The organism is Pseudorhodoplanes sp., assembly GCF_059499825.1.
This window is the reverse complement of record NZ_JCABZI010000021.1, coordinates 55,099-112,769: the sequence shown is the minus strand read 5'-3', so window position 1 is coordinate 112,769 and position 57,671 is coordinate 55,099. Positions and strand designations below refer to the sequence as shown.

Annotated in this window: 48 protein-coding genes (2 of these 48 only partly in view); 37 read left to right on the top strand and 11 right to left on the bottom strand. The window is 63.3% G+C overall.

Annotated features, from left to right (window positions below):
* The 25 genes from AC5I5I_RS25545 to AC5I5I_RS25425 all read left to right on the top strand — a co-directional run.
* Positions 1-708 carry the end of a M3 family metallopeptidase gene (locus AC5I5I_RS25545; protein ID WP_495977921.1) on the top strand. The gene continues 1,392 nt to the left of window position 1, outside the view, so the window shows 708 of its 2,100 coding nt (coding positions 1,393-2,100); its start codon lies off the left edge, out of view; its stop codon occupies positions 706-708.
* A gap of 157 nt (positions 709-865) precedes the next feature.
* Entirely contained in the window at positions 866-1,048 is a 183-nt protein-coding gene (locus AC5I5I_RS25540; protein ID WP_495977919.1) for a CsbD family protein, read from the top strand.
* A gap of 171 nt (positions 1,049-1,219) precedes the next feature.
* Positions 1,220-2,815 carry a gamma-glutamyltransferase family protein gene (locus AC5I5I_RS25535; protein WP_495977917.1) on the top strand — a complete coding sequence of 532 codons (1,596 nt, stop codon included), beginning with the start codon at positions 1,220-1,222 and terminating at the stop codon, positions 2,813-2,815.
* Between the two features lie 280 nt (positions 2,816-3,095).
* Positions 3,096-3,746, top strand: coding sequence for a DUF1007 family protein (locus AC5I5I_RS25530; protein ID WP_495977916.1), 651 nt, complete (start codon positions 3,096-3,098; stop codon positions 3,744-3,746).
* A complete protein-coding gene (locus AC5I5I_RS25525; RefSeq protein ID WP_495977914.1) occupies positions 3,740-4,936 on the top strand; it encodes a nickel/cobalt transporter in 1,197 nt (398 codons plus the stop codon). Before AC5I5I_RS25530 ends, AC5I5I_RS25525 begins: the two co-directional genes overlap by 7 nt.
* 44 nt (positions 4,937-4,980) lie before the next feature.
* Complete coding sequence (locus tag AC5I5I_RS25520) at positions 4,981-5,502, top strand: TRAP transporter small permease subunit (protein ID WP_495977912.1); 522 nt, start codon at positions 4,981-4,983, stop codon at positions 5,500-5,502.
* A gap of 4 nt (positions 5,503-5,506) precedes the next feature.
* Positions 5,507-6,901, top strand: a complete 1,395-nt coding sequence (locus AC5I5I_RS25515; RefSeq protein WP_495977910.1) for a TRAP transporter large permease — start codon at positions 5,507-5,509, stop codon at positions 6,899-6,901.
* Entirely contained in the window at positions 6,901-7,674 is a 774-nt protein-coding gene (locus AC5I5I_RS25510) for an SDR family NAD(P)-dependent oxidoreductase (protein WP_495977908.1), read from the top strand. Before AC5I5I_RS25515 ends, AC5I5I_RS25510 begins: the two co-directional genes overlap by 1 nt.
* 92 nt (positions 7,675-7,766) lie before the next feature.
* Positions 7,767-8,996 carry an MFS transporter gene (locus AC5I5I_RS25505; protein ID WP_495977906.1) on the top strand — a complete coding sequence of 410 codons (1,230 nt, stop codon included), beginning with the start codon at positions 7,767-7,769 and terminating at the stop codon, positions 8,994-8,996.
* 224 nt (positions 8,997-9,220) lie between these two features.
* Complete coding sequence (locus AC5I5I_RS25500; RefSeq protein ID WP_495977904.1) at positions 9,221-10,243, top strand: MBL fold metallo-hydrolase; 1,023 nt, start codon at positions 9,221-9,223, stop codon at positions 10,241-10,243.
* A gap of 408 nt (positions 10,244-10,651) precedes the next feature.
* Positions 10,652-14,125, top strand: a complete 3,474-nt coding sequence (locus tag AC5I5I_RS25495; protein WP_495977902.1) for an indolepyruvate ferredoxin oxidoreductase family protein — start codon at positions 10,652-10,654, stop codon at positions 14,123-14,125.
* A 124-nt stretch (positions 14,126-14,249) separates the two neighbouring features.
* Positions 14,250-16,220 (top strand): AMP-binding protein, encoded by a 1,971-nt coding sequence (locus AC5I5I_RS25490; protein ID WP_495977900.1) that lies wholly within the window; start codon positions 14,250-14,252, stop codon positions 16,218-16,220.
* Between the two features lie 205 nt (positions 16,221-16,425).
* The gene (locus tag AC5I5I_RS25485) at positions 16,426-17,226 is read left to right on the top strand and encodes an ABC transporter ATP-binding protein (protein WP_495977898.1); all 801 of its coding nucleotides are present in this window, start codon (positions 16,426-16,428) and stop codon (positions 17,224-17,226) included.
* 195 nt (positions 17,227-17,421) lie between these two features.
* A complete protein-coding gene (locus AC5I5I_RS25480) occupies positions 17,422-18,378 on the top strand; it encodes a branched-chain amino acid ABC transporter permease (RefSeq protein WP_495977897.1) in 957 nt (318 codons plus the stop codon).
* A 175-nt stretch (positions 18,379-18,553) separates the two neighbouring features.
* Positions 18,554-19,630 (top strand): branched-chain amino acid ABC transporter permease, encoded by a 1,077-nt coding sequence (locus AC5I5I_RS25475; RefSeq protein ID WP_495977895.1) that lies wholly within the window; start codon positions 18,554-18,556, stop codon positions 19,628-19,630.
* Between the two features lie 95 nt (positions 19,631-19,725).
* Entirely contained in the window at positions 19,726-21,060 is a 1,335-nt protein-coding gene (locus tag AC5I5I_RS25470) for an ABC transporter substrate-binding protein (RefSeq protein WP_495977893.1), read from the top strand.
* A gap of 202 nt (positions 21,061-21,262) precedes the next feature.
* Positions 21,263-22,102, top strand: coding sequence for an ABC transporter ATP-binding protein (locus AC5I5I_RS25465; protein WP_495977891.1), 840 nt, complete (start codon positions 21,263-21,265; stop codon positions 22,100-22,102).
* On the top strand, positions 22,090-22,407 hold the full coding sequence (locus AC5I5I_RS25460; protein ID WP_495977889.1) for a hypothetical protein: 318 nt from the start codon (positions 22,090-22,092) through the stop codon (positions 22,405-22,407). The genes AC5I5I_RS25465 and AC5I5I_RS25460 overlap by 13 nt, the downstream gene beginning before the upstream one ends.
* Before the next feature lie 21 nt (positions 22,408-22,428).
* On the top strand, positions 22,429-23,658 hold the full coding sequence (locus AC5I5I_RS25455; RefSeq protein ID WP_495977887.1) for a phenylacetate--CoA ligase family protein: 1,230 nt from the start codon (positions 22,429-22,431) through the stop codon (positions 23,656-23,658).
* A gap of 61 nt (positions 23,659-23,719) precedes the next feature.
* Entirely contained in the window at positions 23,720-24,928 is a 1,209-nt protein-coding gene (glcE, locus tag AC5I5I_RS25450; RefSeq protein ID WP_495977885.1) for a glycolate oxidase subunit GlcE, read from the top strand.
* A 4-nt stretch (positions 24,929-24,932) separates the two neighbouring features.
* Positions 24,933-26,297: a glycolate oxidase subunit GlcF gene (glcF, locus tag AC5I5I_RS25445; protein ID WP_495977883.1), complete on the top strand. Its 1,365-nt coding sequence runs from the start codon at positions 24,933-24,935 to the stop codon at positions 26,295-26,297.
* Between the two features lie 34 nt (positions 26,298-26,331).
* Positions 26,332-26,697: a histone gene (locus tag AC5I5I_RS25440; RefSeq protein ID WP_495977881.1), complete on the top strand. Its 366-nt coding sequence runs from the start codon at positions 26,332-26,334 to the stop codon at positions 26,695-26,697.
* 217 nt (positions 26,698-26,914) lie between these two features.
* The gene (locus tag AC5I5I_RS25435; RefSeq protein WP_495977879.1) at positions 26,915-27,982 is read left to right on the top strand and encodes a hypothetical protein; all 1,068 of its coding nucleotides are present in this window, start codon (positions 26,915-26,917) and stop codon (positions 27,980-27,982) included.
* 200 nt (positions 27,983-28,182) lie between these two features.
* A complete protein-coding gene (locus AC5I5I_RS25430) occupies positions 28,183-29,268 on the top strand; it encodes a TorF family putative porin (RefSeq protein WP_495977877.1) in 1,086 nt (361 codons plus the stop codon).
* A 151-nt stretch (positions 29,269-29,419) separates the two neighbouring features.
* Positions 29,420-29,890 (top strand): HPP family protein, encoded by a 471-nt coding sequence (locus AC5I5I_RS25425; RefSeq protein WP_495977875.1) that lies wholly within the window; start codon positions 29,420-29,422, stop codon positions 29,888-29,890.
* A 13-nt stretch (positions 29,891-29,903) separates the two neighbouring features.
* On the opposite strand, the gene AC5I5I_RS25420 is transcribed toward AC5I5I_RS25425, so the two are convergent.
* Positions 29,904-31,646, bottom strand: a complete 1,743-nt coding sequence (locus tag AC5I5I_RS25420) for an ABC transporter ATP-binding protein/permease (protein ID WP_495977873.1) — start codon at positions 31,644-31,646, stop codon at positions 29,904-29,906.
* Between the two features lie 239 nt (positions 31,647-31,885).
* Between AC5I5I_RS25420 and AC5I5I_RS25415 the strand changes: the two genes are divergently transcribed.
* The 4 genes from AC5I5I_RS25415 (at position 31,886) to AC5I5I_RS25400 (ending at position 36,894) form a co-directional block, all read left to right on the top strand.
* Positions 31,886-33,022: a TRAP transporter substrate-binding protein gene (locus tag AC5I5I_RS25415; RefSeq protein ID WP_495977871.1), complete on the top strand. Its 1,137-nt coding sequence runs from the start codon at positions 31,886-31,888 to the stop codon at positions 33,020-33,022.
* 84 nt (positions 33,023-33,106) lie between these two features.
* Positions 33,107-33,766, top strand: coding sequence for a TRAP transporter small permease subunit (locus AC5I5I_RS25410; RefSeq protein WP_495977869.1), 660 nt, complete (start codon positions 33,107-33,109; stop codon positions 33,764-33,766).
* Position 33,767: 1 nt separating this feature from the next.
* Positions 33,768-35,507: a TRAP transporter large permease gene (locus AC5I5I_RS25405; RefSeq protein WP_495977867.1), complete on the top strand. Its 1,740-nt coding sequence runs from the start codon at positions 33,768-33,770 to the stop codon at positions 35,505-35,507.
* Between the two features lie 31 nt (positions 35,508-35,538).
* Complete coding sequence (locus AC5I5I_RS25400) at positions 35,539-36,894, top strand: amidase (protein ID WP_495977865.1); 1,356 nt, start codon at positions 35,539-35,541, stop codon at positions 36,892-36,894.
* A gap of 9 nt (positions 36,895-36,903) precedes the next feature.
* Here the strand turns inward: AC5I5I_RS25400 and AC5I5I_RS25395 are convergent, their stop codons facing one another.
* Positions 36,904-37,779 carry a dienelactone hydrolase family protein gene (locus AC5I5I_RS25395; protein ID WP_495977863.1) on the bottom strand — a complete coding sequence of 292 codons (876 nt, stop codon included), beginning with the start codon at positions 37,777-37,779 and terminating at the stop codon, positions 36,904-36,906.
* Between the two features lie 208 nt (positions 37,780-37,987).
* Here AC5I5I_RS25395 and AC5I5I_RS25390 point away from each other — a divergent pair, with 208 nt between their 5' ends.
* From AC5I5I_RS25390 to AC5I5I_RS25375, 4 genes are read left to right on the top strand one after another with little or no spacing between them, the layout of a single operon-like run.
* Positions 37,988-39,073 (top strand): TRAP transporter substrate-binding protein, encoded by a 1,086-nt coding sequence (locus tag AC5I5I_RS25390; protein ID WP_495764905.1) that lies wholly within the window; start codon positions 37,988-37,990, stop codon positions 39,071-39,073.
* Entirely contained in the window at positions 39,074-39,577 is a 504-nt protein-coding gene (locus AC5I5I_RS25385; protein ID WP_495764904.1) for a TRAP transporter small permease subunit, read from the top strand.
* The gene (locus AC5I5I_RS25380; RefSeq protein ID WP_495764903.1) at positions 39,577-40,902 is read left to right on the top strand and encodes a TRAP transporter large permease; all 1,326 of its coding nucleotides are present in this window, start codon (positions 39,577-39,579) and stop codon (positions 40,900-40,902) included. The genes AC5I5I_RS25385 and AC5I5I_RS25380 overlap by 1 nt, the downstream gene beginning before the upstream one ends.
* 54 nt (positions 40,903-40,956) lie before the next feature.
* A complete protein-coding gene (locus tag AC5I5I_RS25375) occupies positions 40,957-42,807 on the top strand; it encodes an NAD(P)-binding protein (RefSeq protein WP_495977860.1) in 1,851 nt (616 codons plus the stop codon).
* A gap of 100 nt (positions 42,808-42,907) precedes the next feature.
* On the opposite strand, the gene AC5I5I_RS25370 is transcribed toward AC5I5I_RS25375, so the two are convergent.
* Positions 42,908-43,840 carry a metal ABC transporter substrate-binding protein gene (locus tag AC5I5I_RS25370; RefSeq protein WP_495977858.1) on the bottom strand — a complete coding sequence of 311 codons (933 nt, stop codon included), beginning with the start codon at positions 43,838-43,840 and terminating at the stop codon, positions 42,908-42,910.
* A 114-nt stretch (positions 43,841-43,954) separates the two neighbouring features.
* Between AC5I5I_RS25370 and AC5I5I_RS25365 the strand changes: the two genes are divergently transcribed.
* Positions 43,955-44,374, top strand: coding sequence for an META domain-containing protein (locus AC5I5I_RS25365; protein WP_495977856.1), 420 nt, complete (start codon positions 43,955-43,957; stop codon positions 44,372-44,374).
* 127 nt (positions 44,375-44,501) lie between these two features.
* Here AC5I5I_RS25365 and AC5I5I_RS25360 read toward each other — a convergent pair whose 3' ends face one another.
* From AC5I5I_RS25360 to groES, 3 genes are all read right to left on the bottom strand, one after another.
* The gene (locus AC5I5I_RS25360; RefSeq protein WP_495977854.1) at positions 44,502-45,668 is read right to left on the bottom strand and encodes an AsmA family protein; all 1,167 of its coding nucleotides are present in this window, start codon (positions 45,666-45,668) and stop codon (positions 44,502-44,504) included.
* Positions 45,669-45,786: 118 nt separating this feature from the next.
* Entirely contained in the window at positions 45,787-47,433 is a 1,647-nt protein-coding gene (gene groL, locus AC5I5I_RS25355; protein ID WP_495977852.1) for a chaperonin GroEL, read from the bottom strand.
* Positions 47,434-47,619: 186 nt separating this feature from the next.
* Complete coding sequence (gene groES / locus AC5I5I_RS25350; protein WP_495977850.1) at positions 47,620-47,916, bottom strand: co-chaperone GroES; 297 nt, start codon at positions 47,914-47,916, stop codon at positions 47,620-47,622.
* 341 nt (positions 47,917-48,257) lie between these two features.
* Here groES and AC5I5I_RS25345 point away from each other — a divergent pair, with 341 nt between their 5' ends.
* Both AC5I5I_RS25345 and AC5I5I_RS25340 read left to right on the top strand, forming a co-directional pair.
* Positions 48,258-48,752 (top strand): hypothetical protein, encoded by a 495-nt coding sequence (locus AC5I5I_RS25345; protein WP_495977848.1) that lies wholly within the window; start codon positions 48,258-48,260, stop codon positions 48,750-48,752.
* Positions 48,753-48,897: 145 nt separating this feature from the next.
* A complete protein-coding gene (locus AC5I5I_RS25340; RefSeq protein ID WP_495977847.1) occupies positions 48,898-50,091 on the top strand; it encodes an MFS transporter in 1,194 nt (397 codons plus the stop codon).
* Between the two features lie 21 nt (positions 50,092-50,112).
* Here the strand turns inward: AC5I5I_RS25340 and AC5I5I_RS25335 are convergent, their stop codons facing one another.
* From AC5I5I_RS25335 to AC5I5I_RS25315, 5 genes are all read right to left on the bottom strand, one after another.
* Positions 50,113-52,332 (bottom strand): xanthine dehydrogenase family protein molybdopterin-binding subunit, encoded by a 2,220-nt coding sequence (locus AC5I5I_RS25335; RefSeq protein WP_495977845.1) that lies wholly within the window; start codon positions 52,330-52,332, stop codon positions 50,113-50,115.
* Between the two features lie 9 nt (positions 52,333-52,341).
* A complete protein-coding gene (locus tag AC5I5I_RS25330) occupies positions 52,342-53,358 on the bottom strand; it encodes an FAD binding domain-containing protein (RefSeq protein ID WP_495977843.1) in 1,017 nt (338 codons plus the stop codon).
* The gene (locus tag AC5I5I_RS25325; RefSeq protein WP_495977841.1) at positions 53,355-53,966 is read right to left on the bottom strand and encodes a (2Fe-2S)-binding protein; all 612 of its coding nucleotides are present in this window, start codon (positions 53,964-53,966) and stop codon (positions 53,355-53,357) included. The genes AC5I5I_RS25330 and AC5I5I_RS25325 overlap by 4 nt, the downstream gene beginning before the upstream one ends.
* A gap of 225 nt (positions 53,967-54,191) precedes the next feature.
* Entirely contained in the window at positions 54,192-55,940 is a 1,749-nt protein-coding gene (locus AC5I5I_RS25320; RefSeq protein WP_495977839.1) for an adenylate/guanylate cyclase domain-containing protein, read from the bottom strand.
* Positions 55,941-55,988: 48 nt separating this feature from the next.
* Complete coding sequence (locus AC5I5I_RS25315) at positions 55,989-56,630, bottom strand: protein phosphatase CheZ (protein ID WP_495977837.1); 642 nt, start codon at positions 56,628-56,630, stop codon at positions 55,989-55,991.
* Positions 56,631-56,993: 363 nt separating this feature from the next.
* Here AC5I5I_RS25315 and AC5I5I_RS25310 point away from each other — a divergent pair, with 363 nt between their 5' ends.
* Positions 56,994-57,671 carry the 5' portion of a L,D-transpeptidase gene (locus tag AC5I5I_RS25310; protein ID WP_495978061.1) on the top strand. It continues 39 nt past the right edge of the window, so the window shows 678 of its 717 coding nt (coding positions 1-678); its start codon is at positions 56,994-56,996; its stop codon lies off the right edge, out of view.

Here is a 57,671-nt window from a genome sequence, read left to right as displayed (position 1 = left end):
GACGGCAATCCGGCGCTGCTGAGCTACGACGACGCCCGCACGCTGTTCCACGAATTCGGCCACGCGCTCCACGGCATTCTGTCGGATGTGACCTATCCGTCTATTGCCGGCACCAATGTCGACACCGATTTCGTCGAACTGCCGTCGCAGCTTTACGAACACTGGTTCGAGCGGCCGGAGGTGCTGCGGAAATTCGCGGTGCATTACAAGACCGGCGAACCGATCCCGGAAGACTTGCTGCGCAAGGTGCTGGCCGCGCGCACCTTCAATCAGGCCTGCGCCACGGTGGAATATGTGTCGTCGGCACTGGTCGACCTGGAGTTTCACTCGCTGCAATCGGCCGACGCGCTCGACGTGGCGATCTTCGAGCGCGAGACCCTCGACAAGCTCGGCATGCCCGAGGAGATCGTGATGCGGCACCGCTCGCCGCATTTCCAGCACGTGTTTTCGGGTTCGAGTTATTCGGCCGCCTATTACAGCTACATGTGGTCGGAGGTGCTTGATGCCGATGCGTTCCGCGCCTTCGAGGAAGCCGGCGATATCTTCGATCCGGCGACAGCTGGCAAGCTGCGCGACAACATCTATGCCGCGGGTGGCCGCCGCACGTCCGACGAGTCCTACATCGCCTTTCGCGGCCGGCTGCCGAGCCCGGATGCGTTGCTGGCGCGGCGGGGACTGGTGGATGCGGTGCCGGCCGGGGAGGCGTAGGGCGTCGGGTCGCGAAACGGTGCATCAATACACGCGGTTTTGATCCGTGAAATCTGGTCGGGTCCACGGAACGCAGAGCCCGGGCCGGACTTGTCTGGCCGACGTCAGAAACTGACGGGAGCCGGGCAAGTGGCCGGCGGAAACGGGAGAGCAACACATGGACAAGGATCGCATCGCTGGCGCGGCCAAGCAGGTTAAGGGCTCCATAAAGGAGACCTTCGGCAAGGTGACCGGTGACACCAAGACCGAGGCAGAGGGCGCGGCCGAGAAGACCGCAGGCAAGGTTCAGAACACCATCGGTGGTGCGAAGGACAAGGTCCGGGAAGCACTGAACGATTAATCGATCGCACCTTTGGCTGAAGCCGAAGCGGCGAAACGAACAGGCCGGGCTCCGAAAGGGCCCGGTCTTTTTTATTGGCATGTCCGGTCCGGACCGTGCTGGCGGTGATGATCGCGCGAGGGCGTTGCGCTACAAGGCCCGGATGCGCCTTCTCACGCAACAGGACGTTGAATGACCTCCCACACCTCCGGCCATCGTCGCGGCGTTGCCGCTGCTCCTCATCACGCTGCCGCCGAGGCGGGCCGGCTGATCCTCGCCGATGGTGGTAATGCGCTGGAAGCGATGGTGGCCATGGCCGCCTCGATCGCGGCGGTCTATCCGCACATGAATCATATCGGCGGCGACGGCTTCTGGCTGGTGCGCGAGCCGAATGGCCGGGTGCGCGCTATCATGGCGCCCGGACCGGCCGGCGCGAAGGCGAATATCGCGCTCTATCGCGAGCGAGGCTCCGACACGATCCCCGCGCGCGGGCCGCTTGCGGCGCTGACCGTGCCCGGCGCCATCGGTGGCTGGATGGTTGCGCTGGACGGGGCGAAATCGCTCGGCGGCAAGATTCCGCTGCGGATCTTGCTTGAACCTGCCATCAAGCAGGCGCGCGACGGCTATGTGGTCAGCCGTAGTCAGCACGCGCTGACGCGGGACAAGCTGTCCGAGATGGGGGAGGCGGTTGGCTTCGCGCAGACCTTTCTTGAGGATGGGAAGGTTCCCGCCGAAGGCGCGGTGATGAAGCAGACGGCGTTTGCTGCGACGCTCGATCACCTCGCCAATGCCGGTCTCGACGATTTCTATCGCGGCGATGTCGGGCGCGAGATTGCCGCCGATCTGGAGCGTATCGCATCGCCGGTCACGCGCGCGGACCTGGAAAAATACAACGCCTATATCGCCAAGCCGCTATCGGTCGCACTCAAGGCTGGCACGCTCTACAACGCGCCGCCGCCGACGCAGGGGTTGGCCTCGCTCATCATCCTTGCGCTGTTCGAGCGGCTGCGGGTGCAGGAGGCCGAAGGCTTCGACTTCGTGCACGGCCTGGTCGAGTCGACCAAGCGGGCGTTTCGCGTGCGCGACCGTGTGGTCACCGATCCGAACCGCATCGACGAGCCGCTCGACCGCTATCTGTCGGCGGCTTTTCTCGATCCCGAAGTCGAGCGGATCGACCGCAAGAAGGCGGCGCGCTGGCCAGCGCCCTATGGCGAAGGCGACACCATCTGGATGGGTGCGGCCGACGCATCGGGGCTGGTCGTGTCCTACATCCAGTCGATCTACTGGGAATTTGGCTCGGGCTGCGTGCTGCCGCGAACCGGCGTGCTGATGCAGAACCGCGGCGCGAGTTTCTCGCTCGATAAGAAAGCAGCAAATCCGCTGGAGCCCGGCCGGCTGCCGTTCCACACCCTCAATCCCGCGCTCGCCGTGCTGAAGGACGGGCGGGTCATGGCTTACGGCACCATGGGCGGCGACGGCCAACCGCAGACGCAAGGCATGATCTTCGCCCGGCATGTGCTGTTCGGTCAGCCGCTGCCCGAGGCGATCGAGGCGCCGCGCTGGCTGCTGGGCCGGACCTGGGGCTCCACCCACACCAACCTGCGGATGGAATCCCGCTTCGATAGCGGCCTGATCGACCGGCTGATGTCGGCCGGCCACGATGTTGCCGTTCTGGACGAGGGCTTCTCCGACACCATGGGCCATGCCGGCGGGGTGGTGCTGCACCCGGACGGCAGCATGGAGGGCGCGCACGACCCCAGAGCGGACCCGGGGGCTGAGGGGGTGTAGGAGGGCGAGCCGTTTCCTCTTTTTTCCCTCCCCCGCGTAGCGGTGGGGAGGGTCGGTTCGCGTCGCGTAGCGAGGCGAACTGGGGTGGGAGCTTTCGAGATTGAGTTCACAGCCCCCCACTCCCGACCCCTCCCACCACTCGCTTCGCTCGCGGGGGGAGGGGAGAAAGACTGCGCCGGGGGGAGGGTGCAGACGGAGCCTGCGTTAGCGCGACGCCCCCGCCTCCTTTCCGCCGCGTTCCGTGATATTGTCCCGCAGCATCGCTACATCCGGAAACCCAATGATTTCCTGCTTTCTTCGCCCGCTCGCGCTCGGCCTCGCAACCGGCCTTCTGGCGCTGGCCTTTGCCACGCCGGCCGCGCACGCGCATCCTCATGTCTATGTCACGATGAAGAGCGAGATTGTGTATGACGCCGAGGGCCGGATGACTGGCATCCGGCATCGCTGGACCTTCGACGACATGTTCTCCTCCTACGCCACGCAGGGGCTCGAATCGAAGGTGAAGGGCAAGTTCACGCGCGAGGAACTGCAGCCGCTGGCTGAGGTGAACGTGACCTCGCTGAAGGAGTTCGATTTCTTCACGCAGGGCAAGCTGAATGGCCAGAAGGCCGAATTCGAGCAGCCGGTCGATTATTTCCTGGAGCAGAAGGACGACCTGCTGACGCTGAACTTCACGTTGCCGTTGAAAAAGCCGGCGGCGACCAAGAATGTCGACCTTGAAATCTTCGACCCGCTTTATTTCGTCGCTTTCGAATTCGCCGAGAAAGAGCCGATCACCCTGAAGGGCGCGCCGGCATCGTGCAAGATTTCGACCGTGAAACTCGGCGACGATAGCCAGGTGAAGTCCCTGAGCGAATCGATCTTCGCCCGCCCCGATCCGAACAATCCGTTCGGCGCGCAATTCGCCAACAAGATCGGCGTGAAATGCTGACTGGCCGCTGGCCTCCAAAGCCTATCTGGGTCGTTGTCGGCGCCGCTGCTGCGATTGCGCTGACGGCCGCGTTGATGAGCGACCCGGCTTTCGCCCAGGCCAACCCGTTCGGTGCGCCGCGTACCGCCCCGCCGCCGCCCGACGGAATCGTCGGCTGGCTGCTGGCCAAGCAATCGGAATTCTATCGCGGCCTGTCGGGTGCGATCCGTGCCGCCAAGGCGGACGGCTCCGCGGTCTGGACCTTGTTCGGGCTGTCTTTCGCTTACGGTGTGTTTCACGCCGCTGGGCCCGGCCACGGCAAGGCGGTGATTTCGTCCTATGTGGTCGCCAATGGCGAGACCTGGTGGCGCGGCGTGGTGCTCTCCTTTGCCTCGGCGATTTTGCAGGCCATTGTCGCGGTGGCGATTGTGGGTGTTGCCGCCGTGCTTCTGGGCGCAACCCGCCGCACCATGGACGGCACGATCTGGTGGATCGAGGTGATCAGCTATGGGCTGATTGCCGCGCTCGGTGCGCGGCTGTTGTGGGTCAAGGGACGTGCCCTGATCAGCGCATGGCGGAAGTATCGCGCGGAGCAGGAGCCGGTACACAGCCATGCTCTGGCTCACGCTCATGTCCATTCGCATGCCGTTGCCGGGGCCGGTCACGCTCACGCGGGTGCGCATGCGCATGGTCACGGCGGTCACGATCATGATCACGCCGGCCATGCTCACGCGCATGCGCACCACAGCCACGCGCACAAACACGAGCACACGCACGGCGCCGCCTGCTGCGGACACCACGGCCACGATCATGACGATCATGCGTCGGCGTGGGGTCATGCCCATGCGCCGGAGCCGCAGGAACTCGCCGGTCCCGGCGGCTGGAAGCGCGGCCTGTCGGCCATTATCGCCGTGGGGCTGCGGCCCTGTTCCGGTGCGATCCTGGTTCTGGTCTTTGCGCTGGCGCAGGGACTGTTCTGGGCCGGCGTAGCGTCGACCTTCATCATGGGACTGGGAACCGCGATCACCGTGGCCGCGATCGCCACGCTCGCGGTCGGCGCGCGCGGGATTGCGCAGCGATTTGCGTCGGCGCGGCCGGGCCCCGGCATGCTGGCACTGCGCGGCCTCGAAGTGGCCGCCGCGCTGCTCGTCCTGGTGTTCGGCATCGCGCTGCTGTTCGGCTATATCGCCAGCGAGCGCATGTTCGCTTAATACGTGCTGCGCCGTTATAGTCCGCGCGGATGAATGCGGACATCATGATCGCCCTTGCCGACACTATCGACTGGCTGAATACTAGGATCGGACGCGCTGCGGCGTGGCTGTGTCTCGCCGTGGTCACGCTGCAGTTCGCGGTGGTGGTGTTGCGCTATCTGTTCGGGATCGGCTCGATCCAGCTGCAGGAATCGATCCTCTATAGCCATGCCGCGATGTTCCTTCTGGTCGCCGCATGGACGCTGAAGGTTGACGGTCATGTCCGTGTCGATCTGTTCTACGCATCGGCGGGCCCGCGCCGGAAGGCCATCGTCGATCTGATCGGCGCACTGGTCCTGCTGATCCCGTTCGCGGTGGCGATCCTGTATTTCTCGTGGGGGTATGTCGCGCGCTCATGGGCGAATTTCGAAGGCTCGCGCGAGGCCAGCGGGCTGCCGTTGGTGTTCGTGCTGAAGACGCTGATCCCGGTCTTCGCCGTGATGCTGATCCTGCAGGGCATCGCACAGGCGATCCGGGCAGGGTCCGTGCTCTCCGGCAAGACCGTGTCAGACCAGACCGCGGCCTGACGCGATGGCGGAAGTCCTCGCAATTCTGCTGGTCGTTGCGATCTGCGTTGCTCTGTTCGCGGGGTACCCGGTTGCCTTCACGCTCGGCGGGTTATCACTGGTGTTCGCCGCGGGAGGAAGTGCGCTCGGGGTGTTCTCGTTCGCATTTCTAGGAGCATTGCCGCAGCGCATTTTCGGGGTGATGACCAGCGAGGTGCTGCTGGCGATTCCGCTCTTCATCTTCATGGGCGTGATGCTGGAGCGCTCGCGTATCGCCGAGGATCTGCTTGAAAACATGGCGAAATTGTTCGGCTCGCTACGTGGCGGCCTGGGCATTTCCGTCATTCTCGTCGGCGCGCTGCTCGCGGCCTCGACCGGCATCGTCGGCGCCACGGCTGCCACCATGGGCCTGATCGTGCTGCCGATCATGCTGCGCCACGGCTACGATCCGCGTCTCGCCGCCGGCATTGTCGCGGCGGCGGCGACGCTGGCGCAGATCATTCCGCCGTCGACGGTTCTGGTCATCCTCGGCGACACGCTCAATAACGGCTACCAGGCCGCGCAATTGTCCAAGGGCGTGTTCGCGCCGCAAACAGTGACCGTGAGCGACCTGTTTGCCGGCGCGCTGCTGCCCGGGCTCATGCTGGTTGCGCTCTATATCGTCTATGTGGCCGCGGTGGCGATGCTGAAGCCCCAGGCGGCGCCCGCGATCAGGCCCGATCCGCAACTGCTTCACGGTGCGCATTTTGCCGGCCGATTGCTCGGCGCACTTCTGGCACCGCTCGCGCTTGTTCTCGCCGTGCTCGGCTCGATCCTCGCGGGGATCGCCACCCCGACCGAATCCGCTTCCGTCGGCGCTGTCGGCGCGATCCTGCTGGCAGCGTGGCGCGGAAAGGGCGCGCTGTGGCCCGCGCTGGTCGCGACCGTGATGAAGACCGCGCAGATGACCAGCATGATCTTCGTTATTCTGATCGGCGCGACGATGTTCGGACTCGTGTTCCGCGGCTTTGGTGGTGATGATCTGGTCCATCGTTCGCTCTCCGATCTGCCGGGCGGCACGACAGGTGCGATCCTTGCGGTCATGGTCGCGATGTTCCTTCTCGGCTTCGTGATGGACGCGTTCGAGATCATTTTCGTGATCGTGCCGATCGTGTCGCCGGTGCTGCTGGCGATGCCGGGCGTCGATCCGGTCTGGCTCGGCATCATGATGGCGATGAATCTGCAGACCTCGTATATCCATCCGCCGCTCGGCCCAACGCTGTTCTTCCTGCGCGGCGTCGCGCCGCCCGAAATCACCACCCGGCATATCTATGTCGGCATCATCCCGTTCGTCGCGATCCAGCTTGCCGCATTGGCCGTGCTGTGGTTCCTGCCGGACTTGGCGACGGCATTGCCGCGCGCGCTCTATGGTGGCGGGTGATGAAAGCCGGAACGATTTTCGATCTTTCAGGTGAGGTTGCACTGGTGACCGGTGCGTCGTCCGGGCTCGGTGCGCGTTTCGCGCAGGTGCTGGCGGCGAACGGCGCGAAAGTGGCGCTGGTCGCGCGCCGCAAGGACCGGCTCGATGAACTGTGCGAGCGGATCGTTGCCGCAGGCGGCAATGCCGTCGCAATCGAAGCCGATGTGCTCGACCGCACGGCGATGCTGCGCGCCTTCGATCAAACGGAGGCCGCGTTCGGTTCTGTCACCATTCTCGTCAACAATGCCGGCGCCGCGCAGGGCGTCCGCGCGCTCGACATGAGCGCGGAGGAATGGCGTCGCGTTCTCTCGCTGGATCTCGATTCGGTGTTCTTCTGGTCGCAGGAGGGCGCGCGCCGCATGCTCGCGGCCGGGCTGACCGGTTCCATCGTCAACACCGCCTCGGTGCTGGCCTTCGGTGTGTCGAAAGGCGTCGCGGCCTATGCGGTGGCCAAGGCCGGCGTGATGCAACTCACCAAGGCGCTGGCGCTGGAACTCGCCTTCAAGGGGGTGCGGGTCAATGCGATCGCACCGGGCTGGTTCGTGACCGAAATCAATCGCGACTTTCTCGAAAGCGAGCAAGGCGAAAAGATGAAGCGCGCGATCCCGATGGGTCGGTTCGGTGCGGAGGGCGACCTCGATGGCGCACTGCTGCTGCTGGCGTCGAAAGCCGGCGCCTACATGACCGGTGCAACGATCATCGCCGACGGCGGCCAGGTGGTCGAAATCGGGTGACCTATCAGCGATGCGAATGCGTGCCTTGCATTCAATTCGCTTGATGTGAGACGGCGCCCGCATCACTGTGCCGCGCCACAACGGAACGCCCGATGGACGGTCTTGCCGGAAGACAATCCAGTCTCGTCGATTCCCGCTACGCCTGGCTGCGGCTGGGCGTCGCGTTGCTGCTTGGCACCGTCGGCAGCGTCGGCATGTGGTCGTATGTCGTGGCGCTCCCCTCCGTCCAGGCAGACTTTGCCGCAACGCGCGCCGATGCCAGCATTCCCTACACCATGGCCATGGTGGGATTCGCCATTGGCAACATGATCCTTGGCCGGCTGGCGGATCGGTTCGGCATTCTCGTCCCGATCTGGCTCAGCATTGCCTCGCTCGGCATCGGCTATGTCAGCACGGGCCTTGCGCCGACGCTGTGGTTGCTGTGCGCCGCGCATGTTCTGATCGGGTTCGGAAGCGCTGCGTCGTTCGGGCCGCTGATCGCCGATCTGTCGCACTGGTTCGAGAAGCGGCGCGGCATCGCCATCGCGATCGCCGCATCCGGAAATTATATCGCGGGTGCGGTGTGGCCGCCGATTATCCAGCATGTCATCGCAAGCGATGGCTGGCGTGCGGCCCATATCGGGACCGGCATCTTCTGCGTGCTTGCGATGTTGCCGCTGTCGCTGATGTTCCGCCGCCGGACCGACATTCATGCCAATGGCGGACTGGAGGCTCGCGCCTTCGTGGCGCCGGATATCGGCGTGTCGCGCAACACGCTCTTTATCCTGCTCTGCATTGCAGGCGTCGCCTGCTGCGTCGCGATGGCGATGCCGCAGGTCCACATCGTCGCCTATTGCGGCGATCTCGGTTATGGCGTTGCGCGCGGCGCGGAGATGCTGTCGCTCATGCTGGCATTCGGGATCGTCAGCCGGGTCGGCTCCGGCTTCATTGCCGATCGGTTCGGCGGGGTGGTGACCCTGCTGATCGGTTCGGTAATGCAGGCGGTCGCGCTGTTCCTTTATTTCCTGTTCGACGGACTGACATCGCTGTTCGTGATCTCGATCCTGTTCGGACTGTTCCAGGGTGGTATCGTGCCGAGCTATGCGGTGATTGTCCGCGAATATTTCCCGCCGCAGGAGGCGGGCGCCCGGGTCGGCACACTGATCATGGCAACGGTGTTCGGGATGGCGCTCGGCGGCTGGATGTCGGGTTACATTTTCGATCTGACCGGCTCGTACCGCGCGGCCTTCCTCAATGGTCTCGCCTGGAATCTGCTCAACCTGTCGATCGCACTCTGGCTGATGCGCGCGGGGCGTCGTGGTACGAAGGCCGCGATGGCGTAATCATGCTGCATCGCCCGAGAAGGGGCCGGCTTTCCTGAAACGGGCTGTCGAGGGAAAAAATTGCCACGGCATTGCGATAATTGAAACAGCGCCGGTTTCGGTCCTTGTGATATTACTGAAGCCGACGCAATTTCGAGGGCACGGCCATGATGCGCAACCCACGTTCCGACGCATTTGCAACACTGCGCAGCTTCCTGATTTGTGCCTCAGCGACAGGTGGTCTTGTGGCAAGTGGTCTTGCGGCAAGCACGCCTCCGGTCCATGCGCAGTCGAACCCGGCACAGATCACCATCATCTATGACGCGTTCGGCAAGGCGTCGAACCTGAAGCAGGACTGGGGATTTGCCGCACTCATCGAATACGATGGCAAGCGGATCCTGTTCGATACCGGCAACAACGCGGAGATCTTTGCGCATAATGTCGAAGCCAAGGGCATCGACCTGACGAAGCTCGATTTCGCCGTCATCTCACACCGGCACGGCGATCACACCAGCGGCATCAGCCATCTGCTGAAGGTCAACCCGAATGTCAAAATCTATGCACCGCAGGAAAATTTCGGCGTGTTCGGCGCTGCTCTGCCTGGAAGCTTCTTCCGGCGCGACGAGTCGCTGCCTGCAGATCAGCGGTATTTCGGCGGCAACGCACCCCAGACACTGCGCTTCGGCAGCGCGTGGCCGCAGGGCGATTTCAACTGGGTGACCAAGACAACCGAAATTGCGCCCGGTATTCATCTGATCCTTTTGAACGGCCCGTTCGGTGTCGATCTGGAAGTAAAAGAAATATCGCTGGCGATCGAGACGCCGGACGGGGTCGTGGTGCTTGTCGGGTGCAGTCATCCCACCATCGAGAAAATCGTGGAGGCGGCGAAGAGCGCCACCAACAAGCCGATCCAGCTCGTCCTCGGCGGCACGCATCTGCTGCCGCTGAAGGACGACCAGATCAAAGCCGTCGCCGCAACGCTGCGCGACAAGCTGGACGTGCGCCATATCGCACCGGCGCACTGCACCGGCGAGCCGGCCTTTGCGATCCTGAAGGAGACCTTTGGCGACCGTTACGTTTATGCGGGCCTCGGTTCCACGCTCGTGCTGGGCCCGAAGGTCACGAACCGGGCTGACGCGGGGCAGCCTGTCAAATACGCGATGGATGAGGGCGACCGGCACCGCTATCGCGAAGCGATGGTGCAGGGGCCGTATCGCTCGCTGCTCGGCGGTGGCATCCGCAGGCCGGCGGCAGAGGCATCGCCCTGAGCGCAGAATTGCGGTCCAAAGCACGCATCGAAATCGCCGGGCCAGTCGAAAGGTCCGGAGCAACGACCGCAGGCGTCTGACGCGCTCCTTTGCACAGCGTGGCGCCGCGTTTTTCCGATCGATCATGTGATCTGACGAAACAATTATTTATCGCGAACAACGGGTTGCACGCATGCCGTGACGTCGCGTCATGCGGCTGCGGGGTTGCACATCATGCTCGCGTCGCACAAAATGCGACTGCCCGAATCCGCCTCGGCAGCGGCACCTCTGAACCCTCGACAAATGACGGGGGTGCCCCTAAAAGGTCAGCATTGCTGACCTATCTGCCAATTGCTCACGTTTCAATGAGCCGCCCGGGCTAGCGATCGACAGCTCCGGTGCGCACATGAGGCATAAAGGATCGCGCGTATGACCCTGCGGCAGGTCAGTCTCGACGACAAATACGACCTCACCAAACAGCAGGTCTTCGTGACCGGCTATCAGGCATTGGTGCGGCTCTGCCTGATGCAGAAGGAACGCGACCGGCTCGCCGGGCTGAACACCGCGGGTTACGTCTCCGGCTATCGCGGTTCGCCACTTGGCGGGCTGGACAATCAGTTCATCCGCGCGCGCAAATTCCTGACCCCGAACGACATCATCATCGAGCCCGGCCTCAACGAGGATCTGGCGGCGACGGCGTTATGGGGAACCCAGCAGGCCGAGTTGCGCGGCGAAGGCAAGTTCGATGGCGTGTTCGGCATCTGGTACGGCAAGGGCCCGGGTGTCGACCGGACCGGCGACGTGTTCCGGCATGCCAACTTCGCCGGCTCATCCAAGCATGGCGGCGTACTCGCGCTGATGGGCGACGATCACACCGCGGAATCGTCCACCACTGCACATCAGTCCGAATATCATTTCGTCGACGTGATGATTCCGATCCTGAACCCGGCCGGCGTTCAGGAAATCATCGATTACGGGTTGTACGGCTTCGCCATGTCGCGCTTCTGCGGGACCTGGGCGGCGCTCAAATGCATGCACGAGACTGTCGAGGCCACGGCCGTGGTCGACGGCTCGCTCGACCGCGTCAAGATCGTGATCCCGGAGGATTTCGTCATGCCCGAGGGCGGGCTGAATATCCGCCTGCGCGACACGGTCCTCGGCCAAGAAGCCCGGCTCTACGATTACAAGCGCGACGCGATGCTCGCCTTCGTGCGCGCCAACCGGCTCAACCGTACGATCACATCGGGCGGGTCGAACGCGAAGATCGGCATCATCACCACTGGCAAGGCCTATCTCGACGTGCGCCAGGCGCTGGACGAACTCGGCATCGACGAGGTTCGCTGCAATCAACTGGGTCTGCGCATCTTCAAGATCGGTTGCCCGTGGCCGATCCCGCGCGATGAACTGATCGACTTTGCCAGGGGTCTCGATCTCATCATCGTCGTCGAGGAGAAGCGCGCGCTGATCGAAGTGCAGGTGCGCGAGGAGCTTTACGGCACCGCCAACCAGCCGGTCTGCATCGGCAAGAAGGATGAGCGCGGCAACTGGCTGTTTCCGATCAAGGGCGCGCTCGACCCGAACGAGGTCGCGATCACCATCGGCGACCGGCTCCTGGCGCAGGGCCATGACGATGCGATTGCGACCCGGGTGTCGCAGCTCAAACAGGCCCAGCATGCACTCACGGAGTTGCAGGAGGTCGCTGCCCGCACGCCGTATTTCTGCTCGGGCTGCCCGCACAACACCTCGACCGTCGTGCCCGAGGGAATGCGCGCTTACGCGGGGATCGGCTGCCATTACATGGCGCAGTTCATGGATCGCAACACCCTCGGTTACACCCATATGGGCGGCGAGGGCGCGAACTGGATCGGCGAGGCGCCCTTCTCGAATCGCGGACACGTGTTCCAGAATCTCGGCGACGGCACCTATAACCATTCCGGCTATCTGGCGCTGCGCGCGGCGATCGCCTCCGGCGTCAACATCACCTACAAGATCCTTTATAATGATGCGGTGGCGATGACCGGCGGGCAGCCGCATGAAGGCTCGCTGACAGTGCCGCAGATCGCCCAGCAGGTCGCGGCCGAAGGCGTCAAGCGCATCGCCGTGGTCAGCGACGAGCCGGACAAATATCCGAGCGGCATCGACTGGCCGAAAGGCATCACCTTCCACCATCGCGACGATCTCGACGAGGTGCAGCGCGATTTTGCGACCGTGCCGGGCACCTCGGTGCTGATCTACGACCAGACCTGCGCCGCCGAGAAGCGCCGGCGCAGGAAGCGCGGCACCTTCCCCGATCCCGACAAGCGCGTGATCATCAACGAGCTTGTCTGCGAGGGGTGCGGCGATTGTGGTGTGAAGAGCAATTGCGTCTCGGTGCAGCCGCTGATGACCGAATGGGGCCGCAAGCGCACCATCGACCAGTCGAGCTGCAACAAGGATTATTCCTGCGTGAAGGGCTTCTGCCCGTCCTTCGTCACCGTGCATGGCGGCAAGCCGAAGAAGGGCCGCGCGATTGCCGAGGGTGATGCGCCGTCATTGCCTGCGCCGGTCCTGCCGACGATCGGCGATCCCTACGGCATTATTGTCACCGGTATCGGCGGCACCGGCGTGGTCACGATCGGCGGCGTGCTCGGCATGGCGGCGCATCTCGAAGGCAAGGGTGTCGGCATCATCGATATGGCCGGGCTCGCGCAGAAGGGCGGCGCGGTCTACAGCCACATCCGCATTGCCAACAAGCCGGAAGACATTCACGCCATCCGCATCGCGGCGGGGGGCGCCGATCTGGTGCTGGGCGGCGACATCGTCGTGGCCGGCAACAAGAAGGTGCTGGCGGCGGTGAAGCATGGCGCGACCCGCATGGTGATCAATCTTGCGGAATTTCTCCCCGGAGACTTCACCCGCAATGCCGATTTCTCGCTGCCGACCGAGCGGTTGAAGCGCGCCATCGTGTCGGCTGCGGGCCGCGACCGTGTGTCCTTCATCGATGCGACGCGTCTTGCGACCGCGCTGATGGGCAATTCCATTGCCGCAAACATGTTCATGGTCGGCTATGCGTTCCAGCAGGGCGCGCTGCCGCTGGCCGCGGAATCGATCGAGAAAGCGATCGAGATGAATGGCGAAGCCGTGGCGATGAACCAGGCGGCATTCCGCTGGGGCCGTCGCGCCGCGCTCGATATGTCAGGAATTGAGGCGCTGATTCCGAACGCCGCCGCGCTCGACGACAATCGCAAGCTGTCGCGGTCGCTGGACGAGATTGTGGCGCGCCGCGTCGCGTTCCTGACCGATTATCAGAATGCGGCCTATGCGGCGCGCTACAGCGACCTTGTCGAGAAGGTGCGTGTGGCGGAGGAGGGCAGGACTCCGGGACGCACCGGTCTCGCCGAGGCGGTCGCCCGCAATCTGTTCAAGCTGATGGCCTACAAGGACGAATACGAGGTGGCGCGGCTTTATACCGACGGCACCTTCACCCGGCAGATCGAGCAGACCTTCGAGCCCGGTAGCATGCGGTTCGAATTCCATCTGGCGCCGCCCTTGCTGGCGCGCGTCGACAAGACCACCGGCGAGCCGCGCAAGATGAGCTTCGGCCCGTGGATGATGAAGGCGTTCGGCCTGCTCCACCGCTTCAAGGCGCTGCGCGGCACCGCGTTCGATCCGTTCGGATATACCGCCGAGCGGCGCACCGAACGGAAGCTGATTGCCGATTATGAAGCGCTGCTGTCGGAGGTGGTGGAAAAGCTAAACGCCGACAATCATCCGCTGGCGGTCGGGCTCGCCGTCATTCCGGAGAAAATCCGCGGCTTCGGACACGTGAAGGCACGCAGCCTCACGGCCGCAAAGGCCGACGAAGCGGCCTTGCTGGAGCAATTCCGCAGCGGCGGCGCGCAAATGCTCAAAGCTGCGGAATAGTCAACGTTTCCTCCCAACTTTTGCAGGGCTTGACCGGCCCACCGGCCTGATTTCTTATCGAGAAAGACGGAACAGCCGGGAAACGGCGGCCGGCGCGCGACAGGCGCGAGTGGGAGGACTGGCTTTGGTGGCGGAAGACGCTGCTGCGGATACATTTCCGAAGCTTCTGATCCATCATGCGCGCGTGCGGGGAGATCATCCCGCATTGCGGCATAAGGACATGGGCATCTGGCAGACCTGGACCTGGGCGGATCTGCTGCGCGAGGTTCGCGCGATTGCGCTCGGCCTGTCGAAACTCGGCATTAAGCGCGGCGATACGGTCGCCATTGCCGGCAACAACCGGCCGCGCCTGTACGAATCCATTCTTGCGGCGCAGGCGCTCGGCGCCATTCCGGTTCCGGTCTACGCTGACGCGGTCGCCACCGAGATGGCCTATGTGCTGGACCACGCCGATGTCGCGGTCGCGGTCGTGCAGGACCAGGAGCAGGTCGACAAGATTTTGTCGGTGCAGGAGCAACTGCCGAAGCTGCGGCACATCGTCTACGACGAGACCCGCGGCCTGCGCGATTACGACCACAGCCGCCTCCACAGTCTCGGCCAGCTGATCGCCGAGCAGGAAGCGATCATGGCCGGCGATCCGGAAGCGGTGGCGCGCATCGATCGCGAGATCGACGCGGGCAGTGCTGCCGATCCGTCGATCATCCTCTATACATCTGGAACCACCGGGCGCTCGAAAGGCGTGGTGTTGTCGGCGGGTCGTTGCATCGCTGCGGCGCAGGATACGGTGACCTTCGACAAGCTGACCGATCGGGATGTGGTGCTGGCCTATCTGCCGCTGGCATGGGTCGGCGATCATTACCTGAATTATGCGCAGTCGCTGGTGGCAGGCTTCTGCATGGCCTGCCCGGAATCGCCCGACACCGCGCAGCAGGATTTGCGTGAGATCGGCCCGACCTTTTACTTCGCACCGCCGCGGGTGTTCGAGAATTTGCTCACGCGCGTGATGATCCGGATGGAGGATGCGGGTTATCTGAAACGTCGGCTGTTCCATTACTTCATCGGCGTGGCGCGGCGCTACGGTGAGAAGATCCTGAATGGGCAGCCGGTGCCGCTCGGCGGACGCCTTCTCTACGGGCTTGGCGAAATCCTGATCTACGGCCCGCTGAAGAATGTGCTCGGCTTTTCGCGTGTGCGCACGGCCTATACCGCGGGCGAGGCGATCGGCCCGGAGCTGTTTTCGTTCTATCGCTCGCTCGGCCTCAATCTGAAACAGCTCTACGGCCAGACCGAAGCGTTCCTGTATGTCACCTGCCAGGCCGACGGCGACATCCGCTCCGACACTGTCGGTCCGGCCGCTCCGAACGTGGACATCCGCCTCTCGGACTCAGGCGAAGTGATGTTCAAGTCGCCCGGCATGTTCCTCGGCTATTTCAAGGAGAGCGAGAAGACCGCGGATACGATGACGCCGGACGGTTACGTGAAGACCGGCGATGCCGGGTTCTTCGATGCCACCGGCCATCTCAAGATCATCGACCGCGCCAAGGATGTCGGCAGGCTCGCAAATGGTGCGCTGTTCGCGCCGAAATACATCGAGAACAAATTGAAATTCTATCCGAACATCCGCGAGGTGGTGGCATACGGAGACGGGCGCGATTTCGTCACCTGCTTCATCAATATCGATATCACCGCGGTCAGCAACTGGGCCGAGCGCAACAATGTCGTCTACGGCTCGTATCAGGAACTGGCCGCCAATCCACGCGTCTACGAGCTGATCGAGCAGCATGTCGCCGAGGTTAACCGCTCGCTGGCCGCCGAGGACGTCATGGCCGGCGCGCAGATCAAGCGCTTCCTGATCCTGCACAAGGAGCTCGACGCCGACGACGGCGAGATGACGCGCACCCAGAAGGTACGGCGCGGCTTTGTCGCCGAGCGCTACGAGCCGCTGATCACGGCGCTCTACGACGGTTCGTCGGAGGCCGACATCGCGACCGAGGTGACATTCGAGGATGGTCGCAAGGGCATGATGCGCGCGCGCCTGAAGATCGTCGACATGAAGACCGAACCGGTGCCGGCGAGAACGGAGAAGGCGGCGTGAATTGCATCCCCGCACTCGCGCTTTCTTTTCCCTCCCCCCGCGAAGCGGTGGGGAGGGTCGGTTCGCATCGCGTATGCGAGGCGAACCGGGGTGGGGGGGCTTTATCGTCTCACGCTTGGGTCAACTACCCCCCACCCCCGACCCCTCCCCACCACTCGCTCCGCTCGCGGGGGGAGGGGAGAATGCACCGGTTCGTGGGTGTGCGATGAGAGCGCCCTCGCAATCCGACATCGCTGCCGGCGAGATACTGCTCGCGGTCGAGAATGTTTCGCTCTCCTTTGGCGGCGTGAAGGCGATCCGTGACGTGTCCTTCGACATCAGGAAGGGTGAGATCCGCGCCATCATCGGGCCGAACGGCGCCGGCAAGACCTCGATGCTGAATGTGATCAACGGCTTCTACACGCCGCAGCAGGGCCGGATCACCTTCAAGGGCCAGACCCGCGCCAAGATGCGCCCCTATGACGCCGCGAGCGGCGGGATCGCGCGCACCTTCCAGAATGTCGCGCTGTTTCGCGGTATGACCGCGCTCGACAACATCATGGCCGGCCGCACGCTGAAAATGCATCGCGGCCTGTTCTGGCAGTTGATCCGTTTCGGCCCCGCGCTTGCGGAAGAGGTCGAGCATCGAAAGCGGGTCGAGGAGATCATCGACTTCCTGCATATCGAGCATATCCGCAAGGTGCCGGTCGGCCGGCTGCCCTATGGGCTGCAAAAGCGCGTCGAACTCGGCCGCGCGCTGGCGATGGAACCGGATCTGCTGCTGCTCGACGAGCCGATGGCCGGCATGAATCTGGAGGAGAAGGAAGACATGTCGCGCTTCGTGCTCGACGTGAACCAGTATTTCGGCACCACCATCGCTTTGATCGAGCACGACATGGGCGTGGTGATGGATCTCTCGGACCGCGTCATCGTGCTCGATTACGGCCAGAAGATCGCCGACGGCACGCCGGACGAGGTGAAGGCCAACAAGGCGGTGATCGATGCCTATCTCGGCGTGGCGCATTGAGGGGGCGAGGTTGATCGGGAGATTCGACATCGCTGCTCGCACTGCTCGACCTCCCTCCTCCCTTGCGGGGGAGGGCTGGGGAGGGGGGCGTTCGCGAAAGACCGACGCGTTTTCACCCCCCTCCCGGCGCGCTTCGCTCGCCGACCTCCCCCGCAAGGGGGGAGGTGAACGGAATTCGGGGAGGGCGCGCCGCTAATGGACCTCCTCTACAGAATCTTCATCGATCCCTTCGTGCAGATGGGCGGTGCGCCGGACCTGCTGCTGCAGACGCTGTGGGAGGGGCTGGTCTCGGGCGTGCTCTATGCCCTCATCGCACTCGGCTTCGTGCTCATCTTCAAGGCCTCCGGTGTGTTCAACTTCGCGCAGGGCATCATGGTGGTGTTCGCGGCCCTGACGCTGGTCGGCTTGCACGCCAAGGGCGTGCCGGCCTTTCTCGCGCTTGCGCTTACCATTGTCGTGATGCTGGTGCTGGCGATCGGCGTCGAGCGACTGATGCTGCGTCCGCTGGTGAACCAGCCCGACATCATCCTGTTCATGGCGACGTTCGGGCTGACCTATTTCCTGATCGGGCTCGGCGAAATCATCTTCGGCGGCGAACCCAAGGTGATGATCACCAACGAATTGTTCCTGCCGAAAGGCGCGATCGAGTGGAAGGTGTTCGGCGGCTTCGTGTCGTTCCAGAAGCTCGATATTGCCGCCGCCATCATCGCCTCGATCATGGTGGCGACGCTGGCCGTGTTCTTTCAGAAAACGCGGATTGGCCGAGCGTTGCGGGCGGTCGCCGACAGCCACAAGGCGGCGCTCTCGGTAGGCATCTCGCTCGAGCAGATCTGGGTGATCGTCTGGTTCGCCGCCGGCATCGTGGCGCTGGCCACGGGGATCATGTGGGGCGCGCGCTCAGACGTCTCGTTCGCGCTGCAGATCCTGGCGCTGAAGGCGCTGCCGGTCCTGATCCTCGGCGGCTTCACCTCGATCCCGGGCGCGATCGTCGGCGGGATTATCATCGGTGTCGGAGAGAAGCTTGGCGAGTTCTATTGGGGGCCGCTGCTCGGCTCCGGTATCGAGAGCTGGCTGGCTTACATGATCGCGCTGGTCTTCCTGCTGTTCCGGCCGCAGGGGCTGTTCGGCGAACGCATCATCGAGCGGATATGATGATGAAACGGAATTCGCGCCGAACACCGCTGCGCTCCCTCTCCCCGTTCTTACGGAGAGAGGGTTGGGGTGAGGGGCAATTCTTGTCTTTGCCGCTTGCCCCTCACCCGGCTCGCATCTTCGATGCTCGCCACCCTCTCCCCGTTTCACGGGGAGAGGGAAAAGGAGTTCGCTGATGTTCTACCGCGAGACCGGCCAATACAAGACCAGCTACGCCGCCGACATGGCGCTGTTCCCGATCCGGCAGGACCGGATCGGCATCGTGCTGATCCTGGTCGTGGCCTTCGTGGTGATCCCGCTCACCATGTCGAGCTTCACGCTGTCGGCGGTGATGATCCCGATCCTGATCTTCTCGCTGGCCTCGATCGGGCTCAACCTGCTCACCGGCTATACCGGCTTGATCTCGCTCGGCACCGCGGGCTTCATGGGTGTCGGCGCATACGCGACCTACAAGCTCACCACTTTCTTCCCGGACGCCAATATCATCCTGCTGATCCTGCTGTCCGGCTTCTTTTCGGCCGCGGTCGGCGTGATCTTCGGATTGCCGTCGCTGCGTATCAAGGGCTTCTATCTGACAGTTGCCACCCTTGCGGCCCAATTCTTTCTGTCATGGTGCTTCGTGCGGGTGCCCTGGCTGGTGAATTACAACGTGTCCAACGCCATCGAGGTGCCGACCCGCACCATGTTCGACATTCCGCTCACCGGCCCCAATGCATCGCCGGTGACGCGTTATCTTGTCGTGCTCACCGTTGTCGTGGCAATGACATGGATCGCCTCCAACCTCGTGCGCGGCCGCATCGGCCGGAGCTGGATGGCGGTGCGCGACATGGATATCGCCGCCGAACTGATCGGCATACGGCTCTATCGGACCAAGCTGCTCGCCTTCGCGATCTCTTCCTTCTATTGCGGCGTTGCCGGCGCGCTGATGGTGTTTCTGTGGCTCGGTGCTGCCGAGGCGGACTCGTTCAACATCAACCAGTCCTTCATCATCCTGTTCATGGTGATCATCGGTGGCCTTGGCAGCCTGGTTGGCTCGTTCTTCGGTGCGGCCTTCATCTGGGGCCTGCCGATCCTGCTCAAATTCATTCCGGCATTGCTTGGGATATCGCTGCACGCGGCAACCGTGGAACACATCCAGTTCATGGTGGTCGGCGCGCTGATCATTTTCTTCCTGATCGTGGAGCCGCATGGGCTCGCAAGGCTCTGGCAGATCGGAAAGCAGAAACTTCGGGTGTGGCCTTTCCCGTATTGACGAGGCACACTCGAATCCAAACCCGCGGGCGGGTCACCGGCCGCGGGAAACAAGACGACCGGCCTCAGCGCCGGCGACACCAAGGGAGATACGCAATGCGTCTCAAGCATCTTGCCATTGGAGCGGCCGTCGCAGGCCTTCTCGGCGGTGCCGCGATTCCCGCGCCTGCAGTCGCGCAGGACTCGATCTATGTGCCGCTTCTGACCTACCGCACCGGGCCGTTCGCGGGCTCCGGTATCCCGATTGCGAACGGCATGAAGGATTATCTCGAAATGCTGAACGAGCGCGACGGCGGCATCGGCGGCGTCAAGCTCACCGTCGAGGAATGCGAGACCGGCTATGACACCAAGAAGGGTGTCGAATGCTACGAGCAGGTGAAGGCAAAAAAACCCGTCGTGGTGAATCCATACTCGACCGGCATCACGCTGCAATTGATCCCGAAGGCCGCGGTCGACAAGATCCCGGTCCTGTCGATGGCGTATGGCCTGTCGGCTTCGGCGGTCGGTAACGAGTTTCCGTGGATCTTCAATCCGCCCGCGACCTATTGGGACGGACTGTCGATGATCTTCCGCTATATCGGCGGCAAGGAAGGCGGGCTCGACAAGCTCAAGGGCAAGACCATCGGCTACATCTTCTTCGACGGCGGCTATGGCCGCGAGCCGATCCCGCTGCTTGAGCAGTTCGCCAAGGATTATGGCTTCAACGTCAAGCTCTATCCGGTGCCGGCGACCGAAATGCAGAACCAGTCCGCACAATGGCTGAACGTGCGCCGCGACAAGCCGGACTGGATGATCATGTGGGGCTGGGGCGCGATGAACCCGACCGCGGTGCGTGAAGCCACCCGCATCAATTACCCGATGGACAAGATGGTTGGCGTCTGGTGGTCGGGCGGCGAGGACGATGCGCGCGGCGGCGGCGAGGCCGCCAAGGGTTATCTGACCCTGAACTTCAACGGTCTCGGCACGCAATATCCGGCGCTCCAGGACATCAAGAAGCACGTGGTCGATAAGGGCAAGAGCCAGGTGACGGCCGACAAGTTCGGCGAGAACCTCTACAATCGCGGCGTCTACAATTCGGTGCTGATTGCGGAAGCCATCCGCAATGCGCAGAAGCTGACCGGCAAGAAGGCCGTGACCGGCGAGGATGTGCGGCGTGGTTTCGAGACCATGACGATCTCGGCGGCGCGCTGGAAGGAACTCGGTCTGCCGGACTTCGGCGCGCCGGTCGAGAACCTGTCCTGCACCGATCATAACGGCCACCACGCCGCCTATATGCAGCAATGGGACGGCTCCAAATGGGTGAAGATCACCGACTGGATCGCGCCGATGAAGGAGCGGGTGCGTCCGTTGCTGGAGGCTGCGGCCGCGGATTATGTCAGCAAGAACCAGCCTTGGCCGAAGCGCACGGAGCAATGCGACAAGGCGTCGTAACGTCTCTCTCCCCGCTTGCTTTTCCCTCTCTCCGCGAGGCGGGGAGAGGGTGGCGAGCATCGACGATGCGAGCCGGGTGAGGGGCTTGTTCGTGGCAGGCGTTGCGCCAGCCCCTCACCCGATCCGGCTTCGCTTCGCTCACCGGATCGACCTCTCCCAGCAACGCGGGGAAAGGTAAGCCTGCCGAAACGTCGGAGCCTTCATGTCCACCGCAGCCGCGCAACAAGCCGCACCCGCGCCGGAGAAAATCCTCTCCGTCAACAATATCGAGGTGCTCTACGATCACGTCATCCTCGTCCTGAAAGGCGTCTCGCTCGAGGTCGACAAGGGCGGTATCGTGGCTTTGCTCGGCGCCAATGGTGCGGGCAAGACCACGACGCTGAAGGCAATCTCCAACCTGCTGCATTCCGAGCGCGGCGAGGTCACCAAGGGCTCGATCGTGTTCGAGGGCGCCGAGGTGCAGTCGCTGTCGCCGAACGAACTGGTGCGCCGCGGCTGCATCCAGGTGATGGAGGGCCGGCATTGCTTCGGCCATCTGACGATCGAGGAAAATCTTCTGACCGGCGCCTTCACCCGGAAAGATGGTCGCGCTGCGATCGCGCGCGATCTTGAACTGGTCTACGGCTATTTCAAGCGGCTGCGCGAACGGAAGAATTCGATGGCCGGCTATACCTCTGGCGGCGAGCAGCAGATGTGCGCGATCGGCCGCGCGTTGATGTCGCGCCCGAAGATGATCCTGCTCGACGAGCCTTCAATGGGGCTCGCGCCGCAGATCGTCGAGGAAATCTTCGAGATCGTGAACGACCTGAATGTGAAGGAGAATGTGTCGTTTCTCCTCGCCGAGCAGAACACCAACATGGCGCTGAAATATGCGCGCTATGGCTACATTCTGGAAAACGGCCGGGTGGTGATGGACGGCGACGCCAAGTCGCTGGCCGAGAACGAGGACGTTAAGGAATTCTACCTCGGCATTGCCGAGGGCAAGCGCAAGTCGTTCCGCGAGGGCAAGCATTACAAGCGGCGCAAGCGATGGCTGGCGTGATTGTTTCTGCGGAAGCAGCGCAGATGAAGAGCTTTGGTTGGCTGGCAATCATGGCTGCTGTGCTAGCGACTGCGATAATTCTTGTTTTTGTCCCCGTTGGACTCTTTGGTGTAGCGACCGATTGTGCCGTGGCGAGCGATTTAGGTTTATGCCGCTTCTGGAAGATCACAATATTGGGCGCCCCGCTTCTGTTGATCGTAGTGTGGCTCTTGGCCTTGGGCTTTTTCCGCAAGCGCGGTCGAATTTATTGGGCGACAACCTCTCTCGTAATTGGCGGCTACGTCATATTTCTCCTGCTCGCGTAGGTGGTTTGACGGATGTCTAATATGAGCGATTTTTACGACACACTCGAAACCCGCGACCCGGCCGGGCGCGAACGCGAGACCTTCGCGCAGCTTCCGGAACAGATAGCGCGTGCGATGACCGCGCCCGGCTGGGCGAAGCACCTTGACGGCATCGATCCGAAATCCATCACCTCACGCGCCGCGCTCGCCGAACTGCCACTGCTGCGCAAATCCGACCTGCCACGCCTGCAGGCCGAGACGCCTCCGTTCGGCGGCTTCAATGTCACGCCACCCGGCAAGGCGAAGCGGCTGTTGATGTCGCCCGGCCCGATCTTCGAGCCGGAAGGACACGAGGCCGACTTCGCCGGTGTCGCGCGCGCCATGTTCGCCGCCGGCTTCCGCGGGGGCCATATCGTCCTCAACTGCTTCTCGTATCACCTGACGCCCGGCGCCTGGATGTTTGAATCCGCAGCCGAGGCGCTCGGTTGTCCCGTCATCCCGGGGGGCGTCGGCAACACCGAGCAGCAGGTCGAGGCGATCGCCCGCCTCAAGCCGGACGGTTACACCGGCACGCCGGACTTCCTGAAAATCCTGCTCGATACCGCGCAGACCTCCGGCAAGGATGCCTCATCGATCAAGCGTGGGCTCGTGTCGGGCGCCGCGCTTCCCGCTTCGCTGCGGCAGGAGCTGTCATCGCGCGGGGTCGAGGTGCTGCAATGCTACGCCATCGCCGAGACCGGGGTGATCGCCTACGAGACAGCGGCCCGCGAGGGCCTCATCGTGAACGAGAACATCATCGTCGAGATCGTACGACCGGGCACCGGCGATCCCGTCGCTGAGGGCGACGTCGGCGAAGTGGTCGTGACCTCGTTTAATCCGGCTTACCCGATGATCCGGCTCGCCACCGGCGATCTCTCGGCCGTGCTGCCGGGTCGCTCGCCGTGCGGGCGCACCAATATGCGGATCAAAGGTTGGATGGGGCGCGCCGACCAGACCACCAAGATCAAGGGCATGTTCGTGCGGCCGGAGCAGATCGCCGAGATCGCGCGGCGACACCCGGAACTTGGCCGCCTGCGACTCGTGGTCACGCGCGAGGCCGAGCAGGATGCGATGACCCTGCATGGCGAAAGCGCGGGCGGCGAAGGGCTTGCGGACGCAGTCGCGGCCACCCTGCAAGCGGTCACCAAGCTGAAGGGCGCAGTAAAACTGGTCGCGCCCGGCGATCTACCCAACGACGGCAAGGTCATTGCGGACGACCGCCCGGTCTCTTGACCCTTTCCCAATTGACGCGGACAAGGGCGAGTGGCGAAAGCTGCGAGCCGGGTGAGATGTTGTGTCGGACACACTGAAACCGCGAGATGCAAAGGACGTCGAGGACGCCGTCGTCTGGGCGCTTGCCGAAGCCAAGGCGCTCGAGATTGCGGGGCAGGGCTCGAAGCGGGGCATCGGCCGTCCAAGCCAGTCGGATATCACGCTCGACCTGTCCGGTCTGACCGGCGTCACGCTTTATGAGCCTGAGGAACTGGTGCTGTCGGCGCGCGCCGGGACGCCGATCGCCGAGATCGAGCGGCTGGTCGCAGACAGAAACCAGGAGCTCGCATTCGAGCCGATGGATTATGGGCCGCTGCTCGGCAGCGCACCGGGTGGCGGGACCATCGGCGGCGTGCTTGCCGCCAATCTGTCAGGCCCGCGCCGCATCAAGGCGGGCGCCGTCCGCGATCATTTCCTGGGGGTGAGCGCGGTGTCCGGCCGCGGCGAGAGCTTCAAGTCGGGCGGCCGGGTGGTGAAGAACGTCACCGGCTACGATCTCTGCAAGCTGATGGCGGGCTCCTGGGGCACGCTCGGGGCGATGACCGATGTCACGATCAAGACGCTGCCCCGCGCCGAAACCGAAACAACCGTATTTCTGACCGGCCTCGATGACCGTCGCGCCGTGCAGGCGATGGCTGACGCGATGGGGTCGTCCTGCGAGGTGTCGGGTGCGGCGCATCTGCCGGTCGACGCGCTGGGCGAGCTGCAGGGATTATTCGGCGGCCGGTCCGCAACCCTGCTGCGTCTCGAAGGTGTGGCGCCTTCGGTGTCGCATCGCGTCGCCGTGCTGGCCGCGCTACTCAAGCCCTATGGGGTCGTGGAATCCCTGGCGGAGGAGCGTTCGCGGATGGCATGGCAGGCGATCCGCGATGTGCTGCCCTTCACCGGTGATGACCGTGCGGTGTGGCGAGTATCCGTTCCACCGATGCAAGGCGCGGACATCGCGGCCGAAGCCGCGAAGCAGAACGGCGCGTATTACTTCGATTGGGCCGGCGGACTGGTCTGGGTTGCGCTGCCGCATTCGGACGATGCGGGAAGCGCCGCGATCCGGGCGGCGGTCGCCCGCGGCGGCGGCCACGCCACCCTGATCAGGGCGCCTGCGGCGATTCGCGCCGCGGTCGCGGTGTTCGAACCACAGGACGAGGGCGTTGCCGCCTTGACGCGCCGGGTGAAGGACAGCTTCGATCCCAAAGGCATCCTCAATCCCGGCCGGATGTGGGCGGGCGTGTAACCCTATGCAAACGCACTTCTCGCTGGCGCAACTCGCCGATCCCGCCACCGCCGAATCCAACAAAATTCTGCGGGCGTGCGTGCATTGCGGCTTCTGTACCGCAACCTGTCCGACCTATGTGCTGCTGGGCGACGAGCTCGATTCCCCGCGCGGGCGGATCTATCTGATCAAGGACATGCTGGAGCAGGGCCGGCCCGCCACCGCCGACGTGGTCAAGCATGTCGACCGCTGCCTGTCCTGCCTGTCCTGCATGACCACCTGTCCGTCGGGCGTGCATTACATGCACCTCGTCGATCACGCGCGCGCCCATATCGAGACCACCTACCGGCGGCCATGGCGCGACCGGATGGTGCGTTCGTTGCTCGCGGCCGTGCTGCCCTATCCGGCGAGGCTGCGCGCCGCCCTGACATTTGCGCCGCTGGCGCGACCCTTTGCCGGCCTCATGTCGGCGATCGGGCTGAAGCCGCTTGCGGCGATGCTGCGACTCGCGCCCGCAGCTGGATCGCTGCCGCCGCAGCTCTCGCAGCGCCGCATCCACCCGGCCGAAGGCCAGCGCAAGGGCCGAGTGGCGCTGCTGCAGGGCTGTGCCAACCGGGTGCTTGGCGTCAGTGTCAACGCAGCCACCATCCGGCTTCTGAACCGCCTCGGCATCGAGGTGGTGACCCCGGACGGCGAAGGATGCTGCGGCGCGCTGGTTCATCACATGGGCCGCGAGCATCAGGCACACAGCCAGGCCAAGGCCAATATCGACCTCTGGATGCAGGAGATCGAGGGCGAGGGGCTCGATGCCATCGTGATCAACGTGTCGGGCTGCGGGACGACGGTGAAGGATTATGGCTTCATGCTGCGGACCGATCCGGCCTATGCCGGCCGCGCGGCCCGGGTGTCATCTCTCGCCAGGGACATCAGCGAATATCTCGCCGCCCTGCCAGCGGCCGCATCGGTCCGGCCGACCGGCCTGACGGTCGCCTACCACGCGGCCTGCTCGCTCCAGCATGGCCAGCGCATCGTGCGTCAGCCGAAGGAGCTGCTGACCCGTCACGGCTTCATCGTGAAGGACATACCCGAGGGTCATCTCTGCTGCGGGTCGGCAGGAACGTACAATATCTTGCAAAGCGAGATTGCGCAGACGCTGAGGGATCGTAAGATTGCAACCATCGCTCAACTGAGTCCCGACGTGATCGCGGCAGGCAATATCGGATGCATCACTCAGATCGCATCGGGCACGGCGATACCGGTGGTTCACCCGGTCGAGTTGATCGATTGGGCCACGGGAGGCCCGAAGCCGGCGGGATTGTCCGGCGGCGCGCAAGCGAGGCCGGACAAGCAGACTCTGGTGACGGCGGCAAAGACCTCGGCACCTGCCTGACGGCAGCCTAGCGCAACCTTTTCGGAGAGAAGTTATGGCGAAGAAGGCGAAGAAGGGGAAAAAGGCCAAAAAGGCCAAGTCGGCGAAGAAGGGCAAAAAAGCCAAGAAAATGAGTCTCGCCAAGAAGCGGGGCGCAAAGAAGAGTTCGAAGAAGAGCGCACCGAAGAAAGCCAAGAAGGCCAAAAAAGCCAAGAAAGCGAAAACGGCCAGAAAGGCGAAAACGGTCAGCAAGGCGGCGCCGAAAAAGGCCGCTGCGCCGAAGAAGAAGCGGGCGAAGCGCGCTGCGCCGAAGGCCGTGGCTCCGGCGCCGATGCCTGAGCCCGACACCGCGCCTGCGCCCTCGAGCGATATGGGCGGATACAAGCCCTTCAGCGATTCCAACGACAACAGCGGAACCTGAGGCTCCGTGGCGACGTGAGATTGGAGCGGCCCGGTCTGCGATGCAGGCCGGGCCGTTCGCTTTTGACGTCCTCATTGCGCGGCGCGGTGTTCCCGATGCCGGCTGCAGGTCCGGCCGCATTGCATCGGGGCCCCCGGCTGAATAGCATCGCGCACCGGCACGCCGGCTTGGCGGCGGTTCCGCCCAACAGCATTCACGACAATCGGGAGGTTCATCGATGGCGTACAACATCCTCATTCTGGGCGCGGCCTATGGCTCGCTGCTCGCCTCCAAGATGCTGTTCGGCGGCAACAAGATTCATCACGTCTGCCTTCCCGCGGAAGCCGATCTGATCAATGCGGAAGGCTTCGTGGTGCGGCTGCCGGTGCGAGGCCGCAAGGATCCGGTGGTGCTGGATTCGCGAAAGCTGCCTGGCAAGGTCACCGCCGGCGGCGCGGCAGGCGTCAATCCCGCCGATTACGATCTGGTCGGCCTGGCGATGCAGGAGCCGCAATATCGCTCGCCGGGCGTGCGCGAATTGCTCGACGCGGTGGCAAAGTCGCGCGTGCCCTGCATGTCGATCATGAACATGCCGCCCTTGCCCTACATGAAGCGCATCCCCGGCCTGAACGCGGACAGCCTCAAGCCCGCCTATACCGATCCCAGCGTGTGGGACAATTTCGATCCCGGCAAGCTGACCCTGTGCAGCCCCGACCCGCAGGCGATCCGTCCGCCGGACGAAAAAGCGAACGTGCTGCAGGTCACGCTGCCGACCAATTTCAAGGTCGCCAAGTTCGACGACGACAAGGACACGGCGATCCTGCGTCAGCTCGAAAAGGAGGTGGACGCGATCCGCTTCGATCCCGGCGACGGCACCCCGATCGAGCTGCCGGTCAAGCTGCGGGTCCACGATTCTCTGTTCGTGCCGCTGGCCAAGTGGGCGATGCTGTTGGCCGGCAATTACCGGTGCATCACGCCCGACGGCATGCGCACCGCGCAGGAAGCCGTGCACAGCGACATCGATACCTCGCGGTCGGTCTATAATTTCGTGAACGACCTCGTGGTCAAGCTTGGCGCCAACCCGAACGATCTCGTCCCCTTCGAAAAATACGCTGCCGCGGCGCAAAGCCTGTCGCGCCCTGCCTCCGCGGCCCGCGCCCTCAACAACGGGGCGCAGTTCATCGAACGGGCGGACAAGCTGGTGCAACTCATCGCCAAGCAGAAGGGCCTGAGCCTGCCGGCCATCGACGCCCAGGTGGCGCTGGTTGACCAGCGGCTGGAAGCGAATCGGAAAAAGGCCGCCTGATCGCGCCCGGATTTGTTGAAAACCGTCCAAGAACGCCGGAAAGCCCCTGGTTTTCCGGCGTTTTTTCGTTGCCCTTCTGCAACAGCGTTAATGAATTGTGACAGCGATATGTGAATCTAGGACCTTTTTGGCCCGAATCGCCCAAAAAGGCAGCAGATGCGCAAAAGTTCGCATTGGCGATAACCTTTCTTCCGTGCCGAATGAGCGCAACTGCAGGTGCAAGCGCAGGGGGTGGTGTTTCGAGGGTTGGTTTCGATCGGAAGCGATCAGCGAGCCTCAAAGCACTGGAAAGCGTCAATTCGAAGGGGCTAACCATGAAGAAATTCGTTCTGCCGGCGTTTGTTGCGGCTGCAGTCGTGACTGCTGCGCCGGCGCTCGCTGCCGATCTGAAGCCGGTCTACAAGGCGGCGCCTGCGCCGGTGGCCGTCAATCCGTTTGATGTGGCGGTCGGTGCGGCGGTGATGACCGACTATAATTTCCGAGGTATCTCTCAATCAGACCGCGGCGCGTCCGTATTTTCTTACTTCGAGGCGCGCTACAAGCCGACTTCGAATATCGAGTGGTACGCTGGCGTGGGCGGTTACAGCGTGAAGCTGGCGACGGATCCCACCGCTGAAATCGACATCTACGGCGGCGGCCGCTTCACCTGGGACAAGTTCACCCTCGACCTCGGCTATTGGTATTACGCTTACCCGAGAGAGCGTGAGATCGACGGCGTGATCGTGACCGTTCCGAACGGTGTCACAAGCCTGAAAGACACGGATTTCGGCGAGTTCTACGCCAAATTGAACTGGAATCCCAACGACAACTGGGCGTTCAGCATTCAGGGCTATTACACCGATAGCTGGCTGAACACCGGCGCAGACGGCACCTACGGCGCCTTGACCGCAAAATTCACCGGCAACGCGCTGCCGTCGGGCTGGAACTGGTACGTGTCGGGTGAACTGGGCCACTACTGGCTTGGCACCACCGACCAGGTTTTCTCGTCGACGGGTGTCGCGGTGTTCAGCAATCTCGCCGGTACTGGCGGTGTCGAACTGCCCAGCTATACGTACTGGAACGCGGGTATCGGCTTCACCTACAAGGCGCTCACCATCGATCTGCGCTATCACGACACCGACCTGAACGAGGCAGAGTGTCTCGTGCTGACGGGTGATCCCGGCGCTGGCCCGATCAGCCCGGTCAACGTGACCAACGTCGGCCCGGTGGGCATCGGCTCGAAGTGGTGCGGTCAGGCCTTCATCGGCAAGCTGTCCTTCGACACCACGCTGAATGCGCTGAAATAAAGCGGCGTCTAACTCTCCGAGTTGCGCGAACGGCGGCCGAAAGGCCGCCGTTCTTGTTTTCGGGTCTCCGTAAGATGCGCCTTGCCGGCGGACCGGTCACACGGATGCTGGCGAGCCACTTATTGGCATTGTCGTTGCACCTTTGAATGCCATGCGGATTGACCGGAAATTCGGAATGATGGTGGCGGGCGCCGCGGGCGGCAGCGTCGCCATCGGGCTGATGTATCTGCTCTCCCTGCAGACCGAATTCCCGCTGGCGGCGATCCCGTTTGCCACCTCGATCGTACTCGTCACCGGAACCCCGGAAGCGTTGCCCGCGCGGCCGCGAGCGCTGGTTGGCGGCCACATTCTGTCGGCGATCGTGGGGGTGCTGGCTGTCAAGATCGCCGGACCGCAGGCTTGGGTCGCCGCGATGGCGGTCGGCATCGCGATGCTGGCCATGCTGGCAACCGACAGCTTTCACCCGCCGGCCGGGATCAATCCGCTGATCATCGTGATGAACAGCATGTCCTGGAGCTTCGTGCTGGTTCCGGTTGCAGCCGGTGCGCTGCTGCTGCTGGCCTACACCTTCGCCTGGACCAATGTCGTGCGGCGAAGCAACTGGCCCGAACGCTGGTGGTAGGTCCAGCCAGCGGTCACTCCGCAGCCGCGGCCGGTTTTTTCTCCGACAGCTTATGGGCATCGCCGTCGGGTTCGAAGGCAACGTGCCGGCCGTGCAGGCCGATCAGGGTGGAGCGGTGTCCGATCGACACGATCGTGGTGCCCTTCAGCCGCTCGTGCAGCAGGCCGTAAAGCCTGGCCTCCGACGGCTCGTCGAGCGAGGCGGTCGCCTCGTCCAGGAACAGATAATCCGGCGCCTGCAGCAACGCGCGCGCGACACCGAGACGCTGCTGCTCGCCGAGCGACAGCGTGCGGTTCCAGTGCGCCTCCTCGTGCAGTCGCGCGCCGAGGGCCGGCAGACCGACCGCGTCCAGGACTTCCACGAGCGTGGCATCGTCGAACGCCCCGGAGGCCGGATAGGACAGGGCATTCGCGAGCGTGGTCTCGGGGAAATAGGGCCGTTGCGGCAGCACCATGATGCGCGCATCGGCGGGGATAACGACGCGGCCGGAGCCGAACGGCCATAGCCCGGCCATGGCGCGAAACAGCGTCGACTTGCCGGCACCCGACGGACCGCTGACCAGCACGCGCTCGGTTGGATGGAACGTCGCCCCCGCCGAAGCGAGCAGAGGCGCGCCGTCCGGGCGATTCACCGACAGGTCTTCGATGCGGATGGAGCGGGCGTCCTTATCGGAGGTGACGGCGATATCCGATGCGGAGGCCATGCGTTGCGCTTCGTTGAGCGCGCGGTTGAAGCCGGTCAGGCGATCCACCACCGCCGCCCATTCCGCGATGCTGCGATAGAAGGTGACGAAGAAGGACAGTGATTCCTGGACGCTGCCGAAAGCGCTCGCGGTCTGTGTCAGGGCGCCGAGTTGCACCGCACCCGAAAAATACGCCGGGCTTACGACCAGATAAGGCAGGACCAGTGCGACCTGTGCATGTCCCTGCTGAACGAAGATCACCTTCTTCTGCCGCGACATCAACGCCATGAAATTCTCGACAACACGCGAGAAGCGTTCGCCCAGCCGCCCCTTCTCGGCATCCTCGCCACGCAGCAAGGCAATCTGCTCGGCATTCTCGCGCACGCGAATCAGGTTGAAGCGGAAATCGGCCTCGAATCGCTGCTGACGGAAATTCAGCGCGGCCAGCGGCCAGCCGATCCAGTGCGCGAGCAGGGTGCCGATGACCGAATAGATCAGCGCGGTCCAGACCAGATAGCCCGGGATGTTGACCGGCGCACCGAACAGCGTCAGCGGTGCCGCGGCGGACAGGCCCCACAGGATCGCGAAGAACGACACCAGCGTCACGATCGCGCCGAGCAGGCGGACCACGATGAACAGCGATTTCTCTATGAATTGATTGATGTCGTCGGCGATGCGCTGGTCCGGATTGTCCGCGGCGTCGCCAAGCAGTTGCATCCGGTAATGGGTCGATGCCGCAAGCCAGCGGTCGACATAGACTTTCGTCATCCAGGCGCGCCAGCGTATCTGGAGCCACTGGTTGAGATACAGCTGATAGACCGCGAGCACGATGAAGATGGCTGCCAGCCCGCAAAAAATGCTGATTTCGGTGACGAAGTTATCCCAGTTCCGATCCTGCAAGGCATTGAAAAACCTCGCATTCCATTGATTGATCAGGACGTTGACCGCGACGATGGACAATTCGATCGCGATCACCGCCGAGAGCAGGATCAGCCCCGCCCGCCGGTCCTCTGATCGAAAATAAGGCAGCGACAGCCGGAAGACCTCGCGAAACAGCCGGGGCAGTTCTTTCACGCTTCTAACCCTTGAAAACCCGGGCCTTTCCGCCGCGATCGCGTTGCGAAGAAAACGGCCGCCGAAGATGTCATGTTGCTCGGCCCGGTGGTCGACCAAAGCGCGACATCGGCAGACTTGTGCAAACCGGGCAAGCCGTCCAAACTATCATGAGACCCGCTGGAATATCATATACGTCTCGGCGGTTAGTCACGAAAACGGCATCAAGCCGTACAGAAACGGTCGCTAGGGAGGACTCCATGACCAAGAAGGTTGAGAAGACGTCGCGCCGCAAATTTTTGCTGACGGCCGGCGCCGTTGGCGCTGCTGCGGCTGTGGCCGCGCCGAGTGTTGTGAAGGCGCAGGGAGCCGTCAGCATGCGCTGGCAGAGCACCTGGCCGTCAAAAGACATCTTCCACGAATATGCTTTGGACTTCGCCAAGAAGGTCAACGACATGACCGGCGGCGACCTCAAGATCGAAGTGCTGCCGGCTGGCGCGGTCGTTCCGGCCTTCCAGCTGCTTGACGCAGTGTCGTCCGGCACGCTCGACGGCGGCCACGGCGTCGCCGTTTATCACTACGGCAAGGCTCCGGCGCTGGCGCTCTGGGGTTCGGGTCCGGGCTTCGCCATGGACGCCAACATGCTGCTCGCCTGGCACAAATATGGCGGCGGCAAGGAACTGCTCGACAAGCTCTATGGGTCGATCGGAGCCAATGTGCGTTCGTTCCTTTACGGGCCGATGCCGACACAGCCACTCGGCTGGTTCAAGAAGCCGGTCACCAGGCCGGACGATCTCAAGGGCGTTAAATTCCGCACCGTCGGTATCTCGATCGACGTGTTCACGGCGCTCGGTGCCGCAGTCAACGCGCTGCCCGGCGGCGAAATCGTTGCGGCGATGGATCGCGGCCTGCTCGACGCGGCGGAGTTCAACAACGCTTCGTCGGACCGCCTTCTCGGCTTTGCCGACGTGTCCAAGATCTGCATGTTGCAGAGCTATCACCAGAACGCCGAGCAGTTCGAAATCCTGTTCAACAAGGGCAAATTCGACGCTCTTCCGGAAAAGATGCGCGCCATCATCTCGAATGCGGTGGAAGCGGCCAGCCAGGACATGTCCTGGAAGGCGATCGACCGGTATTCGAAGGACTATGTCGAGATGCAGGAAAAGGACAAGGTCCGGTTCTACAAGACACCGGATGCGGTTCTGCAGCGGCAGCTCGAAGTCTACGACGAGGTCGTCAAGAAGCGCGCCGGCGAAAGCCCGGTGTTCAAGGAGATCATCCTGTCGCAGATCGCGTTCGCTGAACGCGCCACGCGTTGGGAGCAGGACACCGTCGTCAACCGCCGCATGGCGTTCGACCATTACTTCGGCAAGAACGCGGCTGCGAAGAAAATCTGACGTCGCATAATCTACAAGCACCATTCGGGCGCAACGCCCGGATGGTGCTTTGTTTATCAAGACATCTTTTTTGCCTGGGTTCCGATGAACGTTCAGCGCACGCTCCATACCATCGATGCGATCAGTACATGGGCCGGGAAAGCCTTTGCGTGGCTGGTGCTCGTTCTGGCCGGCGTTGTTTGTCTGGAGGTGTTCAAGCGGTACGTGCTCAACGCGCCGACCGCATGGATCTTCGACTTCAACAACATGCTGTACGGAACGCTGTTCATGATGGCCGGCGCGTATGCGCTGGCGCAGAACGCGCACGTGCGCGGCGACTTCCTCTACGGATCGATGAAGCCGCGAACGCAGGCTGCGCTCGATCTCGTGCTCTACATCATCTTCTTTCTGCCGGGCATTGCCGCATTGCTCTATGCCGGCTACCGCTTCGCCGCGATCTCGTGGCGCATCGGCGAACATTCCAGCATCATGGCGGAAGGTCCACCGATCTACCCATTCAAGACCATCATCCCGATCGCCGGTGCTCTGATCATGATGCAGGGCCTCGCCGAGATAGCGCGTTGCGTGATTTGCCTGCGAACGGGTGAATGGCCAAGCCGGCTACACGACGTGATGGAGATGGACGTCATCGAAACGCAGCTCGCGGGCAGCGATTACGTCGACAAAGAAGCCCGCGAGCGCGCAATTGTCGGTGCACACAAGATTGACGAAACCGCGCGCCAGCGCGGCATGACGGAGACCTGATATGAGCGATCCAGCGCTCGGCCTTGTTATGCTGGGTCTCATCGTCATCACGATCATGATGGGATTCCCGACTGCCTTTACCCTGATGGGTCTTGGCGTGTTCTTCGGCTTCTACGCCTTCTACAATCCGGCGGAGCTCTGGTTCGACAACCGGGTCTTCGATCTCATGGTCCAGCGCACCTATGGCGCGATGACCAATGACGTCCTGATTGCGATTCCGCTGTTCGTGCTGATGGGCTACGTGATGGAACGCGGCGCACTCGTGGACAAGATGTTCCACTCCGTGCAACTCGCGTTCCGCAAGATCCCGGCGTCGCTTGCCGTCGCAACGCTTGTTGTCTGCGCATTCTGGGGCATGGCAACCGGCCTTGTGGGCGCGGTGGTGGTGCTGATGGGCGTCGTCGCCTTTCAGCCGATGTTGCGGGCGGGCTACGACGTGAAGCTTGCGGCCGGCGTCATTACCGCTGGCGGGACGCTGGGCATTCTGATCCCGCCTTCGATCATGATTATCGTCTATGCCGCCGTTGCCGGACAGTCGGTCGTGAAGCTCTATGCAGCGGCCATGTTCCCGGGCCTGTTCCTCGCTTTCCTTTACATCGTCTATGTCATCGGTCGCGCAATGCTCAATCCGAAGCTGGCGCCCGGGCTGCCGGAAGAGATGACCAGAATTTCCGTTCCAGGCTGGATGGAGACCTACCGGAAAACGTCGAGCAATGTCTTTGCCGGATTGAGCCGGTCTCTCGTCTCGCCCGCGACGGCAGCGGCGGATGGTGATGGCGAAGCGGCACTCACCTACAAGCAGGTGGTCAAGAATTTCCTGATCGCGCTCGTCCCATTCTTCCTGACCTCGGGCGTTCTCGGGCTGCTGTGGTGGTACGTGGTCATCCACTCGCGGCGCGGCGCGCTGGAGGAATTCGAGGGACTTGAGCAACTGGGCTCGGCGTCCTCGGCTCCGGCGGAGGCTGCCGACACCGGCCCCTCAACCACCTTCTACATCACCTTTGCCGTCCTCGCCGTGCTGGCCGTCCTGATGCTGGCGCGCACCTACGGCCGCATGACAGCGGAGCGTCTCGTTCTTATCAAGATGCTGTCGTCGTCGGTCGTGCCGATGGCGTTGCTGATCATTCTCGTTCTTGGAGCCATCCTGTTCGGCCTGACAACGGCGACGGAGTCGGCGGCGGTCGGCTCGGCGGGTGCTTTCCTGCTCGCGCTGCAAGCTCGAACGCTGACCTGGAAGAAGACGAAGGAGGCGGTGTTTCTGACCGCCAAGACCACCGCAATGGTGTGCTGGCTGTTTGTTGGATCCGCGCTGTTCTCTGCCGTGTTCGCACTTCTCGGCGGCCAGGCGCTGATCGAGCAGTGGGTGCTGTCACTCGACATGAGCCCGACGCAGTTCATGCTGCTGTCGCAGGCGGTGATCTTCCTGCTCGGCTGGCCGCTGGAATGGACCGAGATCATCATCATCTTCGTTCCGATATTCCTGCCGCTGCTGAAGCATTTCAGCATCGATCCGGTCTTGTGGGGCGTGCTGGTGTTCGTGAATCTGCAGGCGGCGTTTCTGTCGCCGCCGGTGGCGATGGCCGCCTTCTATCTCAAGGGCGTCGCGCCAAAGCACATCACCATCAACCAGATCTTCGCCGGCATGATGCCCTACATGGCCATTGTGGTGCTATGCATGGTCATTCTGTATGTGTGGCCGGGCATGGCCCTGTGGCTCCCCGAATATCTGTACGGGCGCTGAGCCGGTCCGCGTTGCAAGCAGGGTGGAAGTCGTGTCTGACGCCAATTTGCTCATGTTGTCCGCCACTGAGGCGGCAGCTCAGATCGCCAGCGGGGCCGTATCGGCGGAAGACTATGTCCGTGCATGCCTCGAACGCATCGAAGAGGTCGAGCCGGAAATTCAGGCCTTTGCGACTATCGTTCCGGACTATGCGATCGAGCAAGCCCGCAGCCTCGACATGCTTCGGCTTCAGGGCAAGCCGCTCGGGCCGCTGCACGGCATCCCGGTTGCGATAAAGGACATCATCGATACGGAAGATTATCCGACCGAATTTGGCTCGCCATTGTTTGCCGGCCGAAGACCCAGGACGGACGCCGCGATCGTGTCGAAACTGCGCGCCGCAGGCGCCGTGATCGTCGGAAAAACCGTCACCACTGAGTTCGCATACTTCCATCCCGGCAAGACCCGTAATCCGCACGATACGTCACGCACGCCGGGCGGTTCGTCGTCGGGGTCAGCCGCTGCGGTCGCGGCCGGAATGGTGCCGCTCGCCATCGGCACGCAAACCAACGGCTCCATCATACGTCCGGCGTCTTTCTGCGGCGTCTATGGTGCAAAACCCTCCAAGGGGCTGGTTCCTCGGACGGGCATCCTGCCGATGTCGAAAACCGTTGACGTGGCCGGTCCGTTCGCGCGCTCGTTGTCTGACCTTGCTTTGTTGCTTGGGGTGATCGCCGGCTACGACGCGGGCGACTCGGACATGCGGCCTTTTGCGGTGCCGGATTTCCGCGCTTTCGCGGAGGAGGATTTCCCGATTGAGCCGCGCTTCGGATTCGTCCGGACGCCCGTTTGGGACAAGGCCGAGCCCGATGCACAACGGGCATTCGAACAACTTGCCGATATGCTTGGAGACAATTGCATCCGCATCGATCTGCCGCCGGAATATGCGGACGCGTGGGATATTCACCGCACCATCATGATTGCCGAGATGGCGCATAATCTCGGTGAAATCGTCGATCGCGGCGGTGTGGGGGTGAGCGAGGTCCTGCGCAAGCTGGTCGGCGAGGGGCGGCAAGTCAGCGCGGTTGCGTATCAGCGCGCCCTGGATGAGGCTCGGCAACTCACGGACTCGCTGGCCGGCTATTTCCAGCACTGCAATGCGTTCATCACGCCCGCGACGACGGGTGTGGCGCCGCAGGGGCTCGACGCGACCGGAAATCCGGTCTTCTGCTCGATGTGGACGCTGTCGGGCCTTCCGTCCCTCTCGCTGCCGCTGCTCACCGGAGAAAGCGGCCTGCCGATCGGCGTGCAAGTCGTCGGTGCGCCGCTCGACGATGCGCGGCTGATCCGGTCGGCGAACTGGCTGGTCGGCAAGCTGGAGCCGAAGGGGAAGCGCAGGAAGGCCTAGGCGAGGGTCCTACGCTCCCTTCGGCGGCGCGCCTAGCTTCTCGGTAAAGAACGCAATGGTGCGCTGCCAGGCGAGATCGGCAGCGGCCTTGTTGTAGCGCGCGGCACCGGTGTCGTTGTTGAAGGCGTGCTGCGTGCCCGGATAGGTGTGGATCACGTAGCTCTTGTTGTTGGCTTTCAGCGCGGCCTCGTAATCGGCAATGCCGGCATTCACGCCTGCGTCGTTCTCCGCATAATGCAGCAACAATGACGCCCTGATGTTCGGCACCTGCGCCGCCGGCACCTGCCGGCCGTAATAGGCGACACCGGCATCGAGTTCGGGACTCGCCGCCGCGAGGCGATTCACCATCAACCCGCCGAAACAGAAGCCTACGGCGCCGACCTTGCCGGTGGATTCCGGATACTTCTTCAGGAAGTCGACCGCCGCCACCAGCGCCACCAGCGCGTCATCCTGGTTGAGCTTCGGATGCAGGTCCCGCGCCTCGTCCTCGTTGGCGGGCGTGCCGCCGACCAGCGACAGCAGGTCGATCGCATAGGCGAGGAAACCATCGAGTGCCAGACGCCGGGCGACGTCTTCCAGATGCGGATTCAGCCCGCGGTTCTCATGGATCACCAGCACCGCCGGGCGCTTCGCATTGCCCTTCAGCCGCGTCAGATAGCCGTTGATCTTTCCCTTCGGCGATTCAAAGGACACCCGCCCGGAGACGAGCCGGGCATCGTCGGCCGGGATGATTGCGGCCTTGGCGTAATCGTTCTGCAGCATCGGCAGGAGCGCCACGGCTGCGGCGCTCGAACCCGCGAGATGGGCCAGCTTGTCCAGGAAGCTGCGGCGATTCATTTCACCATGTGTAAAGCGGTCGTACAGATCGATGATGCGCTGGTCCATGAAGTCCTCCCGGCGTTCAAAGATGCGAACACCGGCGGAGCGCAATGCATCCGCTGCGCGAATCTGATTGCGCAGCGATCAAGATTGCGCCTAGGATTTAGGCAGTTTCCGCCTGTGACATGCAGCCAAGGCTGTGTGCCGAGAAAGCGGGCTGGCCTGCTATTTGCTTAAAAATAAAGCTCAAAAATCGTACAGCGGGAGAGTGTCTATGCGACGTCGGGATTTCACGAAAATTGCCTTGGCCGGTGCGGCCGCGACGGTGGCGGCGCCTGCGGTCGTGCGCGCGCAGACCACCTTCAACTGGAAAATGACCAGCTTCTACGGCCCGAACGCGGCCTTCTACTCGACCGGCCCGGGCGGCGCCAAGGATCTGGCCAAGCGCATCGAGGAGATGTCGAACGGCCGCATGAAGATCCAGTTCTTCGGCGCCGGCGAACTGATCCCGGCGGCGGAAGGCTTCGACGCGGTCTCGTCCGGCACCGTCGAGATGAACTACGCCAATTCGTACTTCTGGACCGGCAAGAGCTTCGCCGCGCAATACTTCACCGCGGTCCCCTTCGGCCTCAACTTCCAGGGCTATAACGGCTGGATGTTCGACGGCGGCGGCCTCCAGCTCTGGCGCGAGGTCTACGACCGCTTCAATCTGGTGCCGTTCGTCTGCGGCAATACCGGCGTGCAGATGACCGGCTGGTTCAAGAAGCCGATCGAGAAGCCGGAAGACCTGCAGGGTCTGAAGATGCGCATCCCGGGACTCGCCGGCCGCGTCTACAAGGAATTGGGAGTCGACTCGCGCCTGATCGCGCCGGGCGAAATCTTCCCGTCTCTCGAGCGCGGCGTGATCGATGCCGCCGAATTCGTCGGTCCGTATCTCGATCGCCAGCTCGGCCTGCAGAAGGTCGCGAAATATTACTACACCACCGGCTGGCACGAGATGGCGACGGCGAGCGAGCTCACCATCAACAAGGCGAAGTGGAATTCGCTGCCACCGGACCTGAAGGCGATCGTCGAGAATGCCTGCCTGGCCTGCAACACCATCAGCGAGGCCTGGTGCCAGAAGAACAACGCCGAGGCGATGGAAGACCTGGTCAAGAACCAGGGCGTGATCGCGGGGCCGCTGCCGGATTCAGTGGTGGCGGCGTTGCGTGCCGCCAACGACAAGATCCTCGCCGAAGCCGTGGCGAAGGACCCGGTCACCAAGAAGGTCCACGACTCCTATATGGCCTACAAGGCCAAGTACGACGCCTGGGCCGATCTGAGCGAAACCGTCTACCACACCAAGATCCGGAAGGCCTGATTGCACGCTGCGGAAAAGCTGGCCGGCGGGATCGATGCTTTCACCGATCTCGTCGGCCGCGCCACGTCATGGCTGGCGCTGGGCATCGCGCTCGTCATGGGCGCGAATGTGTTGATGCGCTATATGTTCTCGATCGGGTTCATCTGGGCACAGGAACTCGAATGGCACATCTTCGTGCCGATCTGCCTGTTCGGCATGTCCTATGCGCTGCTGCACAAGGAGCATGTGCGCGTCGACGTGCTGTTCCAGTATTTCTCCGAGCGCAACAAGCATCGCGTCGATATCGTCGCGGCAATCATTTCGATGGCGTTCTGCATCATCGTGATCCGGCTCTCGATCCCCTATGTGTACCAGTCATGGTCGATCGGGGAGGGCACCGCCAATCCCGGCGGCATTGAATATCGCTACATCGTCAAATCCCTAATCCCGATCGGCTTCGCCATCATGTTCCTGCAATCGCTGTCCGAGGCGATCAAGAGCTATCTTGCGATGCGGAGAGCGTGATGCCGTATCTCGAGATTCTCGCCATCTGTATGCTGGCGTCGTTCTTCGTCTTGCTGATGGCTGGCATTCCGGTCGCGCTGACGCTCGCCACCACCGGACTTTTCTTCGGCTATCTCGGCTTCGGCAGCCTGCTGTTCAATTTGCTGCCGGGCCGGATTTTCGGCGTGGTGACCAATCAGACGCTGCTTGCGATCCCGCTGTTTGTCTTCATGGGCATGATGCTGGAGAAGTCGAGGCTCGCCGAAGACCTGATGGACGTGATCGGTCATCTCTCGGGTTCGCTGCGTGGCGGGCTTGGCATCGGCATCGTGGTCGTCGGGGTGTTGCTCGGCGCGACCACGGGCATTGTCGGCGCAACCGTCGTGACCCTCGGCCTGCTCACGCTTCCGGGCATGATCCGGCGCGGCTACGACAAGGGGTTGGCCTGCGGCGTGATCTGCGCGTCCGGCACGCTCGGCCAGATCATTCCGCCCAGCCTGATCCTGATCCTGCTGGCCGATATTCTGAACCTGTCGGTCGGAACCCTTTTCGCCGCCGCGATGATCCCGGGCCTGATGCTGGCGGGCATCTATGTCGTCTACATTCTCGTGCTCGGCATGGTGCGGCCGGAGAGCGTCCCGGCCTTTTCCGCCGAGGAGCGCGCATCGGTTTCACGCTCCGACCTGACGAGGAAGCTGTTCAAAGTGGTGGCGCCGCCCGTCGGGCTCGTCGCCGCGGTTCTTGGTTCTATCATCGCCGGGATTGCGGCGCCGTCGGAAGCGGCTTCGATGGGCGCGCTCGGCTCGATCGCGGTGGCCGCCATCGGCCGCCGGTTGTCCTGGCAAGTCCTGCGCGACACTGCGCAGGCTACCACCAAAATCACCGCGATGATGATGTTCATCCTTATCTGCGCGCAGGCCTTCGCGCTCGCCTTCCGCGGGCTGCAGGGTGAGAAGATCGTCGAAGACCTTTTTGCGTTCCTGCCGGGCGGCATCAACTCGGACATCTGGTTCCTGATGTTGATCATCTTCATCCTCGGCTTCTTCATCGAATGGATCGAGATTTCCTACATTGCGGTGCCGCTTTTCCTGCCGGTGTTCCTGCAGGCCAATGTCGACATGGTGTGGCTGGCGATCCTGATCTGCGTGAACCTGCAGACCTCGTTCCTGACGCCGCCCTTCGGATGGGCGCTGTTCTTCCTGCGCGGGGTCGCGCCGCCTGAGGTGACGACCGGCGATATCTATCGCGGGGTCATCCCCTTCATCGGAATGCAGCTTGTGGCGCTGGCGCTGGTGTTTCTGTATCCGGCCCTTGCAACCTGGTTGCCCAAGGCGATCGGCTGGTGAATCGTCATGAAGGTGCTGTAGTCTCCGCCCGGTCATGAACGGAGACTGCGGGTAATGCGCGACATTACACGCCGCGATTTTCTCGACGGATGCGCGCTGACGATCGCGGCGGGCCTGACGCCGGGAGCGCAATTCGCCGCCGCCGCGCAGCCTGCGCCGGGACCGGCCGCATCGACCGGTTTGCGCGGCCATCATCAGGGCTCGTTCGAGATCGCGCATGCAATGCGCGACGGCGAGGTACCCGATTTCGCCGGACGCCCGACCGAGGAGGATTACGACCTCATTGTTGTCGGTGCCGGGATCAGCGGGCTCGCGGCGGCGTATTTCTACCGCAAGCAGCGCCCGCGCGCCCGCATCCTGATCCTCGACAATCACGACGATTTCGGCGGTCACGCCAAACGCAACGAATTCTCCGTCGATGGCCGGATGATCCTCGGCTACGGCGGCAGTGAATCGTTGCAATCGCCCAAGGCCCTGTGGAGCCCTGTGGCGATGGGTCTGCTGAAGGATCTCGGCGTCGATATTGCGCGCTTCGACACTGCGTTCGAGCGCGAGTTCTATCCGTCGCTTGGGCTGTCACGCGGCGTGTTCTTTCCGCGCGAAGCGTTCGGCCGCGATGTGCTGGTGACCGGCGATCCGACCCACACCGCCGCGGACGAACTCGGACCGGGCTTGCTCAACGCCAAGCCGGTTGCCGAGTTCGTCGCGGCTTTCCCGCTCGATGCCGCCGACCGTGCAAAGGTGCTGTCCCTGTATGACCGTCGGCGCGATCCGCTGCGCGGCAAGAGCCGCGGCGAGAAGGAGCACATTCTCGAAAAGACCAGCTACCGCGACTATCTCGTTAAGATCTGCGGCCTGAGCGAACAGGCCGCCAATTGCTTCCATGGCCGCTCGCTCGATTTCATGGCGCTTGCCAGCGACATGATCTCTGCGGGGGAAGCGCGCGACATGGGGCTCCCGGGTTTCGATGGCCTCGGCCTGTCACAACAGGCCAGCGCCGAACGCGATGAGCCTTACATCCATCATTTCCCGGATGGCAATGCATCGATTGCGCGCCTGCTTGTGCGCGCGCTTATTCCCGGTATCGCGCCGGGCAAGACCATGGACGATATCGTGCTGGCGCCGTTCCGCTATGACCGGCTCGACCTGCGCGACAACGCGGTGCGCATCCGCCTTCAGTCGACCTGCGTCCACGTGAAGGATCGCAAGGGCGGCGTCGAGATTGCTTATGTCCGCAACGGCGAGGTGCATCGCGTCGGCGCCAGCCGCGCGATCCTCGCCGGCTTCAACTCGGCCATCCCCTATATGATGCCGGACCTGCCGGAGGAACAGCGCAATGCGCTGCTGCGCAACGTCAAGGCGCCACTGGTTTACAGCAAGGTGATCGTGCGCAACTGGGAACCCTGGGTGAAGCTCGGCGTGCACGAAATCTCCGGGCCGATGTCGTTTCACTGCCGGGTCAAGCTCGATTATCCGGTCAGCATGGGTGGCTATCGCCACCCGCGCGCGCCGTCTGAACCGATCGGGCTGCATCTCGTGCATGTACCGAACGAGAGCAATCCCGGGATGGAAGCGCGCGACATGTTCCGCATCGGCCGCATGAAGCTGCTGGAGATGACCTTCGCCGATTTCGAGGCGCGGATCCGCGATGAGCTCGATCGCATGCTGGGCCCCGGCGGTTTCTCGTCCGGCCGCGACATCGCCGCGATCACTGTCAATCGCTGGGCGCATGGCTATTCCTACGTGGAAAATTCGCTGTTCGATGCTGGTGACATCGACGACACCAAGGAGCGGGCCCGCCAGCCACATGGCCGCGTCGCCATCGCCAATTCGGATGCCGACTGGAGTGCCTATGCGCATAGCGCAATCGACCAGGCGAAGCGCGCCGTGGACGAGGTGCTGTGAGCGACGGATGAGTATTTCGTTCGTCGCCGCGAAGCGGGGACCCAGAGTTAGTTCGCTTGCGCGGGAATGAACGGAGGTCGGAGCGGCAGAGGGCGCGCCGCTACTTCTCCTTATAAGCGCTCACCAGCGCATTCACATTGGCATCGAACAGCGCGATGTAATCGTCGGTGTTGGGCAGCATCCCGACGCTGCCGGCCAGTTGCACAACTTTGGCGCCGGTGCGTTCCGCGAGCATGTTCGAATGCCGCTCCGGCTGGTTGGCCTCGGCAAGGATGAAACGGATATTCTTGTCCTTCATCAGCTTCGCGAGTTGTCCGATGCGGCCGAGCTTCGGCGGCGCGCCATCGCGCTCGGTGATGAAATCGACGATATCCAGGTTGAACCGGCGGGCGAAGTAATCCCAGTCGTCATGGAAGGCGATCAAGGGCTCGCCTTTCAGCGGCTCGAGCCGCGATTTCCATTCTCCGATCTTCTGGTTCAGCCGGGAGAGGAAGGCGGCGCGGTTCTGTTCGTAATATTTCTTGTTGTCGGGATCGACTTCGGAGAATGTCTTGACGATCGCCGCGGTGATTGAGTCCGCGGTCTGCGGGTCGAGCCAGAAATGCAGCGTCGCCAGGCCGCGTTGCGAGCGGCGGTTCCGCGCAGCGAAACCCGCTCTCACCAGCGTCGGGTCGGTTGCGGCAACGGCGGCGGACGCATCGACATGCCCTTTCTCGCCGCGCTCGATTCCGGTGCGGCCGTTCTTCTCGGCCGAGCGCGCGAGCAGCTTGTCGAACCAGCCGTCGATGCCCGGTCCCGCGCGCACCACGACGCGTGCGCCCTTCAGGATCGAGGTCTCCTGTAGCCGCGGCGCGTAGCGCTCAGGACGCTCGCCCGGCGGCACAAGGCTGGTGACGATGACGCGTTCGGCACCGACCGCCTTGGCCAGCACCCGCAGGTCACCGGTCGTGGTCACCACCCGCAACCGGTCCTGCGCCGAGGCTGTGGATACGAGTGCGGCGAAGCAGGCGAGAGCCAGAATCAGTCGTTTCATGTCGTTGTCCGTTTCCGTGCGGCACTATAAATTGACGGCGGCCTCTAATCCACGCCTGTCCAAAATTTCATCCTGCGGGCCGAACGGCCGCCCAATCAGACATCGGGGTTCTGCATGTATCCAGCGCCTTTTCGCGCGATGACCATCGCTTTGGCCGCCTGCGCTGCATCGGCGATCCTCGCCCTGAGCGCTCCTGCGGCAGCGCAAAAGGCGTTTCCCTACGGCGCTGAATTGCGGCTTGAAGCAAATCCGATGAAGGGTTCGAAGCGGCTGCCCTGGCTGCAATTCTCCGAAAACGGCGCTGTCGACATCGACCTGTGGTGCGCGACCGGCCGCGGCCGCGCCACCGTGGTGGATCGGACCATCACAATCGTACCCACGGCCCTGCGTGACAACCAGTGTTCCCCGGAACAACTCGAGCAGGACAAGGACTTCCTCAGCAAGCTGATGCAGGTCACCAGTTGGCGGTGGGAGGGCGTTCTGCTGGTGCTCGAGGGGCCCGAAGCCTTGCGCTGGCGGCCGGCGTCGAACTGATTTTGATGCCCGTCCCGGACGCGGCGATGGCCTGAGACGGAAACCGGTTTCTCAGGACCAGGAACGCGACCTTGCCGGGCCGCGGACAGTCGCGCTGTTGTGCGGCTTCCGAACGAACGGCCCAGACCTACTTCGCCCAGTCTTCTTTGTCAGTATCCCAGGTCTGACCTTTCAGCGCCTTGGCAAGCGCACCTTGCAGGTCATCGGTGCCGCTGGGTTCCGAGGTCTCCTCGTCGCTTCGGCTCGCCGCAATGGTCAGGCGGGGCGGCGCGCCGTCATCCTGGATTTCGCTTTCGGTCTGACCGATGCGAATGACCAGCGTGTCTTTCGCACCGGGTTTTTCGCCGCTGACGATGAAGGGAATGCCGATCACCTGGGTCAGCCCAAGCCCCGGAACGGTGGTGTCCGGCCGCTTCACGGTGACGGCGAGTTCGCCGGTGACATCGTCCCACTCCACCGTGCCGGGTTGCGCCGAGAACACCTTGGCGGCGACGGCGGCGAGGGCGTCGCCGAGCTTCTGCCGGTCGAGCTTGCCGGTGCCGTTGCGGAAGCTGCCTGCCGGAATGCGGACGGCGCGGCTGAGATCGATGCCGCCTCCGGTCCATCCGGCGCGGCTGACTCCGGGCATCGCCTTGGCCTTGGCGATCAGGTCCGCCGCGCGTTCCGGGTCGACATCGATCTGCACGTCCAGCGTACCGCGCCGCAGCGCCTCACAACTGGGCGCGATGCTGTAGCCCTGAACCTTCACGTTGTCCGCACGCAAGGCTTTCAGGAAATCGATCGCTGCCGTGCGTGCGACGCGGATTGCGAGCGTGCCGGGCGTGGTTTCGCGGAAATCGGCGGGGTTCTCGACGATCGTCTCTTCGACCGCGGTCTGCTCCTCGAACTCCTTGGGGCTTATGTCGGCAAGGTCCTCGGACGAGGCCTCGAGGGTCTGGTCGCCGAGTTTCACCGTGCCGTCTAAAGAAAAGCTGTTGCCGGTTCCGGACCGCCTGAGATCGACCGTGACCGGACGCTTGCCTTCCTGGGTCTGACCGGAGCCGACCAGCCGGTTGCCCTGGGGCTTCAGGGTCACAACGAAGCGGTCTCGCAAGGGCGAGCCGGGCGAGGGGGCGTGGCAGACGTCGAGTTCGGCGGAAACCACCTTGCCGCCCTGACGCGTTTCTTTCAGGAACGCGTCGGTTTCGATGTCGCCCATCAGGCCGTAAACGTTGTTGAAATAGCGAACCGTCTGCGCCGAGGCGGAAAATCCGCTGCACGCCAAAGCCAGAACAGCGACCGTCAGCACGCGCATCTGATGCCCTCCGCAGAAACCGTGACCGAATCTATCATGGCCACAAACAGGGCGCAGAAAAAAGGCGCGGCTTGCGCCACGCCTTTTCGTAACCTTTGCGAGAGTGACGGGTGTCGGGTCAGAAACCCATGCCGCCCATGCCGCCCATTCCACCGCCGCCGCCCGGCATCGGGGCCGGAGCGTCCTTCGGCAGTTCGGCGACCATCGCTTCGGTGGTGATCAGCAGGCCCGCGACCGACGCCGCATCCTGCAGCGCGGTGCGCACCACCTTCACCGGATCGATGATGCCCTTCTCGACAAGATCGACATACTCTTCGTTCTGCGCGTCGAAGCCGAAGGTCTCGGACTTGTTGTCCAGGATCTTGCCGACCACGATCGAGCCTTCCACGCCGGCATTCTCGGCGATCTGACGAATCGGGGCTTCCAGCGCCTTCAGCACGATATTGATGCCGGCCTGGATGTCCGAATTCTCGTTGTGGAGCTTGCCGATCGCCTTCTTTGCACGAAGCAGGGCGGTGCCGCCGCCGGTGACGATGCCTTCCTCGACCGCAGCGCGGGTGGCGTTGAGGGCGTCCTCGACGCGGTCCTTCTTTTCCTTCACCTCGATCTCGGTGGAGCCACCGACGCGGATGATGGCAACGCCGCCGGCGAGCTTCGCCAGCCGCTCCTGCAGCTTTTCCTTGTCGTAGTCGGAGGTGGTTTCCTCGATCTGCGCCTTGATCTGGTTAACCCGGGCTTCGATGTCCGGCTTCTTGCCGGCGCCTTTGACGATCGTGGTCTTTTCCTTCTCCATGATCACCTTCTTGGCGCGGCCCAGCATGTTGAGCGTGACGGTCTCAAGCTTCATGCCGAGATCGTCGGAGATCAGCTGGCCGCCGGTGAGGATGGCAATATCCTCGAGCATCGCCTTGCGGCGATCGCCGAAGCCGGGCGCCTTCACGGCCGCGACCTTCAGGCCGCCGCGCAGGCGGTTGACCACGAGCGTCGCGAGCGCTTCGCCCTCGACGTCCTCGGCAATGATGACCAGCGGACGGCCGGACTGCACCACCGATTCCAGCAGCGGCAGCATCGCCTGCAGGCCGGAGAGCTTCTTCTCGTGCAGGAGGATATAGGCGTCCTCCAGCTCGGCGATCATCTTGTCGGCGTTGGTGACGAAATAGGGCGACAGATAGCCGCGGTCGAACTGCATGCCTTCGACGATCTCGACCTCGGTGTCGAGCGACTTGGCTTCCTCGACCGTGATCACGCCTTCATTGCCGACCTTCTGCATCGCCTGTGCGATCATCTTGCCGATGGCCTGGTCGCCGTTCGACGAAATGGTGCCGACCTGCGCCACCTCGGACGAGGCCGCCACCGGCTTTGCGCGCTTCTCGAGATCCTTCACCACGGCGGCAACGGCGATATCGACGCCGCGCTTGAGGTCCATCGGGTTCATGCCGGCGGCAACCGATTTTGCGCCTTCGCGAATGATCGCCTGCGCCAGCACGGTGGCGGTGGTGGTGCCGTCGCCGGCGCGGTCGTTGGTCTTGCTGGCGACTTCGCGCACCATCTGGGCGCCCATATTCTCGAACTTGTCCTCGAGTTCGATTTCCTTCGCCACCGTCACACCGTCCTTGGTGATGCGCGGCGCGCCATACGACTTGTCGAGCACGACATTGCGGCCCTTCGGACCGAGCGTGACCTTCACCGCATTGGCGAGGGTATCGACGCCGCGCAGCATCCGGTCGCGCGCGTCGGTGGAAAATTTAACGTCCTTGGCAGCCATTGGATTTCTCCTGGTTTGGGGGCGCCTGTCTCGATCAGTGCGCCATGGCCGGCCTTGCGCCGGTCGTCGATCTGGAGACGTGGCTGCCCGGCACATGAGGCGTCAACGACGCCTTCTACGACGGCTATGGCCGGGCATGATGGAGGGCGCGTTGCCTGAACAATGCGCCCGGTGGGGTGCGGTCGATCAGCCGACCACGCCCATGATGTCGGACTCCTTCATGATCAGGAGTTCTTCACCATCGAGCTTCACTTCGGTTCCCGACCACTTACCGAACAGCACGCGGTCGCCGGCCTTCACGTCGATCGGAATCAGCTTCCCGGCCTCGTCGCGTCCGCCCGGGCCGACGGCGATCACTTCGCCTTCCTGGGGCTTTTCCTTGGCGGTGTCCGGAATGATGATGCCGCCTTTGGTTTTCTCATCGGCTTGGATGCGGCGCACGACCACGCGGTCATGCAGGGGGCGGAATTTGGTCTTGGCCATGATTTCCTCGCGGGCTGGGCTGCAGAGCTGAAAATTGCTGACATTGCAGCTACTTGGCACTCATCTCAAAAGAGTGCCAACGGCCAGCGTGATAGGAGGCGAAAGGGCTTGCTGTCAAGCTTTATGCAGGCGAGGCGGCAGTCACGGGCCGGGGTCCGATCTCCCGCCGGGCGCCGGCAGGATTAATGCAGGGTTTACGGAATAGCTTCATCTTCGTATCAAAGCTGATCGGACCGCGGTCTCCTCAAGCGGTCCCAATCCAAGACTTGCGCCTGAGCGATCTTGACAGCACAGTGACGGAGCGAGGGGGCCGGGGACTCCCGTAAAACCGAGGTCGAGCCATGTTAGCCGTACGGCTTCGTCTGCCGATAAAAACCATTTCGGGCCTTGCTGCCGCGTTCGCGGTTGCAGGCTGCGCCGGGTCGGGGAATACGCCCACCACCATGGCGCCGGTGGTGACCGAGGTTCCGCCGGCGATCAAGGCCCAGGAAATCACCGGGCGCTGGGGGCTCGCAGCCTTCCACAATCCGCAGGATCTGAAGCGCACCGAAGCGGCCGCGCGCAATGGCTGCCGGCAGCCGTACAATATCGGCATGGGCCCGACCGGCGGCGTGGTCATGCATATGCCCGACAAGGCCCAGCCGGAAGAATTGCGGCTGAAGGGCGCGCCCGGCAACAAGACGTATATCGGCCCGCCCGGCGAGCCGGCCGGCGGCTTGCAGGATCGTGAAATCACCTCCTTCGATGGCCGCACCATGACGGTGCGCTTTCTCGACCCGGAAGTGTCGGGCCGCTACGGCACGCAGGTTTATGTGCGCTGTGCTCCGCGGGCCTGATCGCGGTTTCTGATCGTCCCAAACCATCGGCCTTGGGTTCGATCGGATGATTGCCGGTCGTTCGGCTGAGGGCTGAATTGCAGTGCCGGCACGCCGGCTTTTGCGAGCGGCATGCTAGACTGGCTTGTGTCCTGCCGGCGCCCGCATGTCCCGTCTCCGCGAATTCATTCTTGGTCCCTGGCGCGCCGTGCTGGTGCTCGGCGTCACGCAGATTCTCGCCTGGGGCATCCTTTTCTATCCGCCCGTTCTGATTATGCCGCTGATCGCGGCGGATCGCGGCTGGTCTCTCTCATTCGCCATGGCCGGCTTTTCGCTCGCGCTTTTGGTGGCGGGAACAGCCGCCCCGACGATCGGCGGCTGGATAGATCGCTATGGCGGGCATCTGGTGATGGCGGCGGGATCGCTGACCGGGGCACTCGCCGTAGCGCTGCTCACCGTCGCCGCGCATCCCGCGGCCTATCTCGCGGTCTGGGCGCTCCTTGGCGTCGCGATTGCGGCCAATCTCTACGATCCGGCCTTCGCCACGCTGGGCCGTATCTTCGGCATCGCCGCGCGCAAGCCGATCACTTATCTGACGCTCGCCGGCGGCTTCGCCTCGACCGTCAGCTGGCCGGCGACGCAGGTGGCGCTGACCTATACGGACTGGCGCGGAACCTATCTGATCTTTGCCGCGGTGCTCGCCTTCGTTGCGGCGCCGCTGCATGCCTTCGTCCTGCCGCGCACCAGGGCCGCCGCGGCGCCCGTCAGCGATGACGCGGCAACGAAGCTGCCGACGGTTCTTCCGTCGAGCGGCCTGACATTCATTCTGGTCGCTTCCGCATTCGCGGCTTACGCCTTCATTCCGTCCGGGCTGGCGGCGCATCTGATTGCGATGTTCGGGCGCGCCGGGATCGATCCCGCGACCGCCGTGACCATCGGTGCGCTGTTCGGACCCTCGCAGGTTGCCGCGCGGATCTGCGAATTGACGTTTGGCGGACGCGCGCATCCGCTCAATCTGGCGCGGTTTTCGGTCGCGCTGATACTGGCCGGCTTTGCGGTGCTGGCGGTGTTCGGTTTCGCGCTCTGGGCGGCGATCGCGTTCGCGGTGATGTTCGGCGCCGCCAACGGCCTGCTCACGATCGCTCGCGGCGCGGTGCCGCTCGCGCTGTTCGGCGCCACCCGCTATGGCCGCGTGCTGGGTCGGATCGCCAAACCCTATCAGGTAATGCAGGCGGTGGCGCCGCTGGCGCTTGCCTTCGTTGTCGAGCGTAGTGGCGATCCGATGGCACTGGCGGTGACGGCGGCCTTCGGCGTCGTGTCCATCATTTGTCTGATCGCAATCCGCCGTCCGAAAGCCTGATACGGGCATCCGGGGGCGTGGTCAGGCCTGCAATTTGTCGAGCGTGATCGGCAGTTCGCGGATGCGCTTTCCGGTTGCGTGATAAACCGCATTGGCCACGGCGCCTGCAACACCCACAATGCCGATTTCGCCAAGCCCCTTGAGGCCGAGAGGATTGCTGTCGTCCTTTTCGTCGACGAAAATCACCTTGATGTCGTGAATGTCGGCGTGAACGGGCACGGCGTATTCGGCAAGGTTGGCGTTCATGATGCGTCCGAGCCGATGATCGATATGCGTTTCCTCGTGCAGCGCCATGCCGATGCCCCAGACCACCGCGCCGCTGATCTGGCTGCCGCCGGTCTTGGTATTCAGGATGCGCCCGGCCGCAATCGCACTGACGGCGCGCGTGACTCGCACAACGCCGAGTTGCTCGTCCACCTTCACCTCGATGAAATGGGCGGCGTGCGTGTTGTTTGCTTTCGAGTGGTCGCCGTTCGGACTGGTGGTTTTCTCCTGCTCGATGCGCTCCACGGCGCCATGCCGCATGGCGTCGGCGATCGTGACGCTGCGTGAGGCGTCGTGCTTGCTGACCAGTTTGCCGTCGGCGAGCGTGACATCGCTGGGTGCGGCATCCGCGAGCGGCGAGTTCGATACTTGCTTTGCCATGCGCAGCAGATCATCACGGATCGCGCCCGCCGTGGTGACGATGCCGTTCGATACCGAGGTCGCGATCCACGATCCGCCTTCGACCGGCGATTGCGGCAGGCTCGAATCGCCGAGCTTGATGCTGATATTCTCGATCGGTAGGCCCAGCATGTCGGCCGCAACCTGCGCCATGATCGTGTAGGTGCCGGTGCCGATGTCGGATGTCGCGCAGGCGACTTCGGCATGTCCATTCGCAGTCAGCGCGATGCGCACCGTGATCGGCATCTGCAGCGCCTCCCAGATCCCGGTCGACATGCCCCAGCCGACCAGATCGCCGCCATCGCGCATCGAGCGCGGTGCGGGATTGCGCTTGCTCCAGCCGAACGCCGCCGCGCCCTGGCTGTAGCATTCGCGCAGCGCCTTGCTGCCGAACGGTTTGTCCTCGTTCTGGTCGCGGTCGGAATAGCACCGCAGGCGAAGCTCGAGCGGATCGAGCTTGAGCTTGACCGCCAGCTCGTCCATCGAGGATTCGAGCGCGAACAGTGCCGTCACGGCGCTGGGCGCGCGCATGTCGGCGGCGGTCGGCAGGTCAAGCCGTGCCAGCCGATGAACATATTTCGCATTGGGGGACTTGTAGAGCAGACCCGACCAGCCGGTCTCCTGCCGGTGGAAGTCCTCGTATTGCGACGTGACGGTGACGGCGTCATGGGTAATCGCATCGAGCGTGCCGTCGCCGTTCGCGCCGAGCGCGATGGTCTGGATCATCGCCGGCCGGTAGCCCAGTTCGTACATCTGCGGCCGCGTCAGAACGAGACGCACCGAACGCTGCAGCGCGCGCGCCGCCAGCACCGCCAGTGCGACCTGGAATTGCGGCCGCAGTCCCGACCCGAAGCCGCCGCCCATGTAAGGCGACATGACGCGCACATCTTCCGGCTTCATATCGAAGACGCCGCAGACATACTTGTGGACGTTCTGCACGCCCTGGGTCTTGTCGTAGATTGTGAGCTTGCCGCCGGGCTCGTACACGACCGTCGAGGCATACAGCTCCATCGGGTTGTGATGTTCGATCGGCGTGTAATACTCGGCCTCGTGACGGACGGCCGCCGCTGCCAGCGCCTCCTCCGGCTTTCCGCGGGCTTTGGGCGGGGCCATTGGCCCCTCCTTGGTCTTGACCGGCGTAGCCCTGTCGCGCTCGCGAAAGATGTCCGTAACGAAATTTTCCGTCGCGTACTCGACCTTCACCAGAGATGCCGCGTAGCGGGCGATCTCCGACGTTTCGGCGACGACCATGGCGACCGGCTGACCGTTGAACATGATCTTGCTGTCGTAAAGCGGCCGGTAAGGCGATCCGTCTTCCGGTGCCACCTCGTCCTTATAGGCTTCATCCTTGTCGGCCATGGCCGGCCGGTTTTGGTATGTCAGGACGGCGAGCACACCCTTGGTCGCCTTCGCGGCGCTGTCGTCGATACGGGTGATACGGCCCTTGGTGACGGTCGAGGTGACGAGGCTCGCATGGGCGAGACCCGGTGAGTTGAATTCAGCGGCGTATTTGGCGGCGCCGGTGACCTTGGCGATGCCGTCGATGCGGGATGTTGCCGTGCCGATGTAAGGTGCCATGGCCAAAGCTCACGCGATCTTCTTGTTGGATTGCGATTGCGGCGTTCCGCGCGCCGCCTGCGACAGCGCGCGGACGATGGTGCGGCGCGCCAGTTCGATCTTGAAGGTGTTGCCGCCGAATCCTTCAGCTTCGCGCAGCACGATATCGGCAGCCCTAGCAAACGCCACTTCATTCGCCGGTTGACCGCGAAGCGCTGCCTCCGCTTCGGTGCTGCGCCATGGCTTGTGCGCAACGCCGCCAAGAGCGAACCGCGCTTCTTTTATGGCGTCGCCGTCCAGTTCAAATCCCGCGGCGACCGAGACCAGCGCGAAGGCGTAAGACAGCCGGTCGCGGATTTTGAGATAGGTGTAGTTCGACGCAAAGCCACGCGGCGGCAGCTCGACGGCGGTGATCAGTTCATCCGCCTCGAGGTTGGTGTCGCGCTGCGGCGTGTCGCCGGGCAGTCGATGAAACTCCGCGAACGCAATCTCACGCTCGCCGCGCGGTCCGGCGACGTGGACTTTCGCTTCCAGCACCGCAAGGGCCACGCACATATCGGACGGGTGCACGGCAATACAGGCTTCGCTGGTGCCGAGGATCGCGTTCATCCGGTTGACGCCGTTCCGGGCCGAGCAGCCGGAGCCCTGTTCGCGTTTGTTGCATGCGGTCGTTACGTCGTAGAAATAGGCACAGCGCGTGCGCTGGAGAAGATTGCCGCCGGTTGATGCCATGTTGCGCAGCTGCTGCGACGCGCCGGCTTGAATGGCGCTCGCCAGCATCGGATAGCGGCGCTCGACGACCGGGTGGTAAGAGAGATCGGAATTGGGCACCAGCGCGCCGATGTACAGGCCGCCGTTCCTGGTCTCCTCTACCTTGTCCAAGGGAAGCCGCGTGACATCGATCAGCTTTGCGGGCTTCTCGACATCCATTTTCATCAGGTCGACCAGATTGGTCCCGCCGGCGATGAATTTTGCGCCTTTGCTTGCGACCATCTGCTGCACGGCATCGGCGACATTGCTCGCACGCGAATATTCGAAGCCGATCATGACTGCCCCATTACCTGCTGGATCGCCGCAACAATGTTCGGATAAGCGCCGCAGCGGCAAATGTTGCCGCTCATCAATTCGCGAATCTGGTCCGGCGTCTTCGCCTTGCCTTCGGTGATCAGACCTGCTGCCGAACAGATCTGGCCCGGCGTGCAATAGCCGCACTGGAAAGCGTCGTGATCGATGAAGGCCTGCTGCAGTGGATGCAGCTTACCGTCGGTCGCAAGGCCTTCGATCGTCGTGATGCTGGCGCCATCCTGCATCACAGCGAGCGTCAAACATGAGACCACGCGCCGGCCGTTGATCAGAACGGTGCATGCGCCGCATTGGCCCTGGTCGCATCCTTTTTTGGATCCGGTGAGGTCGAGTTGCTCGCGCAGCACATCAAGTAGCGTCGACCGCGGGTCGAGCGTGAGCGCATGCGGCCTCCCGTTGACGGTGATGTTTGTTTTCACGCCTGATGAGACCCCGTTCTCCGCAATCTGAGCAGGGGCGGTATCGGAGGGCAGGGTGAGGGCCAGCGGCAACGCCGCTCCGGACGCGACAACCTCGCGGCGGGTTGGGTGTGAAGCACGAGTCGTCGTCGCTCGTGATGCGTCATTTGGCATGGACAACTCCAGGCGAGCATTGCGCATGCGTGCAGCCGTCCATCGCGAACCCGTGCGCGCACGCGAGCGATCAATCTCGATAGACAAGAATAGTTTCAAAGAAAAAAGGCCAAATGGCTTTATTCGCGAAAATGTTTCCGCATTGCGGCCAATGTTCTCAGCTTGCTGCCAAAGCTGCAAAAATTGTGGGCAGGCTCTGCATGCAGGTGCAAGGCGCCACGCCGGTCACCGGAGTTCCGGCACCTCGTTCAAAGCATAAAACGCGATCGACCCCGTGCGCCCCTTGACCGTCGCGTGGTGCAGCTCATGGCCCTCGAGCTTGAGCCCGGCCGCTTGTGCCGCGGCCTGCGACAGGATCAGCGAGCAGGAATGGTCCTTAGTCAGGCCCTCGAGGCGCGCGGTGGTGTTCACGGTGTCGCCGATCGCGGTGATGATCTGCGAGCGCGGCGGGCCCATCGCACCGACAATCGCTTCGCCGAAATGGATGCCGACGCCGATCTTTAACGGCTCTTTGAGGTCGGCCTTCAGCCGGAGATTGACCTGGTCGAGGCGCATCAACACCTCGCGAGCGCCGCGCAACGCCTGCACGGCGCTCGCCTTGGGATCCGGCGTATCGAGCCCATAGATCGCCATCAGTCCGTCGCCGGTGAAGTTCGAGTAGTGACCGCCGGTCGCCGCCAGCGCCTTGCTCATCTCGTCGAAAAACTGGTTGAGGATGAACAGGACGTCGTAGGGCATCCTGGCTTCACCGAGCGTGGTTGAGCCGCGCAGGTCGATGAACATCACGGTGAGCTGGCGCTCGCTGCCTTCGGCGCCGGCACGGATCAGGCCATAGGTTGCGGTCGCATCCGCCGTCAGCAGCGGCAGCACCGTTATGTCGGAGGTCGGCCGCAACTGACAGGCAAGCCGGACGCCGTCGTTTGCGCCGATCCGCGACAAGGCCGTGGCCTCGAGCCCCTGCGGTTCAGGCAATCCGTCCTGCCCGTTGGTCACCCGGATGCGGCAGGTGGTGCAGCGGGCGCGGCCGCCGCAGACCGACGCATGCGCGATACCGTTGGCGCGCAGGGTTTCGAGCACGGTCGCTCCCGGCAGGATCCTCATGGTGCGGCCAACGGCATGGGTGAGCCGTGGCGCCCGGTACATGCGGTGAATGAGTCCGCGGACGGTGCGTGCAATGAACGGCAGCAGCACCAGGCCGGCATAGACGGCGAACGTGATGTAGATGGCCTGCCACGCCTTGGCGATCGCCTCCGGAGAGAAATTACCCTCGCGGATGAGTTCGCGGACGAAGTCCGGATCCTGTGCATCCCGCAGGATCTGGTTTCCGCCGGAGATGTATCCGGCGATCGACAGCGTAGGGATCAGAACCGCAACGGTGGCAAGGGTTGGAAACCACGCGGCGTACCAGCGTTTGGGCCGCAACCAGAAATGCAGGCCAATGCAGGCGTGAATCCAGACCGTCAGGATCGCGGCGATATGCAGATAGACGAACCATGGCGCGCCGAACAGCACAGGCCGGCCGAGCCAATGCGAGGCCAGAACCGAGGAATAGCTGTTGTCAGTCCCGAAGAAGTCGTCGGCGACCTTTGTCCCGACGACATGGATGATGATCAGCAGCGGAATCGCGAGCCCGAGCGCGATTTGTGCGATCTCCCAGGCGGGCATGCGCAGATAGCGGCGAATATAAATCGACCACAGCGCGTTCAGCACATGGACTGTCAGCGCGATCACAAGCAGGCCGGTGCCGACGTCCGACAGCCAGAATCGCATCAGCACGTCGAAGGCCTTTTCGGCCACCGGTATCGAAATGATCAGAAAAATATGGCTGCCGAAATGGCACAGCACGAATGCGAGCAGCACGAGCCCGCTGACGAGCCGGGCATACGCGCGCACAAGCCGCGCGGTGCCCGTCATCCGTGCGACGCGGGCGGGCTTCGGCGGCACGGCAAGAGCGGCTGGTGAGGAGGCGGACATGGCTCGGGACCGGTATCTACCACAGGCGGCCGGTCTTTATATCATCGGTTAGTGAAACAGCTTGTCGATCTCGGCCTGGGTCGAATGTCCGCTGTCGCCGCTGAGTTTCGGCCCGCTGAGGAAGCCGTCAAGGCCGCTGGTGGTCGATTGGGCGGCGTCGACATCAAAGCGCTCGATCACGCTCCAGATTTCCATCATCCGCGCCAGATGCTCCTCGACCAGTTTGAGCATGCCCGCGACCTTGGCGATCCGCTGGCCGGTCAGGTCGTGGAAATTGCAGGCTTCGAAAATCGCGGTGACGCGCTCCTGGATATCCTGCGCCAACCCCCGTTCGTGGCTGCCCTTCAAAAGGCTTGCGAGCGCCTGGGCCGTCTGGTCGATGTCCTCGGCTGCTTTCAGGATGCGCTCGGTCGCTGCCGTTGTGTCGGCGAACACCGCCTCCAGTTCCCCGGTGACGCGCGCAACGCGCCCGGAATCAAAACCCTGGTTCTGCAACGAGCCGATCTCGGCGCGGGTCTCCTTGATCGCGCTGCCGATCACGTCCAGCTCGATCCTGAGCTTGCGCGCGTCCTGCGACGGTTCGAGGGACGGAAGCGGTTCGCCGCGATCCGGCCGGTGCTCCTCCATCAGCGCGCGCATGGCGCGCAACTCGGCGATCACGTCGGCGGGGTGTTCGCCATCCCGGGACACGTCAGCGCCCCGAGGCTCGAACCTCGCTCGCATCGTTTCTTCGATCCGGAAAATCTTGCGCTGAACCGGCATGGTGGTCCCCCGCGATACTCATAACCAAACCGGCTTAATGCGGGGTTCATGCCTGCTTGGAAGCGAAGCGTTAACCACGCCGCTTCACCCAAAATAAACGCTAATCGCAGGTAAAGGCCGCCCGATCGTGGTTAGCGATGCGTTGCCGCGCGCTGTTTACCATTCGCATCGATTTTTCCCGTGTAGTCGCTCGCATGAGCGGCGCCGCTGTTTGGCGCCCATCTCCAAGCCGATGTCGAACAAGTGTGAGTAGCGTCGATGAAGCGTTCTGGTCTTTTGCTTGCCGCAGCCATGACCGGTGTAACCGGTGCTGCGCTCATCTCAACGCCGGTCCATGCGCAAAGTCAGCCGAATATGGGCGGCGGGTTTATCGAGTTTCTGTTCAGCGGTGGACAATCCGGCGCGCAGCCGCGCTACCGCGAGCAGCCGGCCTTTCCCGGCGCACGGGTTCAGGGCGATGAGCAACGTTCGCCGGGCTATTACCAGCCCGGGATGTATCAGGATCCGAACGGCACTCCGCCGCTGGTCTATCGCGGTCCCGATCAGGGAGGCTCACGCGCCTTCGATCCGCGTTTCGCCAAGCAGGTGGTGCCGTATTCCGGCAAGGAAAAGCCCGGCACGATTGTGGTCGATACGCCGCAGCGCTTTCTCTATCTGGTGCAGGATAACGGGACCGCACTGCGCTACGGCATCGGTGTCGGACGCCCGGGTTTCACCTGGGCCGGCGTGAAGTCGGTCACCCGCAAGGCGGAATGGCCGGACTGGGTGCCGCCTAAGGAAATGCTCGCCCGCCGGCCGGAATTGCCACGCCACATGGCCGGCGGACCGGACAATCCGCTCGGCGCGCGCGCGCTGTATCTCGGCTCGTCGCTTTATCGCATCCATGGCTCGAACGAGCCCTGGACCATCGGCCAGGCGGTGTCGTCGGGTTGCATCCGCATGCGCAACGAGGACGTCACCGATCTCTAC

Bases quoted from the DNA above. Each gene is read 5' to 3' on its own strand.
- AC5I5I_RS25540 (WP_495977919.1), top strand. From the start codon at position 866: ATGGACAAGGATCGCATCGCTGGCGCGGCCAAGCAGGTTAAGGGCTCC.
- AC5I5I_RS25535 (WP_495977917.1), top strand. From the start codon at position 1,220: ATGACCTCCCACACCTCCGGCCATCGTCGCGGCGTTGCCGCTGCTCCT.
- AC5I5I_RS25530 (WP_495977916.1), top strand. From the start codon at position 3,096: ATGATTTCCTGCTTTCTTCGCCCGCTCGCGCTCGGCCTCGCAACCGGC.
- AC5I5I_RS25525 (WP_495977914.1), top strand. From the start codon at position 3,740: ATGCTGACTGGCCGCTGGCCTCCAAAGCCTATCTGGGTCGTTGTCGGC.
- AC5I5I_RS25520 (WP_495977912.1), top strand. From the start codon at position 4,981: ATGATCGCCCTTGCCGACACTATCGACTGGCTGAATACTAGGATCGGA.
- AC5I5I_RS25515 (WP_495977910.1), top strand. From the start codon at position 5,507: ATGGCGGAAGTCCTCGCAATTCTGCTGGTCGTTGCGATCTGCGTTGCT.
- AC5I5I_RS25510 (WP_495977908.1), top strand. From the start codon at position 6,901: ATGAAAGCCGGAACGATTTTCGATCTTTCAGGTGAGGTTGCACTGGTG.
- AC5I5I_RS25505 (WP_495977906.1), top strand. From the start codon at position 7,767: ATGGACGGTCTTGCCGGAAGACAATCCAGTCTCGTCGATTCCCGCTAC.
- AC5I5I_RS25495 (WP_495977902.1), top strand. From the start codon at position 10,652: ATGACCCTGCGGCAGGTCAGTCTCGACGACAAATACGACCTCACCAAA.
- AC5I5I_RS25485 (WP_495977898.1), top strand. From the start codon at position 16,426: ATGAGAGCGCCCTCGCAATCCGACATCGCTGCCGGCGAGATACTGCTC.
- AC5I5I_RS25480 (WP_495977897.1), top strand. From the start codon at position 17,422: ATGGACCTCCTCTACAGAATCTTCATCGATCCCTTCGTGCAGATGGGC.
- AC5I5I_RS25475 (WP_495977895.1), top strand. From the start codon at position 18,554: ATGTTCTACCGCGAGACCGGCCAATACAAGACCAGCTACGCCGCCGAC.
- AC5I5I_RS25470 (WP_495977893.1), top strand. From the start codon at position 19,726: ATGCGTCTCAAGCATCTTGCCATTGGAGCGGCCGTCGCAGGCCTTCTC.
- AC5I5I_RS25465 (WP_495977891.1), top strand. From the start codon at position 21,263: ATGTCCACCGCAGCCGCGCAACAAGCCGCACCCGCGCCGGAGAAAATC.
- AC5I5I_RS25460 (WP_495977889.1), top strand. From the start codon at position 22,090: ATGGCTGGCGTGATTGTTTCTGCGGAAGCAGCGCAGATGAAGAGCTTT.
- AC5I5I_RS25455 (WP_495977887.1), top strand. From the start codon at position 22,429: ATGAGCGATTTTTACGACACACTCGAAACCCGCGACCCGGCCGGGCGC.
- glcF (WP_495977883.1), top strand. From the start codon at position 24,933: ATGCAAACGCACTTCTCGCTGGCGCAACTCGCCGATCCCGCCACCGCC.
- AC5I5I_RS25440 (WP_495977881.1), top strand. From the start codon at position 26,332: ATGGCGAAGAAGGCGAAGAAGGGGAAAAAGGCCAAAAAGGCCAAGTCG.
- AC5I5I_RS25435 (WP_495977879.1), top strand. From the start codon at position 26,915: ATGGCGTACAACATCCTCATTCTGGGCGCGGCCTATGGCTCGCTGCTC.
- AC5I5I_RS25430 (WP_495977877.1), top strand. From the start codon at position 28,183: ATGAGCGCAACTGCAGGTGCAAGCGCAGGGGGTGGTGTTTCGAGGGTT.
- AC5I5I_RS25425 (WP_495977875.1), top strand. From the start codon at position 29,420: ATGCGGATTGACCGGAAATTCGGAATGATGGTGGCGGGCGCCGCGGGC.
- AC5I5I_RS25415 (WP_495977871.1), top strand. From the start codon at position 31,886: ATGACCAAGAAGGTTGAGAAGACGTCGCGCCGCAAATTTTTGCTGACG.
- AC5I5I_RS25410 (WP_495977869.1), top strand. From the start codon at position 33,107: ATGAACGTTCAGCGCACGCTCCATACCATCGATGCGATCAGTACATGG.
- AC5I5I_RS25405 (WP_495977867.1), top strand. From the start codon at position 33,768: ATGAGCGATCCAGCGCTCGGCCTTGTTATGCTGGGTCTCATCGTCATC.
- AC5I5I_RS25395 (WP_495977863.1), bottom strand. From the start codon at position 37,779: ATGGACCAGCGCATCATCGATCTGTACGACCGCTTTACACATGGTGAA.
- AC5I5I_RS25390 (WP_495764905.1), top strand. From the start codon at position 37,988: ATGCGACGTCGGGATTTCACGAAAATTGCCTTGGCCGGTGCGGCCGCG.
- AC5I5I_RS25380 (WP_495764903.1), top strand. From the start codon at position 39,577: ATGCCGTATCTCGAGATTCTCGCCATCTGTATGCTGGCGTCGTTCTTC.
- AC5I5I_RS25375 (WP_495977860.1), top strand. From the start codon at position 40,957: ATGCGCGACATTACACGCCGCGATTTTCTCGACGGATGCGCGCTGACG.
- AC5I5I_RS25370 (WP_495977858.1), bottom strand. From the start codon at position 43,840: ATGAAACGACTGATTCTGGCTCTCGCCTGCTTCGCCGCACTCGTATCC.
- AC5I5I_RS25365 (WP_495977856.1), top strand. From the start codon at position 43,955: ATGTATCCAGCGCCTTTTCGCGCGATGACCATCGCTTTGGCCGCCTGC.
- AC5I5I_RS25360 (WP_495977854.1), bottom strand. From the start codon at position 45,668: ATGCGCGTGCTGACGGTCGCTGTTCTGGCTTTGGCGTGCAGCGGATTT.
- groL (WP_495977852.1), bottom strand. From the start codon at position 47,433: ATGGCTGCCAAGGACGTTAAATTTTCCACCGACGCGCGCGACCGGATG.
- groES (WP_495977850.1), bottom strand. From the start codon at position 47,916: ATGGCCAAGACCAAATTCCGCCCCCTGCATGACCGCGTGGTCGTGCGC.
- AC5I5I_RS25345 (WP_495977848.1), top strand. From the start codon at position 48,258: ATGTTAGCCGTACGGCTTCGTCTGCCGATAAAAACCATTTCGGGCCTT.
- AC5I5I_RS25340 (WP_495977847.1), top strand. From the start codon at position 48,898: ATGTCCCGTCTCCGCGAATTCATTCTTGGTCCCTGGCGCGCCGTGCTG.
- AC5I5I_RS25335 (WP_495977845.1), bottom strand. From the start codon at position 52,332: ATGGCACCTTACATCGGCACGGCAACATCCCGCATCGACGGCATCGCC.
- AC5I5I_RS25330 (WP_495977843.1), bottom strand. From the start codon at position 53,358: ATGATCGGCTTCGAATATTCGCGTGCGAGCAATGTCGCCGATGCCGTG.
- AC5I5I_RS25325 (WP_495977841.1), bottom strand. From the start codon at position 53,966: ATGCCAAATGACGCATCACGAGCGACGACGACTCGTGCTTCACACCCA.
- AC5I5I_RS25320 (WP_495977839.1), bottom strand. From the start codon at position 55,940: ATGTCCGCCTCCTCACCAGCCGCTCTTGCCGTGCCGCCGAAGCCCGCC.